The organism is Pseudomonas sp. SDT291_1_S447 (assembly GCF_054070155.1).
The window spans coordinates 1-56879 of record NZ_JBSVXS010000021.1 but is presented as its reverse complement, the minus strand read 5'-3'; the positions used below and the strand labels follow the sequence as shown (position 1 = coordinate 56879).

At 58.8% G+C, this 56879-nt stretch carries 54 protein-coding genes (1 of these 54 running past the window's edge); 25 read left to right on the top strand and 29 right to left on the bottom strand.

The annotated features are described in order from the left end of the window. The 3 genes from ileS to murJ form a co-directional block, all read right to left on the bottom strand. Window positions 1–1918: the 5' portion of an isoleucine--tRNA ligase gene (gene ileS, locus ACW9IR_RS10145; protein ID WP_110720265.1), read on the bottom strand. It extends 914 nt beyond the left edge of the window; the window shows 1918 of its 2832 coding nt (coding positions 1–1918); its start codon is at window positions 1916–1918; its stop codon lies off the left edge, out of view. A gap of 13 nt (window positions 1919–1931) precedes the next feature. Then, the gene (ribF, locus tag ACW9IR_RS10140; protein ID WP_457463022.1) at window positions 1932–2870 is read right to left on the bottom strand and encodes a bifunctional riboflavin kinase/FAD synthetase; all 939 of its coding nucleotides are present in this window, start codon (window positions 2868–2870) and stop codon (window positions 1932–1934) included. 129 nt (window positions 2871–2999) lie between these two features. Continuing rightward, the gene (gene murJ / locus ACW9IR_RS10135; RefSeq protein WP_102900530.1) at window positions 3000–4538 is read right to left on the bottom strand and encodes a murein biosynthesis integral membrane protein MurJ; all 1539 of its coding nucleotides are present in this window, start codon (window positions 4536–4538) and stop codon (window positions 3000–3002) included. A 252-nt stretch (window positions 4539–4790) separates the two neighbouring features. On the opposite strand from murJ, the gene rpsT reads away from it, so the two are divergent. Then, entirely contained in the window at window positions 4791–5063 is a 273-nt protein-coding gene (rpsT, locus tag ACW9IR_RS10130) for a 30S ribosomal protein S20 (RefSeq protein ID WP_003228351.1), read from the top strand. A 182-nt stretch (window positions 5064–5245) separates the two neighbouring features. Here the strand turns inward: rpsT and ACW9IR_RS10125 are convergent, their stop codons facing one another. The 5 genes from ACW9IR_RS10125 to rplU form a co-directional block, all read right to left on the bottom strand. Next, window positions 5246–5713: a CreA family protein gene (locus ACW9IR_RS10125; protein WP_102900531.1), complete on the bottom strand. Its 468-nt coding sequence runs from the start codon at window positions 5711–5713 to the stop codon at window positions 5246–5248. 10 nt (window positions 5714–5723) lie between these two features. Beyond that, window positions 5724–6842, bottom strand: coding sequence for a glutamate 5-kinase (gene proB, locus ACW9IR_RS10120; protein ID WP_042561149.1), 1119 nt, complete (start codon window positions 6840–6842; stop codon window positions 5724–5726). Between the two features lie 123 nt (window positions 6843–6965). Beyond that, a complete protein-coding gene (gene cgtA, locus ACW9IR_RS10115) occupies window positions 6966–8189 on the bottom strand; it encodes an Obg family GTPase CgtA (protein WP_016986202.1) in 1224 nt (407 codons plus the stop codon). Window positions 8190–8382: 193 nt separating this feature from the next. Then, window positions 8383–8640, bottom strand: coding sequence for a 50S ribosomal protein L27 (rpmA, locus tag ACW9IR_RS10110; RefSeq protein ID WP_003176049.1), 258 nt, complete (start codon window positions 8638–8640; stop codon window positions 8383–8385). A 34-nt stretch (window positions 8641–8674) separates the two neighbouring features. Continuing rightward, a complete protein-coding gene (rplU, locus tag ACW9IR_RS10105) occupies window positions 8675–8989 on the bottom strand; it encodes a 50S ribosomal protein L21 (protein WP_003176051.1) in 315 nt (104 codons plus the stop codon). Between the two features lie 239 nt (window positions 8990–9228). Here rplU and ACW9IR_RS10100 point away from each other — a divergent pair, with 239 nt between their 5' ends. The 3 genes from ACW9IR_RS10100 (at window position 9229) to ACW9IR_RS10090 (ending at window position 11128) form a co-directional block, all read left to right on the top strand. Then, window positions 9229–10197 carry a polyprenyl synthetase family protein gene (locus ACW9IR_RS10100; protein WP_007909817.1) on the top strand — a complete coding sequence of 323 codons (969 nt, stop codon included), beginning with the start codon at window positions 9229–9231 and terminating at the stop codon, window positions 10195–10197. 126 nt (window positions 10198–10323) lie between these two features. After that, window positions 10324–10665 (top strand): zinc ribbon domain-containing protein YjdM, encoded by a 342-nt coding sequence (locus tag ACW9IR_RS10095; RefSeq protein ID WP_102900533.1) that lies wholly within the window; start codon window positions 10324–10326, stop codon window positions 10663–10665. Window positions 10666–10870: 205 nt separating this feature from the next. Continuing rightward, on the top strand, window positions 10871–11128 hold the full coding sequence (locus ACW9IR_RS10090; RefSeq protein ID WP_034153845.1) for a PA4570 family protein: 258 nt from the start codon (window positions 10871–10873) through the stop codon (window positions 11126–11128). Window positions 11129–11260: 132 nt separating this feature from the next. Here the strand turns inward: ACW9IR_RS10090 and ACW9IR_RS10085 are convergent, their stop codons facing one another. From ACW9IR_RS10085 to ACW9IR_RS10075, 3 genes are all read right to left on the bottom strand, one after another. Further along, the gene (locus ACW9IR_RS10085; protein WP_008078561.1) at window positions 11261–11878 is read right to left on the bottom strand and encodes an FKBP-type peptidyl-prolyl cis-trans isomerase; all 618 of its coding nucleotides are present in this window, start codon (window positions 11876–11878) and stop codon (window positions 11261–11263) included. 122 nt (window positions 11879–12000) lie between these two features. Further along, window positions 12001–12306, bottom strand: coding sequence for a DUF6482 family protein (locus tag ACW9IR_RS10080; RefSeq protein ID WP_095121727.1), 306 nt, complete (start codon window positions 12304–12306; stop codon window positions 12001–12003). A gap of 135 nt (window positions 12307–12441) precedes the next feature. Beyond that, entirely contained in the window at window positions 12442–12930 is a 489-nt protein-coding gene (locus ACW9IR_RS10075; RefSeq protein WP_064392393.1) for a TIGR00645 family protein, read from the bottom strand. Between the two features lie 161 nt (window positions 12931–13091). Between ACW9IR_RS10075 and ACW9IR_RS10070 the strand changes: the two genes are divergently transcribed. Next, window positions 13092–14921, top strand: coding sequence for a hypothetical protein (locus tag ACW9IR_RS10070; protein WP_457463016.1), 1830 nt, complete (start codon window positions 13092–13094; stop codon window positions 14919–14921). A gap of 51 nt (window positions 14922–14972) precedes the next feature. On the opposite strand, the gene ACW9IR_RS10065 is transcribed toward ACW9IR_RS10070, so the two are convergent. Next, window positions 14973–15290 carry a PA4575 family protein gene (locus ACW9IR_RS10065; RefSeq protein WP_095121723.1) on the bottom strand — a complete coding sequence of 106 codons (318 nt, stop codon included), beginning with the start codon at window positions 15288–15290 and terminating at the stop codon, window positions 14973–14975. A 309-nt stretch (window positions 15291–15599) separates the two neighbouring features. After that, on the bottom strand, window positions 15600–18038 hold the full coding sequence (locus tag ACW9IR_RS10060; protein ID WP_038361727.1) for a Lon protease family protein: 2439 nt from the start codon (window positions 18036–18038) through the stop codon (window positions 15600–15602). A 277-nt stretch (window positions 18039–18315) separates the two neighbouring features. On the opposite strand from ACW9IR_RS10060, the gene ACW9IR_RS10055 reads away from it, so the two are divergent. From ACW9IR_RS10055 to ACW9IR_RS10040, 4 genes are all read left to right on the top strand, one after another. After that, window positions 18316–18804 (top strand): DUF3015 domain-containing protein, encoded by a 489-nt coding sequence (locus tag ACW9IR_RS10055; RefSeq protein ID WP_007909797.1) that lies wholly within the window; start codon window positions 18316–18318, stop codon window positions 18802–18804. Between the two features lie 95 nt (window positions 18805–18899). Beyond that, window positions 18900–20753 (top strand): Lnb N-terminal periplasmic domain-containing protein, encoded by a 1854-nt coding sequence (locus ACW9IR_RS10050; protein ID WP_457463013.1) that lies wholly within the window; start codon window positions 18900–18902, stop codon window positions 20751–20753. Between the two features lie 213 nt (window positions 20754–20966). Continuing rightward, on the top strand, window positions 20967–21323 hold the full coding sequence (locus tag ACW9IR_RS10045; RefSeq protein WP_038361731.1) for a hypothetical protein: 357 nt from the start codon (window positions 20967–20969) through the stop codon (window positions 21321–21323). Window positions 21324–21393: 70 nt separating this feature from the next. After that, on the top strand, window positions 21394–21888 hold the full coding sequence (locus tag ACW9IR_RS10040) for a GreA/GreB family elongation factor (RefSeq protein WP_457463010.1): 495 nt from the start codon (window positions 21394–21396) through the stop codon (window positions 21886–21888). Here the strand turns inward: ACW9IR_RS10040 and gdhA are convergent. Both gdhA and ettA read right to left on the bottom strand, forming a co-directional pair. Beyond that, on the bottom strand, window positions 21885–23222 hold the full coding sequence (gene gdhA, locus ACW9IR_RS10035; protein ID WP_457463009.1) for an NADP-specific glutamate dehydrogenase: 1338 nt from the start codon (window positions 23220–23222) through the stop codon (window positions 21885–21887). The two genes, ACW9IR_RS10040 and gdhA, sit on opposite strands and share 4 nt — an antisense overlap. Before the next feature lie 347 nt (window positions 23223–23569). After that, complete coding sequence (ettA, locus tag ACW9IR_RS10030) at window positions 23570–25234, bottom strand: energy-dependent translational throttle protein EttA (protein ID WP_110720271.1); 1665 nt, start codon at window positions 25232–25234, stop codon at window positions 23570–23572. 285 nt (window positions 25235–25519) lie between these two features. On the opposite strand from ettA, the gene morA reads away from it, so the two are divergent. From morA to ACW9IR_RS10005, 5 genes are all read left to right on the top strand, one after another. Continuing rightward, window positions 25520–29368 carry a cyclic di-GMP receptor MorA gene (gene morA / locus ACW9IR_RS10025; RefSeq protein ID WP_457463008.1) on the top strand — a complete coding sequence of 1283 codons (3849 nt, stop codon included), beginning with the start codon at window positions 25520–25522 and terminating at the stop codon, window positions 29366–29368. 240 nt (window positions 29369–29608) lie between these two features. Continuing rightward, on the top strand, window positions 29609–30862 hold the full coding sequence (gene glyA, locus ACW9IR_RS10020) for a serine hydroxymethyltransferase (RefSeq protein ID WP_077574612.1): 1254 nt from the start codon (window positions 29609–29611) through the stop codon (window positions 30860–30862). Between the two features lie 276 nt (window positions 30863–31138). Next, window positions 31139–32452: a C4-dicarboxylate transporter DctA gene (locus tag ACW9IR_RS10015; RefSeq protein ID WP_110720273.1), complete on the top strand. Its 1314-nt coding sequence runs from the start codon at window positions 31139–31141 to the stop codon at window positions 32450–32452. An 83-nt stretch (window positions 32453–32535) separates the two neighbouring features. Further along, window positions 32536–33240 (top strand): FadR/GntR family transcriptional regulator, encoded by a 705-nt coding sequence (locus ACW9IR_RS10010; RefSeq protein ID WP_034153832.1) that lies wholly within the window; start codon window positions 32536–32538, stop codon window positions 33238–33240. A gap of 19 nt (window positions 33241–33259) precedes the next feature. Continuing rightward, on the top strand, window positions 33260–33970 hold the full coding sequence (locus ACW9IR_RS10005; protein ID WP_457463005.1) for a GntR family transcriptional regulator: 711 nt from the start codon (window positions 33260–33262) through the stop codon (window positions 33968–33970). Between the two features lie 116 nt (window positions 33971–34086). On the opposite strand, the gene yjiA is transcribed toward ACW9IR_RS10005, so the two are convergent. The 3 genes from yjiA to ACW9IR_RS09990 form a co-directional block, all read right to left on the bottom strand. Continuing rightward, a complete protein-coding gene (yjiA, locus tag ACW9IR_RS10000; protein ID WP_102899948.1) occupies window positions 34087–35058 on the bottom strand; it encodes a GTPase in 972 nt (323 codons plus the stop codon). 162 nt (window positions 35059–35220) lie between these two features. Next, a complete protein-coding gene (locus ACW9IR_RS09995; protein ID WP_003228401.1) occupies window positions 35221–35418 on the bottom strand; it encodes a YbdD/YjiX family protein in 198 nt (65 codons plus the stop codon). A 15-nt stretch (window positions 35419–35433) separates the two neighbouring features. Next, window positions 35434–37500 carry a carbon starvation CstA family protein gene (locus tag ACW9IR_RS09990; RefSeq protein WP_007909776.1) on the bottom strand — a complete coding sequence of 689 codons (2067 nt, stop codon included), beginning with the start codon at window positions 37498–37500 and terminating at the stop codon, window positions 35434–35436. Between the two features lie 159 nt (window positions 37501–37659). On the opposite strand from ACW9IR_RS09990, the gene ACW9IR_RS09985 reads away from it, so the two are divergent. Next, complete coding sequence (locus tag ACW9IR_RS09985) at window positions 37660–38028, top strand: PilZ domain-containing protein (RefSeq protein WP_457463002.1); 369 nt, start codon at window positions 37660–37662, stop codon at window positions 38026–38028. Window positions 38029–38148: 120 nt separating this feature from the next. Here the strand turns inward: ACW9IR_RS09985 and radA are convergent, their stop codons facing one another. From radA to katB, 3 genes are read right to left on the bottom strand one after another with little or no spacing between them, the layout of a single operon-like run. Beyond that, on the bottom strand, window positions 38149–39516 hold the full coding sequence (gene radA / locus ACW9IR_RS09980; RefSeq protein ID WP_007909773.1) for a DNA repair protein RadA: 1368 nt from the start codon (window positions 39514–39516) through the stop codon (window positions 38149–38151). 43 nt (window positions 39517–39559) lie between these two features. Further along, window positions 39560–40096 carry an ankyrin repeat domain-containing protein gene (locus ACW9IR_RS09975; RefSeq protein WP_102899946.1) on the bottom strand — a complete coding sequence of 179 codons (537 nt, stop codon included), beginning with the start codon at window positions 40094–40096 and terminating at the stop codon, window positions 39560–39562. Between the two features lie 60 nt (window positions 40097–40156). Then, window positions 40157–41698 (bottom strand): catalase KatB, encoded by a 1542-nt coding sequence (katB, locus tag ACW9IR_RS09970; RefSeq protein ID WP_457462999.1) that lies wholly within the window; start codon window positions 41696–41698, stop codon window positions 40157–40159. 287 nt (window positions 41699–41985) lie between these two features. Between katB and mscL the strand changes: the two genes are divergently transcribed. Then, entirely contained in the window at window positions 41986–42399 is a 414-nt protein-coding gene (gene mscL / locus ACW9IR_RS09965; RefSeq protein ID WP_102899944.1) for a large-conductance mechanosensitive channel protein MscL, read from the top strand. Between the two features lie 44 nt (window positions 42400–42443). Here the strand turns inward: mscL and ACW9IR_RS09960 are convergent, their stop codons facing one another. Next, window positions 42444–43220, bottom strand: a complete 777-nt coding sequence (locus tag ACW9IR_RS09960; RefSeq protein WP_457462997.1) for a ferredoxin--NADP reductase — start codon at window positions 43218–43220, stop codon at window positions 42444–42446. A 316-nt stretch (window positions 43221–43536) separates the two neighbouring features. Here ACW9IR_RS09960 and ACW9IR_RS09955 point away from each other — a divergent pair, with 316 nt between their 5' ends. Together ACW9IR_RS09955 and ACW9IR_RS09950 are read left to right on the top strand one after the other, a co-directional pair. Continuing rightward, window positions 43537–44247, top strand: a complete 711-nt coding sequence (locus tag ACW9IR_RS09955) for an autoinducer binding domain-containing protein (RefSeq protein ID WP_102899942.1) — start codon at window positions 43537–43539, stop codon at window positions 44245–44247. Between the two features lie 178 nt (window positions 44248–44425). Continuing rightward, window positions 44426–45550, top strand: a complete 1125-nt coding sequence (locus tag ACW9IR_RS09950) for a methyltransferase (protein ID WP_457462995.1) — start codon at window positions 44426–44428, stop codon at window positions 45548–45550. A gap of 72 nt (window positions 45551–45622) precedes the next feature. Here the strand turns inward: ACW9IR_RS09950 and ACW9IR_RS09945 are convergent, their stop codons facing one another. The 3 genes from ACW9IR_RS09945 to ACW9IR_RS09935 form a co-directional block, all read right to left on the bottom strand. After that, the gene (locus ACW9IR_RS09945; protein ID WP_016773090.1) at window positions 45623–45790 is read right to left on the bottom strand and encodes a DUF2474 domain-containing protein; all 168 of its coding nucleotides are present in this window, start codon (window positions 45788–45790) and stop codon (window positions 45623–45625) included. Window positions 45791–45860: 70 nt separating this feature from the next. Continuing rightward, window positions 45861–46868, bottom strand: a complete 1008-nt coding sequence (gene cydB / locus ACW9IR_RS09940; RefSeq protein ID WP_007909749.1) for a cytochrome d ubiquinol oxidase subunit II — start codon at window positions 46866–46868, stop codon at window positions 45861–45863. 3 nt (window positions 46869–46871) lie between these two features. Then, a complete protein-coding gene (locus ACW9IR_RS09935) occupies window positions 46872–48320 on the bottom strand; it encodes a cytochrome ubiquinol oxidase subunit I (protein ID WP_457462992.1) in 1449 nt (482 codons plus the stop codon). 392 nt (window positions 48321–48712) lie between these two features. On the opposite strand from ACW9IR_RS09935, the gene ACW9IR_RS09930 reads away from it, so the two are divergent. The 3 genes from ACW9IR_RS09930 to ACW9IR_RS09920 all read left to right on the top strand — a co-directional run bounded on the left by ACW9IR_RS09930 (window position 48713) and on the right by ACW9IR_RS09920 (window position 50616). After that, the gene (locus tag ACW9IR_RS09930; RefSeq protein WP_016986176.1) at window positions 48713–49951 is read left to right on the top strand and encodes an MFS transporter; all 1239 of its coding nucleotides are present in this window, start codon (window positions 48713–48715) and stop codon (window positions 49949–49951) included. Between the two features lie 84 nt (window positions 49952–50035). Then, on the top strand, window positions 50036–50314 hold the full coding sequence (locus ACW9IR_RS09925; protein ID WP_457462989.1) for a type II toxin-antitoxin system RelE/ParE family toxin: 279 nt from the start codon (window positions 50036–50038) through the stop codon (window positions 50312–50314). A gap of 14 nt (window positions 50315–50328) precedes the next feature. Beyond that, window positions 50329–50616, top strand: coding sequence for a HigA family addiction module antitoxin (locus tag ACW9IR_RS09920; protein ID WP_102899939.1), 288 nt, complete (start codon window positions 50329–50331; stop codon window positions 50614–50616). Between the two features lie 12 nt (window positions 50617–50628). Here the strand turns inward: ACW9IR_RS09920 and ACW9IR_RS09915 are convergent, their stop codons facing one another. Together ACW9IR_RS09915 and ACW9IR_RS09910 are read right to left on the bottom strand one after the other, a co-directional pair. Beyond that, window positions 50629–51174 (bottom strand): DJ-1 family glyoxalase III, encoded by a 546-nt coding sequence (locus ACW9IR_RS09915; RefSeq protein WP_110720282.1) that lies wholly within the window; start codon window positions 51172–51174, stop codon window positions 50629–50631. 66 nt (window positions 51175–51240) lie between these two features. Then, window positions 51241–51690, bottom strand: a complete 450-nt coding sequence (locus tag ACW9IR_RS09910) for a DUF4879 domain-containing protein (protein ID WP_095121674.1) — start codon at window positions 51688–51690, stop codon at window positions 51241–51243. A gap of 222 nt (window positions 51691–51912) precedes the next feature. Here ACW9IR_RS09910 and ACW9IR_RS09905 point away from each other — a divergent pair, with 222 nt between their 5' ends. Together ACW9IR_RS09905 and trmA are read left to right on the top strand one after the other, a co-directional pair. Beyond that, window positions 51913–53208: an NCS2 family permease gene (locus tag ACW9IR_RS09905; protein ID WP_110720284.1), complete on the top strand. Its 1296-nt coding sequence runs from the start codon at window positions 51913–51915 to the stop codon at window positions 53206–53208. Further along, window positions 53205–54284 (top strand): tRNA (uridine(54)-C5)-methyltransferase TrmA, encoded by a 1080-nt coding sequence (gene trmA, locus ACW9IR_RS09900; protein WP_457462986.1) that lies wholly within the window; start codon window positions 53205–53207, stop codon window positions 54282–54284. The genes ACW9IR_RS09905 and trmA overlap by 4 nt, the downstream gene beginning before the upstream one ends. A gap of 54 nt (window positions 54285–54338) precedes the next feature. Here the strand turns inward: trmA and ACW9IR_RS09895 are convergent, their stop codons facing one another. Both ACW9IR_RS09895 and ACW9IR_RS09890 read right to left on the bottom strand, forming a co-directional pair. Beyond that, window positions 54339–54785, bottom strand: coding sequence for a DUF2442 domain-containing protein (locus ACW9IR_RS09895; RefSeq protein ID WP_457462984.1), 447 nt, complete (start codon window positions 54783–54785; stop codon window positions 54339–54341). Next, window positions 54782–55210, bottom strand: a complete 429-nt coding sequence (locus ACW9IR_RS09890) for a hypothetical protein (protein ID WP_064392335.1) — start codon at window positions 55208–55210, stop codon at window positions 54782–54784. The genes ACW9IR_RS09895 and ACW9IR_RS09890 overlap by 4 nt, the downstream gene beginning before the upstream one ends. Before the next feature lie 315 nt (window positions 55211–55525). Between ACW9IR_RS09890 and aroQ the strand changes: the two genes are divergently transcribed. Further along, window positions 55526–55966: a type II 3-dehydroquinate dehydratase gene (gene aroQ / locus ACW9IR_RS09885; protein ID WP_008084592.1), complete on the top strand. Its 441-nt coding sequence runs from the start codon at window positions 55526–55528 to the stop codon at window positions 55964–55966. 5 nt (window positions 55967–55971) lie between these two features. Continuing rightward, window positions 55972–56826 (top strand): shikimate dehydrogenase, encoded by an 855-nt coding sequence (locus ACW9IR_RS09880; protein ID WP_457462981.1) that lies wholly within the window; start codon window positions 55972–55974, stop codon window positions 56824–56826. The last annotated feature ends 53 nt before the right edge of the window (window positions 56827–56879 follow it).

The window sequence follows — 56879 nt, the reverse complement described above, 5'->3', positions numbered from 1 at the left end:
AGTCGGTCGAAGCAACCCACAGACGCATGATGTCGGCGCCGAGGGTGTCGTTGACTTTTTGCGGCGCGATCACGTTGCCTAGCGATTTGGACATCTTGCGGCCGGCTTCGTCGACGGTAAAACCGTGGGTCAGCAGTTCGCGGTACGGCGCGTGGTTGTCGATGGCGCAACCGGTCAGCAGCGACGAGTGGAACCAGCCACGGTGCTGGTCGGAACCTTCCAGGTACAGATCGGCACGCGGGCCGCTCTCGTGACCCATCGGGTGCGAACCGCGCAGGACGTGCCAGTGCGTGGTGCCCGAATCGAACCAGACGTCGAGGGTGTCGCTGATCTTGTCGTACAGCGGCGCTTCGTCACCGAGCAGTTCGGCAGCGTCCATCTTGAACCAGGCTTCGATGCCTTCGACTTCAACGCGCTTGGCGACTTCTTCCATCAGCTCGACGGTGCGAGGGTGCAGTTCGCCGCTTTCCTTGTTGAGGAAGAACGGGATCGGCACGCCCCAGTTGCGCTGACGCGAGATGCACCAGTCCGGACGGTTGGCGATCATCGAGTGCAGGCGCGCCTGGCCCCAGGCCGGGACGAACTTGGTGTCTTCGATGGCTTTGAGCGAGCGCACCCGCAGGGTGTCGCCGCTGGTTGGCTCCTTGTCCATGCCGATGAACCACTGCGCGGTGGCGCGGTAGATCAGCGGGGTCTTGTGACGCCAGCAGTGCATATAGCTGTGTTCGATGACGGTGGTGTGCAACAGCGCACCGACTTCGGTCAGCTTGTCGACGATGGCCGGATTGGCCTTCCAGATGAACTGGCCGCCGAAGAATTCCAGCGACGGCACGTACACGCCATTGCTCTGCACCGGGTTGAGGATGTCGTCGTTGACCATGCCGTATTTCTTGCAGGTCACGAAGTCGTCCACGCCGTAGGCCGGGGCGGAGTGAACCACGCCGGTGCCAGCGCCCAGTTCGACGTAGTCAGCCAGGTACACCGGCGACAGGCGGTCATAGAACGGGTGACGGAAGTTGATCAGTTCCAGTTGTTTACCGGTGGTGGTCGCGATGACCGAGCCTTCGACGCCATAGCGCGCCAGGCAGGCTTCGACCAGCTCTTCAGCCAGCACCAGCAACTTGTCACCGATATCAACCAGCGCGTAGTTGAATTCCGGGTGAACGTTCAGTGCCTGGTTGGCCGGGATGGTCCACGGGGTGGTGGTCCAGATCACGATCGAGGCAGGCTTGCTCAGCGACGGCAGACCGAACGCGGCAGCCAGTTTGGCTTCGTCGGCGATCGGGAATGCTACGTCGATGGTCGAGGACTTTTTGTTCTCGTACTCGACTTCCGCTTCAGCCAGGGCCGAACCGCAGTCGAAGCACCAGTTCACAGGCTTGAGGCCCTTGAACACGAAACCGCCCTTGACGATTTCGGCGAGAGCGCGGATTTCGCCGGCCTCGTTCTTGAAGTCCATGGTCTTGTAAGGGTTGGCCCAGTCGCCCAGCACGCCGAGGCGGATGAATTCGGACTTCTGCCCTTCGATCTGCTCGGTGGCGTAGGCACGGCACAGCTCGCGGGTCTTGTCCGCGCCCAGATTCTTGCCGTGGGTCACTTCAACCTTGTGCTCGATCGGCAGGCCGTGACAGTCCCAACCCGGAACGTACGGCGCGTCGAAGCCCGACAGGGTCTTCGAGCGGATGATCATGTCCTTGAGAATCTTGTTCAGTGCGTGACCGATGTGGATCGTGCCGTTGGCATACGGAGGGCCGTCATGCAAAACGAACTTCGGACGATCCTTGCCAATCTCGCGCAACTTTCCGTACAGGCCAATACTGTCCCAGCGCTGCAGGATCTGCGGTTCGCGCTGTGGCAGGCCGGCCTTCATTGGGAAGGCGGTGTCCGGAAGGTTTAGCGTGGCTTTATAGTCGGTCATTTAAGGCTCTTCATTAGCGATGGGCGCTAGGTGCGGCTAGTGCACGGGCGGTGGCGACATCCGCATTGATCGCCGTTTTCAATGCCTCCAGAGAGGCGAAGCGCTGCTCTTCACGCAGCTTTTGGTGGAAAACCACCGTCAAACGCCGGTCATACAGATCGCCGGCAAAATCTAGAAGATGGACTTCAAGGTGGGCCTTGCCATCACCTTGTACCGTGGGCCGTACGCCGATATTGGCGACGCCGGGCCAGGTCTTGCCGTCGATATCGACATCAACCAGATACACCCCGGTAAACGGCACGCGACGACGCTTGAGTTGAATATTGGCTGTGGGCGTACCCAGTTGCCGGGCCAGCTTCTGGCCATGCAGCACGCGACCGGCAATCCGGTACGGGCGACCTAGCAAACGTTCGGCCAAGGCGAAATCGGCGGCGGCCAACGCGTTGCGCACCTGCGTGCTACTGACGCGAATGCCGTCCAGCTCGACGGTTTGCGCCGCTTCGACGGTAAAACCGTGCATCTGCCCGGCCTGCAACAGGAAATCGAAGTCGCCGAGGCGGTCGCAACCGAAACGGAAATCGTCACCGACTTCCAGATGCTGCACGCCGAGGCCATCAACGAGGATGGTATCGACGAACTCACTGGCGCTGAGTTTGCTCAGACGCTGGTTGAAGGCCAGGCACAACACCCGGTCAACGCCTTCGGCGGCCAGCAATTGCAGCTTGTCGCGCAAGCGGGCCAGACGCGCCGGCGCAGTCTCGGGGGCAAAGAATTCCCGTGGCTGCGGCTCGAAAATCACCACGCAGCTGAGTACGCCCAACTCGAGCGCACGCTCACGCAGTCGGGCCAGGATAGCCTGGTGACCACGGTGAACACCGTCAAAGTTGCCAATAGTGGCGACGCAGCCCCGATGCTGGGGGCGCAAGTTGTGGAGGCCTCGAACCAGCTGCATAACGCGCTTCTTGCTCATAAAGTGGTCGATTATAACCACACCCGACGGCCGACGACAGGCAACACCGTAACGCAAAGTGAACGAGCCGACAAAACTGCCGGCCCGCGCCTGTTTATAAGGGGTAAAACCTTAGCTCAAGGCCTTGCGATTGAAATCGCGCAGACGGAAACCGAGCAGCAGCAACATACCGAAATACGCCACTACGCCGGCAGCCACCAAAGCGCCAAGACGCAGGAAGCGCTCAAGCATGTGACCTTGATCCCACGCAGGCATGAAATGCATGCCAAGCAGCAGCACTGCCGACATCACCGCCACCGCGATCACCAGTTTGAAACCGAACTTGGCCCAACCCGGCTGCGGCTGATACATCTGCTGTTTGCGCAGTTGATAGAACAGCAATCCGGCGTTGAGACAGGCACCGGCACTGATCGCCAGTGCCAGCCCCGCGTGCGCCAGCGGGCCAATCAGCACCAGGTTGAACAACTGAGTGACCACAAGGGTGAAAATTGCGATTTTTACCGGTGTACGGATGTTCTGTTGCGCATAAAAGCCCGGCGCCAAGACTTTAATCACGATAATCCCGAGCAAACCGACAGAGTAAGCAATCAATGCGCGCTGAGTCATTTCGGCGTCGAAGCCACTGAACTGACCGTACTGGAATAACGAAACAGTCAGCGGCTCGGCGAGAATCCCCAGCGCCAGCGCACACGGCAGCACCAGTACAAAGCACAGACGCAGGCCCCAATCGAGAATCCGCGAATACTCATGACGATCTTTGCTCGCGTAAGTTTTCGCCAGCGTCGGCAGCAGAATCGTGCCCAATGCCACGCCAAGCACACCCGAAGGCAACTCCATCAAGCGATCGGCGTAATACATCCACGACACCGAGCCTGCGACCAGAAACGAGGCGAAGATGGTGTTGATGATCAGCGATATCTGGCTGACCGAGACACCGAGAATCGCCGGCAGCATCTGCTTCATCACGCGCCAGACACCGCTATCGCGCAGATTCAAGCGCGGCAGCACCAGCATGCCGATCTTTTTCAGGTGCGGCAGTTGATAGAGCAACTGCGCCAGGCCGCCGACCAATACCGCCCAGCCCAGCGCCATCACCGGTGGATCGAAGTACGGTGTGAGGAACAGCGAAAACACGATCATGCTGACGTTGAGCAGAGTCGGCACGAAGGCCGGCACCGAGAAACGGTTCCAGGTATTGAGAATCGCGCCCGCCAGTGAGGACAGGGAGATCAGCAATATATAGGGGAAGGTCACCCGCAACAGATCGGAGGTGAGCTGGAATTTTTCCGGCGTATCGGTAAAGCCCGGAGCCGTTGCCCAGATCACCCAGGGTGCGGCGATCATGCCCAACGCCGTCACTACCGCCAACACCAGCGTCAGCAGACCCGACACATAGGCAATAAAGGTTCGGGTCGCCTCTTCACCCTGCTGACTTTTGTATTCGGCAAGAATCGGTACGAAAGCTTGAGAGAAAGCTCCTTCGGCGAAGATCCTGCGCAGCAGATTGGGCAATTTGAAGGCGATAAAGAAGGCGTCCGTCGCCATCCCGGCGCCGAATGTACGAGCAATCAGCGTGTCACGAACAAAGCCCAGAATCCGGGAAAGCATCGTGATAGAGCTGACGGCGGCCAACGATTTGAGCAGATTCATTGAGGGAATTTGTGCCTGTCGATAAACAGCAGGCGAACAAAGCGCCTACTTGTGCGATACTCCGCGCCGCAGCAGCACAGAGCCAAAGCTCGCGAGTTTACAGGTCAAGCGCCGGAAATAAATATCCCGCCTCTTTATACCTACCACTTAGCGGAACGTTTCAAGTGCCCTTGACAAGACTTCAACTCATCGGCATGATTCGCGGCCTATTTTGTTTGCTATTTCCTAAAAAGTCTTTCGAGGAGCTCGACGGTGGCCAACTCACCTTCCGCCAAAAAACGTGCAAAACAGGCTGAGAAGCGTCGCAGCCACAACGCCAGCCTGCGTTCCATGGTTCGCACCTACATCAAGAATGTAGTTAAAGCCATCGACGCAAAAGACGCTGAAAAAGCTCAAGCTGCATACGTTCTGGCTGTGCCAGTTATCGACCGTATGGCCGATAAAGGCATCATCCACAAGAACAAGGCTGCTCGTCATAAGAGCCGTCTGAATGGCCACGTCAAAGCGCTGAAAGAAGCTGCTTAATCGACGTAGTCATTAAAAAAACCGACCTTAGGGTCGGTTTTTTTATGCCTGAAATTTGGTGAATCCAGCGCAAAAAAATGTAGGAGTGAGCCTGCTCGCGATGGCGCTGTATCAGTCGATGCATATATTGACTGACAAACGCCATCGCGAGCAGGCTCACTCCTACAGCTGGATTTGCGGTGTTATTGCTGGACGGGCACCCACGGCAGGATCGGGATGGCGGTCACGGCATTCTGCGGACTGCCTTCGATCAAGCGATCGCTGTAGACCAGGTACACCAGCGTATTACGCTTCTTGTCGAGGAAACGCACCACCTGCATGGTCTTGAACACCAGCGAAGTGCGCTCCTTGAACACCTCGTCGCCATCCTTCAGATCACCCTTGAACTTGATCGGACCCACCTGACGACAGGCGATCGACGCTTCGGCGCGATCTTCAGCCAGACCCAAACCGCCTTTTACGCCGCCGGTCTTGGCGCGCGACAGGTAGCAAGTCACACCCTCGACTTTCGGATCATCGAAAGCCTCGACCACAATACGGTCGTTAGGGCCGACAAACTTGAACACCGTCGACACTTGACCGATTTCCTCGGCCGAGGCGAGCAATGGCAGCGCCATCAGCAAGCCCAACAATCCTTTTGCTAAACGCATCGAGTTTTCCTTAGACCAGAATCAGGTTGTCACGGTGAACCAGTTCAGGTTCCGCCATGTATCCGAGCAAACCGACAATCGCATCCGACGACTGACCGATGATTTTTTGTGCTTCCAGCGCACTGTAGTTGGCCAGGCCACGGGCAATCTCACGACCATCGGGCGCCACGCAGACGACCATTTCGCCGCGACGGAAACTGCCCTGCACCAGCTTCACACCCACCGGCAGCAGGCTTTTGTTGCCCTGCGACAGCGCCGACACCGCACCATCATCCAGCACCAGCGTGCCGCGAGTTTGCAGATGCCCGGCCAGCCATTGCTTGCGCGCCGCGAGCATGCCGCGCTCAGGCGACAGCAACGTGCCGATACGCTCGCCCGCCTTCAGACGATCCAGCACGCGCTCAAGACGCCCACCAACGATAATAGTGTGCGCACCGGAACGCGCAGCCAGTCGCGCCGCTCGCAACTTGGTCTGCATACCGCCACGCCCCAGCGCACCACCCGTGCCGCCCGCCACCGCATCGAGGCTCGGATCATCGGCGCGCGCTTCGTAAATCAGCTGCGCCTCGGGATTGTTGCGCGGATCGGCGTCGAACATGCCATCGCGATCAGTGAGGATCACCAGCAGATCCGCCTCGACCAGGTTAGCTACCAGCGCCGCCAGCGTGTCGTTATCGCCGAAACGGATTTCGTCGGTGACCACGGTGTCGTTTTCGTTGATGACCGGGATGACCTTCAGCTCGACCAGCGCGCGCAGGGTGCTACGGGCATTGAGGTAGCGCTTGCGGTCAGACAGGTCGTCATGGGTCAGGAGAATCTGTGCAGTGTGCCGGCCATGCTCAGCGAAGCTCGACTCCCACGCCTGCACCAGACCCATCTGACCAATTGCCGCAGCCGCCTGAAGCTCGTGCATCGCACTGGGTCGTGCGGTCCAGCCCAGACGACTCATGCCGGCCGCCACCGCCCCGGAGGACACCAGCACCAACTCGACGCCAGCCTCATGCAAGGCCACCATCTGCTCGACCCAGACACTCATTGCCGCGCGATCCAGCCCCTTGCCATCAGCTGTCAGCAAAGCGCTGCCGATCTTCACGACCCAACGCTGCGCACCTGTCACCTTGCTCCGCATCATCTTCAACCTTAGCTTGAGGGCAACGCGACCCAGCGCCGCCCATGACGTTATTTGTGACTTGCGATTTCCAGATACTAAAACGCCGCTCGATTGAGCGGCGCTTAAGTTTACTGCAACGAATCAGTCACGCACGTAAATGATTTCCGGACCGTCTTCGTCATCCACATCTTCTTCGTCCCAATCATCGTCGCCGATGTCATGGACCGACTTCACGCCGCTGCGACGCAGGGCACGCTTGTCATCCAGCGCCTGCAGTTGCGCACGGGCTTCGTCTTCGATGCGCTGATCGAGATCGGCCAACTCTTCCTTGTAAGCCGGGTCATTGGCCAGGCGATCGGCGCGATCTTCCATGTAACGCATGATGTCGTGGCACAGACGCTCGGTACCGATCTTGGCGATCGCCGAGATCACATACACCGGACCAGTCCACTCAAGGCGATCAACGATTTCCTTGACGCGCTCATCGTGCTCTTCTTCAAGGATCTGATCGCACTTGTTCAGCACCAACCAGCGATCACGCTCAGCCAGGGACGGACTGAACTTGATCAGCTCGTTGACGATCACTTCAGCCGCATCCGGCGCACTGCTGTCATCCAGCGGCGCCATGTCGACGAGGTGCAGCAACAGACGGGTACGCGCCAAGTGCTTGAGGAAGCGAATGCCCAGGCCAGCACCGTCGGAAGCGCCTTCGATCAGACCCGGAATGTCGGCAATGACGAAGCTCTTCCAGCGATCGACGCTGACCACACCGAGGTTCGGCACCAGCGTGGTGAACGGGTAATCGGCAACTTTCGGCTTGGCGGCCGATACCGAACGGATAAAGGTACTTTTACCGGCGTTCGGCAAGCCCAGCAGGCCAACGTCAGCCAGTACTTTCATTTCCAGTTTCAGATCACGCTGCTCACCCGGCTTACCCGGAGTGGTCTGACGCGGCGCACGGTTGGTACTGGATTTGAAACGGGTATTACCCAGACCGTGCCAGCCGCCCTGCACTACCATCAGTTTCTGACCAGCCTTGGTCAGGTCGCCGATCACTTCCTGGGTGGCAGAGTCGATCACCGTGGTGCCGACCGGCACGCGCAGGATCAGGTCTTCGCCTTTTTTACCGGTGCAGTCGGTGCTGCCGCCGTTGGAGCCACGCTCGGCATCGAAGTGCCGGGTGTAACGGTAGTCGACCAGGGTGTTGAGGTTTTCGTCGGCCATCATGTAGATGGAACCGCCGTCACCGCCATCACCGCCGTTCGGGCCACCGTTTTCGATGAATTTTTCCCGACGGAAACTCATGGCGCCATTGCCGCCGTCACCAGCCTTTACGCGAATCGATACTTCATCAACAAACTTCATAACCAACGCCTCTCGCCATACGGACGAGCCGAAAAACAATCAAGACATAAGACTCTTGCAAAAATGAGCGCAGCGACCCCAAAACACGACATGTATCGCACGCCGACAGCCCATACAAACAGTTTTGCAAGAGACTCACCCCACAAACGAAAAAGCCCCGTCGCGAGACAGGGCTTTTCCAGCGATCGCGCAATTAAGCTGCGACAACGCTCACGTAACGGCGGTTGAACGCGCCTTTTACTTCAAACTTGATCACGCCTTCGATTTTCGCGAAGAGGGTGTGATCCTTACCCATGCCAACGCCGTAGCCAGCGTGGAATTGGGTGCCGCGCTGACGCACGATGATGTTGCCCGGAATGATTTTCTGGCCGCCATACATCTTAACGCCAAGGCGTTTGGCTTCTGAGTCGCGACCGTTACGGGTACTACCACCAGCTTTTTTGTGTGCCATGAGTCAATTCTCCTAGTGAGGAATTAGGCTGAAATTAAGCCTGAATACCGGTGATTTTGATCTCGGTGTACCACTGGCGGTGGCCCATACGCTTCATGTGGTGCTTACGGCGACGGAACTTGATGATGCGGACTTTATCGTGACGACCTTGGGAGATCACTTCAGCCACAACGGTAGCGCCAGCAACAACTGGAGCGCCGATATTCACGTCGTCGCCATTGGCAACCAACAGAACGCGATCAAAGGTAACGGATTCGCCGGTGGCGATTTCCAGTTTTTCGATCTTCAGGTATTCACCTGGGGCGACTTTGTACTGCTTGCCGCCAGTAACGATTACTGCATAAGACATGGTATTTCTCCGATAATCCTGCTCACCCAGCTCTTTATAAGAAGAGGTATTGGCTGGCATGGCTGCATTAGGCTGGAAGGCCTGTTGCAATTGCGTAAGGCAGGTGCTGCCCAGGAAGTTCAGGGTGCGCGATTGTACGCAAGCTGCGAGAGTCACGCAAGAGGCCGTCCATCGCGCCTTGACAGGTCCGGATGGGGGTCCTAGCATGCCGCGCAACCCTTCTGGAGCGACTCTCGCTGATGCAACCCCAAGCTTTCTACCGCGCGGTGGCGGACGATTTTAGCGCCGTCGACGGCATCATCAAGAAGCAGCTGACTTCCCGAGTACCGCTGGTATCGAAAATCGGCGATTACATCACCTCGGCCGGCGGCAAACGTCTGCGTCCTTTATTAGTGTTGCTGTGTGGCAAGGCCCTGGGTCGCGAAGGCGACGACATGCGCCTGTTGGCCGCCACCATCGAATTCCTGCACACCGCCACTCTGCTGCATGACGACGTGGTCGACATGTCCGGCATGCGCCGTGGCCGCTCGACCGCCAACGCCATGTGGGGCAACGCCCCGAGCGTGCTGGTCGGCGACTTCCTGTACTCGCGCTCGTTCGAAATGATGGTCGAACTGGGCTCGATGCCAGTGATGAAGATCCTCTCCCAGGCCACGCGCATCATCGCCGAAGGCGAAGTGCTGCAACTGTCCAAGGTTCGCGACGCCAGCACCACCGAAGAAACCTACATGGAAGTCATCCGCGGCAAGACCGCGATGCTCTTTGAAGCTTCGACCCACAGCGCGGCTGCATTGGCCGGCGCTACCGCCGAGCAGAGCGAAGCCCTGCGTACTTTCGGTGATCACCTGGGCGTAGCGTTCCAACTGGTCGACGATCTGCTCGACTACAAGGGCGACGCGGAAACCCTGGGCAAGAACGTCGGTGACGATCTGGCCGAAGGCAAACCGACTCTGCCGCTGATCTACACCATGCGCGAAGGCACGCCGGAACAGGCTGCCCTGGTGCGTCAGGCGATCCAGAAAGGCGGGATCGAAGATCTGGAAAGCATCCGCATTGCCGTGGAAGCGTCCGGTTCGCTGGAGTACACCGCACAACTGGCCCGTGATTACGTGGCCCGTGCGATCAAGTGCCTTGAGGCGCTGCCAGCTAGCGAATACCGTGATGCACTGGTTGAATTGAGTGAGTTTGCGGTCGCCCGTACGCACTGATTCTGCCAGCCTCAGCAAAAGCCGCAGCCTTCCTTCGAAGCCTGCGGCTTTTTGTTGCCTGCCCTCTTGCGATTAAAACCCTATACAATGTGCGACTTTTAGCGATCCACATACCAAGGAGCCTTAGTGAGCACGTTGCCACCCTGCCCGAAATGCAATTCCGAATACACCTACGAAGACGGTACCCAACTGGTGTGCCCGGAGTGCGCCCACGAGTGGTCCGCCAGTGGCGAAACCGAAGTGGCGTCCGATGATGCCGTGAAGAAAGATTCGGTCGGCAACGTCCTGCAGGACGGCGACACCATCACCGTGATCAAGGATCTGAAGGTCAAGGGCACCTCGCTGGTGGTCAAGGTCGGCACCAAGGTCAAGAACATCCGTTTGTGCGATGGCGACCACGACATCGACTGCAAGATCGACGGTATCGGCCCGATGAAGCTCAAATCCGAGTTCGTCAGAAAGGTCTGATTCCGCTGTCATCCATCCCGCGCCAGGCGTGGGATGGAGCTTCGCCCTCCCCGCTCCGCCCCAGAAAAACCAAGAAATAGCCAAACGCCAGCCGTTTTGACCTTACGCAATCTTTACCCGGAAAATTTCAGAATTCGCCAATAGACGCTTGCTATTTGACGAATAAGAATTATTCTCATTGAAACCTTTCAAGGAGATGAGATCCATGACTTATTTGATCGACGCCTGGCTGGACCGCCCACATCCTTACCTCAGAATCCTCCATCGGGAAACCGGCGAGGTCTGTGCGGTACTTGAAGAAGAAGCCCTGCATGAGCTGCAGGATCAAGGGGATCTGGACGTCAGCAGCCTGAATTCCAGCGAACCATTGGTGCTCAAGGAACTGGTGCGCAATCTGTTCCTGTTCTGCTATGCCCGGGCCTTGCGCCCGACCAGTGAACTGCATCACAAGATAGAACTATGAAACGCGGTAAAAACTGTAGGAGTGAGCCTGCTCGCGATAGCGGTGGGTCAGACAACAAATCAGTCGACTGAAAAAACGCCATCGCGAGCAGGCTCACTCCTACATTAGCCCGCCATCAAGGCAGGCCCGGTCTTACAGAACGTCCAGCAGCTCGACGTCGAATACCAGAACGCTGTGCGGCGGGATGCTGCCAACGCCTTGAGCGCCGTAAGCCAGTTCGCTCGGCACGTACAGACGCCATTTGCTGCCGGCATTCATCAGTTGCAGGGCTTCGGTCCAGCCAGCGATCACGCCGCCAACCGGGAATTCTGCAGGCTGGCCACGCTCGTAGGAGCTGTCGAACACGGTGCCGTCGATCAGTGTGCCGTGGTAGTGAGTACGCACTTGATCTTCACGGGTCGGCTTGGCGCCTTCGCCCTGAGTCAGCACTTCGAATTGCAGGCCGGAAGCCAGGGTGGTGATGCCGTCACGCTTGGCGTTTTCAGCCAGGAAAGCCAGGCCTTCGCCTGCAGCGGCTTCAGCTTTGGCAGCGGCTTCGGCTTGCATGATCTCGCGGATAACCTTGAAGCTGGCGGACATTTCTTCCTGACCCACACGGCTTTCCTTACCGGCGAACGCGTCGGTCAGGCCTGCCAGGATCGCGTCCAGGCTAACGCCCGGTGGCGGGTTGTCGCGCAACTGGTCACCCAGCTGACGGCCGATGCCGTAGCTGACGCGGGTTTCGTCGGTGGACAGATTTACTTCGGACATGACACTGCTCCGCTGTGCGGACGGCCACAAGACTTGCCGTGCGTGCACAGCGCGTCCCGGCGCGCCCGGAACCAAAAGGGCGAGCAGACTAGCACAGATGTTCCGGCGATGGCGCGCAACGCCTACAGGGCAGAACGCCAGGCCAGCGGCACTTTCAGGCTTTCCTCGCCACTGGGGCCCAAGCCACACATTTCATCATGTACCGAGGTGTGTACGAGGTTGAAGGGCAATACCGGAAAGGCATGCAGCAAATCCCGCGCATGCTCAACCGAGCGTAGCGTCAGCATATTGCCTTTGAGATCACTCAAAGGGTACGCCGCGCCATGCATCCGTGCTTCGAGCAGATAAATCCCGCCTTCCATGGAGATCAGGTTCAACTCATCAACCTTCCTGGCGATGGCAAACGCATTCAACTCTTGCAGGTTCATGAACGCACCTCACAACGTGGCGAGTCAGGACCTCTACAGGGATAAGCCTGCGCACACCAAAGCACAAGCCACAAACGACACCGCCCGTCTGTTTCGCAACAGACGGGCGGTGTTTTTGCAGCGATCAACGGTTGATCAGTGCTTGGTGACCTTGTCCAGGTAACCCATGGCGAACGCCGAAACGACGAAGGTCATGTGGATGATCACGTACCACATCAAGTGCTCGGGATCGACGTTCTTGGCGTCCATGAAGATGCGCAGCAGGTGGATCGAAGAGATCGCCACGATCGAGGCCGCCACTTTCATCTTCAGCGACGAAGAGTCCATGGTGCCGAGCCAGCTGAGCTTTTCCTTGCCTTCATCGATGTTCAGTTCAGAGACGAAGTTCTCGTAGCCGGAAATCATCACCATGACCAGCAGGCCGCCGACCAGCGCCATATCGATCAGCGACAGCAGCACCAGAATCAGTTCCGACTCGGCCATCGCGAACACGTTGGGCAGTATATGAATGATTTCCTGGAAAAATTTCAGTGCCAGTGCCAGCAGCCCGAGGGACAGCCCGATATAGATCGGCGCCAGCAGCCAGCGCGAGGCGTACATTGCGTTTTCGATAAAGCGTTCCATTGAGTCTCACACAGGGGGGCTGGAAATGGCGGCGAGTATAACAGCCACCTGTGACAGCCAGAAACCGCCGAAAAATCCGCCACCTGCGTGTGTGGGTGTTTTTTTTTCTGCTAGTGTCCAAACCATTGACAGCCCAGTGACTGTAGACAGGACGCGTGGAAATGGATGTGCGATTACCAATAACGACCGCCGGAATATGCCTTGCTGTGTTGCTCAGCGGCTGCTCCCCCGGCGACGAGAAGCACGTCGCCAGCCTTGAAGAAAAGACCGCAAAGTTCGAACAGGCGCTGGACGCCATCACCGATTCGAAACTCAAGGACGCCATCACCGAACTCGGCGGCTCACTGCTGCTGCTCGAACGGGCGCAACTCAAACTCAGCGACAATCCACCGCGCACCGAATACGGCGAAGACGCCCTCGCCGTGCTCAAGCACTACCCTGCCCCGCAGACCCTGGTCGATACCTTTATCAATGGCCTGTTCGTGCTGCACAAGGACGCCAGCTCCGATTACCTCACCGATCTGCAACCAGTCTTCCCGTTCAACCTGAACATTCCCGGCGGCTTCCTGTTCCCCCATGGCGTCGAATGGCAGTCGGTAACGTTGAGCAACAAACGCGTGATCGCTTATCAGCCGGAATGGTCGGAAACCGATCCGGGCATTCAGCTCAGCCCCTCCAGCTCAAACGTCACCAACCCCGATGACCTGACCGTGACCTATCCGTTCATTGACGGCCTGGACGTGGACAAGAAGACCCTGCCACAACCGGTCAGCCTGCAAGGCCAGATCGAAGTCATCGCCCCGCGCCGCCTGTACAGTTTCGACCTGACGCAAAAGGACGTCGGCCAGACCCGCAGCAATGACAATCTCAGCGTCAAACTGCTGAAGCTTGAAAAGAATTACGCCGAAGTCGAATTCAGCAATAACTTGCCGCTGGCAGCGGAGGTCGCAGAGGCCCAGCTCAATCCGCTGATCGTCCAGGCCCGGGACAAAACCGGGCAATATCTGGTGCGCGCCGGCTCGATCAACGAAAGCCCGGAGCAAGTGGCCTTCTACCAGAAACAACTGGCGTACCTGCAACAGCAGAAGAGCTGGAGCGATACGCTGGAAAAGCAGCTCACGCAAGAGCAGCAGGCATTCGAGGAGAAACATCCACGTCGCTACAACAAGGTCTATTTCAACGGCCCGATCGATACCCTGGAAGTCAGCGTGCTGGATTTTTCCTCGGCGACCGTGACGCGTAAACCGCTGGATCTGCCGATTCGCACGTTCAATCAGCACACCACGGAGAAAACCATCCAGCCGCTGGATCCGTCGGTGACGGTTTATGACGACCTGGCAGTCAACTGGCTCAAGGGCGCGAGCCTGACCGAAGAACAACTGAAGGCCGGCATTCGCATCCATCAATCCGTGGAAGAACCGAGCGCCGCGCGCATCGAGTTCTCCCATCGCCGCACGTTCAATGATGAATTGCTGGGCGATGACTTCAGTCCGGGCGTCAGTCCGGTCACGTTCTTTACCGAAAAGCGCGGTGGCAAGCTCGATGAACCGATCGAACTGCCGCCCGAGGCCTATCAAGTCGATCCGCTGCGCGCGACGATCACTTACGACCTGAACCTGTTCCCGGAAACCCCGGCGATAGCCGTCGGCTCAATGCCGCTGTTTCTCGCCACAGTTGCCAAACAGGCATACGACGCCAAGTCTTTGCCCAAAGGCCTGGAGATCAAGAACAACCAATTGGTGGTGGATCTGAAACTGTTCCCGCCCAACGAGTGGCGCTTCTTCGTCAAAGACGACAGTGGCAACTACCTCAAGCAGATCCTCTCGGTCAGCCACGATGCGAGCGCAGAAGGCCCGGCGTTGTTCGGCGTGCATTACTTCTATGGCCGCCCGACCCACGTGGAAACCTATCAGCGAACTGACCTTGCCACCGTGCAATACGGCTTTGAGGTCAAACTCGACAAGGCGCAGGTGCCTGAGACTGCGCCTTGAAGAGCCAGATCAAAAGATCGCAGCCCGCGACAGCTCCTACAGGCGTAGAGCCTAATTCAGACTGCGGCCACGGCCACCGTTGATCTGCCGCAGTTGAGCTTGCAGGTGCAGGCTCCAGATCTGCGGATCGTCGGCCAGTTCGTAGCCATGCAAGGTCAGGCTTTCAACGATCGTGTCGAGTATCGATTCGGCGGCGACCGGCCCATGAAACGGGCCCTGGGCTTTAATAGCGGAAGGTTGTTCGCCGGCCATGCCGGCCGCGAAGAGCAGCGTCCACATGCCGTTATCGCCGGCCAACGGCTTGATGGCGCATTCGATTCGGGTCACCAGACCCAGGCACTGACGGGTGAGACAGAGGTTGCGCGACATGGCGGCGACCCTCGGTGAAGCCGGTATTCAGCCCCCACGGGAGGACTGGCTCGATCCAGTGATACTGTCGATATCCTTGAGCTGAGAATAGAAGAAAAGTCCGCAGCGCAAGCAAGATAGAACCAGAAGGCGCCGAATGGTCACTGTGTGAATATTGGCGTCAGAGTTGTGGCGAATTTTCCGAAGATCACCACAAAACAAATGTAGGAGTGAGCCTGCTCGCGATAGCGGTGAACCAGGCAACTTATTCGCCGACTGACACTCCGCTATCGCGAGCAGGCTCACTCCTACAGTTTGACCGCGCCAAGCTTAAGCCGGTTTGGCTTCGGCCAGCGCCTCTTGGGCCAACTCCTTCTCGGCTTCCTTGAGGTCTTCTTCGCTGATCATCTCGGCGATGTCGCGCAGACGCTCGACCACCCGTGCGTTGATGCTGCCTTCCGGGAATTCGCCATCGGCATTCGGTTCACCCGCCGGTTCGCCCACCAGCAGGCTCAATGCCTCGTCGGCCTGACGCACCGCGTACACGTGGAACTGCCCGGCACGCACCGCCGCCAGTACTTTCTCATCGAGCATCAGCGTGGCGACGTTGGCCTGCGGAATGATCGCGCCCTGCTCGCCGGTCAAGCCGCGTGCTTCGCAGAGGCGGAAGAAGCCTTCGATCTTCTCGTTGACCCCACCCACCGCCTGTACTTCACCGAACTGGTTGATCGAACCGGTGATCGCGAAGCACTGCTTGAGCGGGGTTTTCGACAGCGCCGAAATCAGCGTGCACGCCTCGCCCAACGACGCACTGTCGCCATCAACGTAACCGTAGGATTGCTCCAAAGCGATGCTCGCGGAAATCGCCAACGGGAATTCCTGCGCATAACGGCTGCCCAGATACCCGGTGAGGATCATCACGCCTTTGGAGTGGATCGGCTGACCGAGGTTAACCTCACGCTCGATGTCGACGATGCCGCTGCCGCCCGGGTACACCGTGGCGGAAATCCGCGCCGGCACACCGAACGCAGAATCGCCGACTTCAAGCACGGTCAGACCGTTGCACTTGCCGACAGCGGCGCCATCGGTGTCGATCAGGATGATCCCGGCGAGCATATCGTCGAGAATCCGTGCCGACACTCGACCGGTGCGCGTGGCTTTGGCTTTCAGCGCGCGTTCGATATGCCCGGCATCAGTCATTTCATCGCCGGCCAGGTGACGGATGAAATCCGCTTCGCTGACCAACTGGAACAGATCGCCAATACGCGCCGACAAACGCCCCTGATGCTCGGCCAGTCGCGCGCTGTAAGTCGCCAGACGCGCCACCGCATCAGCGGTCAGCGGCGCCATGCCCTCTTCCGACGTGCGGGTTTTCAACAGCTGGGCGAATTGCTCCAGGCTCTCGTCGACCATCGGGATGTCTTCGTCGAAATCCACGAGGACGCGGAACATCTCCTGGAAGTCCGGATCAAGGTCTTGCAGCGTGTAGTACAGCGACCGCGCACCGATGATGATGACTTTGACCTGCAACGGGATGTGCTGCGGGTTGAGCGTCACGGTGGCGAAACGACCCATCTCGCCCAGCGGCGATTCCATTTTCAGCTTGCGCGATTGCAGGGCGCGTTTCAGCGCATCCCACACGAACGGCTCGCTGAGCATTTTTTCCGCTTCAAGAATCAGGAAACCGCCGTTGGCGCGGTGCAAGGCACCCGGACGCAACTGGCGATAGGTGGTGTAAAGCGCGCCCTGATCGGTGGTGTATTCAATACGACCGAAGAGATTTTCGTAAGTCGGGTGCGGCTCGAACACCACCGGCGCACCGCCACTCACCGGATGGCCGACCACCAGGCTTGGCGCGTATTGCTCTTCCAGCAGCTTGCGCGCAACAGCGTCGGTCTTGCTGTCGTCGACCAGTTGCTCGACCACGGTTTTCAGCAGATAGACCTGCATCGCTTGCAGGTAACCGCAGACCGCAGCGTTCTCGGCGTACTTCTCCGACAACGGCGACAACAATGGCTGCAAGGCCAAGGTGATGGTTTCTTCGTTGAGCGCACGCAACTGATTGTTCGACTCACGCTTCCATTGCGGCAGGCTGGCGAGTTCTTCGTTCAGGCGCTCTTCGAGGCCGGAAATGTCATCGTGGAATCGCTCACGATCGGCTTCCGGCAACTGAGCGAATTCCGCTTCATCCAGCGCTTTACCGTCGAGCATCGGCGTGAAGGCAATGTTGCTGGCGTCGCGATACAGGGCGACGTCTTTTTCCAGGGCCAGACGCTCGATGATGTCGAGGGCCTTGTCGTAGCGCTGGTTGAACGCGCGGTCGATGGCGCTTTTCTTTTGCTGATAGGACGGGTGCTCGAACACCGCTGGAAACGTCGCCAGCAGGTTGTCGATCAAACCGTTGATGTCACCGATGAATGCGCCGGCCGTGCCCGAAGGCAGTTCCAAGGCACGCGGCTCGCGCGGCTCATCGAAGTTATTGACGTAGACCCAGTCCGCCGGGGTCTGCAGGCGTTTGCCTTCGGCCTTCAGGTAGCGTTTGACGAACGAGAAACGGCCAGTGCCGGGCTCGCCCATGACGAATACGTTGTAACCGGGGCGTGGCATGGCCACACCGAACTGCAAGGCTTCGACCGCGCGTTCCTGGCCGAGCACACCGCGAAAGGGCTCCAGATCATTGGTGGTAGTGAAGCTGAACTGTTCAGCGGAAAACGGACGGGTCAGCGCTTCGGGCGCGAGACGCAAGCTGGCAGCAACAGGATCAGGCATCGGGCTTCCTTAACAATCAGGCGGGGCAGATAGCGGCATTCTGGCGCTGCCCGTGCCCCACTGGCAAGGCGCGCCACACTACAAAGCATAGACAACCGCCCGCCCCTGCCCCGGCACCCATGAAATCGGGGTTATCGCCAAATCTTTTGTAAAAACTCACGGAACCCCAGGAACGTGCCTAAACTCCAAACTGCGCGGCTGGAACTAATACTGGCCCACTGGCACCGCCAGGTGTCAGAACCCTGTCCATTGGTATGCACACAAAGAGAAAAAAGCTATGAAACGGATTCTTCTCGGTACTCTCTTCACCGCTGTATCCATCAACGCAATGGCGCAAGCTCCAGGCGGCCCGGATTGCGGTTGGGGCAACATGCTGTTCGAAGGTCAGCGTGGCACCCCTGCTCACTTCCTCGCTTCCACCACCAACGGCACTTCCGGTAACGCCACCTTCGGGATGACGTCCGGCACCAACGGCTGCTCGACCAACGCTTCGCTGACCTATGGCGGCAAATCCTGGTTTGCCATGAATGGCATGATGAACGAGCTGTCCGAAGACATGGCCAAAGGCAACGGCGAAGCGCTGACGACTTATGCCGTGGTACTGGGCGTGGCGCCGGAAGACCGTGCGCACTTCGCTGCTGTGACTCACGAGCACTTCCAGCAAATCTTCAGCAAAGCTGACGTGACCGCTGAAGACGTGCATACCAACACCCTGGCCGTACTGAAATCGGATCCTCGTCTGGCCAAGTACGCAACTCAGGCTTAAGCTCGACCTCGCCCGCTTCCTTCGGGAAGCGGGTTTTGTTTTTTCGGCCCGTCCCTCCTTGGGTCTTTATTTCTTTCCTGTTCAAGTTGCCGACTATGCTCAAACGCCTTGCCTGGCTGGCGCTCTGTGTCTGCGCCCCGCTGTCCGCCGCGCCAACCATCGACCCTCAACGTTTGCAGCAACTGGCCAACGACCGCTTCTGGATTTCCCTCGGTCATTACGAAACCGCCAAGCTTGGCGGCTGGCGCAGCTATGTCAGCGACAAGAAGTTCTTTCTGGCGCCCGATGGCAATGAACATCCCGATCATGAACTGGCGGCCACCGTGCAAGCGCTGTACGCCCCGGCCAGTCTTGGCGAGCAACATGCGCAATGCGTTTATCCGGCGCGCACTCGCTGGCTGAAAGCGCAACTCAATCTCAGCGATCTGCCGACACCGGCATGCACCGAGTACAAGAAATGGTTCAAGGACGTCTCGCCGCACAGCGCGGTGATGATCTTCCCGGCGGCCTATCTGAATAGCCCATCATCGATGTTCGGCCACACCCTGCTGCGTATCGATCAGGCCGATGTGCAGTCCGACAAGACCTCGCTGCTCAGTTACGCGATCAACTTCGGCGCCTACATCGAAGGTTCGGACAACAGCATTCTGTATGCCTGGAAAGGCTTGATGGGCGGTTATCCGGGCCTGTTCGCGCTGGTGCCGTATCAGGAAAAACTCTCCGAATACCGCAGCCTGGAAAACCGCGATCTGTGGGAATACCGACTGAATCTGACCCAAGAAGAAACCGCACGCATGGTTGAACATGTGTGGGAGTTGAAGCAGATCCAGTTCGACTATTTCTTCTTCGATGAAAACTGCTCGTACCGCTTGCTGGAGTTGCTGCAAGTCGCTCGGCCGAGCCTGCGTCTGACCGAACAATTCCCGCTGACCGCCATTCCCACCGACACCGTCAAAGCGGTGAAAGAAGCCGGGCTGGTGGAAAGCATCGAATATCGCCCTTCGCGCGAGCGTGAGTTACTGAGTCGCGCTGAGCCTTTGACGAGTGAAGAACAGGATTGGGTGCTGAAAGTCAGCGCCGATCAACAGGTGTTGCAAGATCCGACCTTCAAAGCCCTGCCACGCGTCCGTCAGGCGTTGATCATCGACGCGGCGTATCGTCTCGAGCGCTACCGTGCCAACGGTCAGGAACGTGATCCGCAACGGGCGCAGCGCAGTTTCGAATTGCTGCGGGCGATCAACAAGAACCCGGCACCTGAGTTGGACATTCCGCAGCCAGGCTTGCCGGAAGACGGCCACGAATCGCGTACCTGGCAGGCCGGTCTCGGCACCCGTGGTGATCGTGCATTCGGTGAGTACGGTTTGCGCATGGCCTATCACGATCTCAACGACAACGCCGAAAGCTTCCCGCTCGGCGCGCAGATCGAAATCCTGCAGATGAAGTTGCGTCAGTACGAAGGCAATCACTGGCAGTTCCAGCAATTGGATCTGGCGACGATTCGTTCGCTGACGCCACGCAATGAGCTGCTGCAGCCGCTGTCGTGGCAGGTCACCGGTGGGCTGGAGCGCGTACCGGGCAAGCATGATGACGAAACGCTGGTCAGCCATGTGAATGGTGGTGGTGGCGGAACGTGGGCGCTGGGTGACGATGTGCTGGGTTTTGCCCTCGGCACGGTACGCGTTGAACACAACAATGACTTCGCCGAGTTTGTATCCCCGGCCGGCGGTTTCAATACCGGCGTGTTGTGGAAAAACCCGCTGGGCAATCTCAGTCTGGAAGCCAAGGGTGATTACTTCTTCAATGGCGAAGTGCGCCGCAGCCTGAGTTTGAATCAGCAGTGGGAATTGTCGCGCAATCTGGGTTTGCGCCTGAGTGCGCAACGCGAATTCAGCCACCTCGCCACGCCGGAAACCGAAGTCATGCTTGAAGTGAAGTGGTATCACTACTGATCCCGAGCCTGGCCCCCTGTAGGAGTGAGCCTGCTCGCGATAGCAATTCATCAGTCACTGGTGCTGTGACTGATACACCGCCATCGCGAGCAGGCTCACTCCTACAAGGGAAATGCGCTGCTCAACGAATTACTTACAGGCCTTTCACCAACGCCCGACAAATCCCCTTCTAGACTTTCCCCATAAGCCGGACAACCGGCGCGGGAGAGTGCGATGTGGCGGTGTGCGGGTTTGCTGGGTGTTGTGTTGTTGCTGGGCGGTTGCCAGACCACCCATGAAGATCTGATCGCCAAGGGTTATCCACCGGCCTTCGCCGACGGCTTCGATGACGGCTGCATCAGCGGTCGCCAGGCGGCCGGTTCGATCAGCGGCGAGTTTCGCAAGAACGTGCCGCGTTATCTCAAGGACAAGCAATACGCCGAAGGCTGGACCGACGGCTTCCGCCAGTGTCAGGCAATGCTGGAAAACAAGGATCGCGAGCAGTATCGCAACGAACACTGGGACGAACGCGAGCGCGCCTGGCAGCAACAGAAAGATCAGGACGCCGGGCGGGCTTATCGCTCGCAATAGGTCGCTCCCAGACATCCAGTGAAACCAAATGCCTGCGAGCATGGCCCAAACCTCATATGAGGAGGACACCATGAGTCGCGCATTCGTCAACGAAGACAACGCCGCCGCACAAGCCGATCAGCCGGTCGAACGGCAGGTCAGCGAGCAGCCCAATTACGTCACGGCGCAAGGGCTGGCGCAGTTGCAAGAAAAAGTCGCCGAACTGCAAACCCAGCACGCCGAACAATCGGCCAAAGGTGAGCAGGCCGACAAGCAACGGCTGGCGGATCTGCAACGGGATTTGCGTTATTTCAATCAGCGCCTGAGCAGCGCGCAAGTCGCCGTAGCAGCAACGTCCAGAGACAAAGTGCAGATCGGCAGTTGGGTGACCTACGCCGATGAGCACGACACCGAACGCCGGGTGCAACTGGTCGGCGAAGATCAGGCCGATGCCAACGAAGGCCTGATCAATTGGGGCTCACCCTTGGGCCGGGCGCTGCTCGGTGCCCGACTCAACGACGAGGTGCTGTGGCAGCGTCCCGCCGGCGATCAAATGATTGAAGTGATCCGCATCGAACCGGCTTAAACCACGCCCTGCGCGAGCATTGCGTCGGCGACTTTGACGAAGCCGGCGATGTTCGCGCCTTTGACGTAGTTGATCCGCCCGTTCTCCTCACCGTAATGCACGCAAGCGTGGTGGATCGACTGCATGATCGCGTGCAGCTTGCTGTCGACCTCACCCGCCGTCCACAGCAGGCGCATGGCGTTCTGCGACATCTCCAGACCACTCACCGCCACGCCGCCGGCGTTGGATGCTTTGCCCGGGGCGAAGAGAATGCCGGCCTCGATAAAGATATCCACAGCCTCGAGCGTGGTCGGCATGTTCGCGCCTTCGGCCACGCACACGCAGCCATTGCGCAGCAACGTGCGCGCAGCTTCTGCGTCGAGTTCGTTCTGCGTGGCGCACGGCAGCGCGATGTCGCATGGCAGCGACCACGGCAGTTGACCGGCGCGGAACTCCAGACCGAACGCTGCCGCCAGTTCGCTGATGCGTCCGCGCTTGACGTTCTTCAGTTCCAGCAACGCCAGCCACTGCTCTTCGCTCAGCCCGGCTTCGCAATACAACGCGCCTTCGGAGTCGGACAAGGAAATCACCTTGCCGCCCAGATCCATGACCTTGCGCGCCGCGTATTGCGCAACGTTGCCGGAACCGGATATCGCCACGCGTTTGCCTTCGACGGTCTGCTCGCGGCGCTTGAGCATTTCTTCAGCGAAATACACGCAGCCAAAACCGGTGGCTTCCGGCCGAATCAGGCTGCCGCCGTAAGTCATGCCTTTGCCGGTGAGGACGCTGGTGAATTGGTTGCTCAAGCGTTTGTACTGGCCGAAGAGGAAACCGATCTCGCGCGCACCGACGCCGATATCACCGGCCGGTACGTCAACGTCGGCGCCAATGTGGCGATACAACTCGCTCATGAACGCCTGGCAGAAACGCATGACTTCGGCGTCGCTCTTGCCCTTCGGATCGAAGTCCGAGCCGCCCTTGCCGCCGCCCATGGGCAGCGAGGTCAGCGAGTTTTTGAAGGTCTGTTCGAAGGCGAGGAATTTCAGCACGCCCATGTTCACCGATGGATGAAAGCGCAAGCCGCCCTTGTACGGGCCGATGGCGCTGTTCATCTGGATGCGGAAACCGCGATTGACCTGCACTTTGCCCTGATCGTCGACCCACGACACGCGGAACACCACGGCGCGCTCCGGTTCGCAGATGCGCTCCAGAATTCCCGAGGTCAGGTAGTGCGGATTGGCTTCGAGAAACGGCCACAGACTGCGCAGGACTTCTTCGACGGCCTGGTGAAATTCGGGTTGATCCGGGTCGCGTTTTTTCAGGCGGGCGAGGAAGGATTCGACGGATTCGATCATGGGAAAAGTCTCGGCAAATTTATTGTCGTTGGAGGAGATTGGGCCGGACTGTAACAAACGAAATGCGCACAGGAACAGAGCAATATGTCGCAGTTATGAAATTAAATGGTGCACAGGATATAAATTCGGCGGTTTTTTGAGCTTGTTTTGCACCTGAATGGGGAGTCTGGGTTCAAGAAATGCACCACCAGTTATACAGCTATCGCGAGCAGGCTCACTCCTACAGGGGAACGCATTTCAAATGTAGGAGTGAGCCTGCTCGCGATCGCCACACCTCGGTTCCCCTGAAAAACCAGGCAAAAAAAAACGGAGCCCGAAGGCTCCGCTCTTTATGCAACCAACCCGAATCAGGCCAGTTTCTTGTGACGAACCCGGTGCGGCTGGGCAGCCGCTTCGCCGAGGCGTTTCTTGCGATCGGCTTCGTACTCGGTGTAGTTGCCTTCGAAGAAAATCGCTTGCGAGTCGTCTTCGTACGCCAGGATGTGTGTCGCCACACGGTCAAGGAACCACCGATCGTGAGAGATCACAATTGCAGCGCCCGGGAAGTCCAGCAGGGCTTCTTCCAGGGAACGCAGGGTTTCAACGTCGAGGTCGTTGGACGGTTCGTCGAGCAGCAGGACGTTGCCGCCCTCCTTCAGGGTCAGCGCCAAGTGCAGACGACCGCGCTCACCACCGGACAGGTCCTTGACGAACTTCTGCTGATCGCCGCCCTTGAAGTTGAAGCGACCGACGTAGGTGCGCGACGGGATCTCGTAGTTGCCGATGCGGATCTGGTCGGAACCGTCGGAGATTTGCTGGAACACAGTCTTGCTGCCATCCAGGTCATCGCGGCTCTGATCGACGCACGCCAGTTGCACGGTTTCGCCGACTTCGATGCTGCCCGAATCCGGTTGTTCCTTGCCCATCAGCATGCGGAACAGCGTCGACTTACCGGCACCGTTACCACCGATCACGCCGACGATGGCGCCTTTCGGCATCGCGAACGACAGGTTGTCGATCAGCACGCGATCACCGTAGCCCTTGGTGACGTTCTTGAATTCGATGACCTTGTCGCCCAGGCGCGGACCGGCCGGGATGTAGATCTCGTTGGTTTCCGAACGCTTCTGGAATTCCTGCGATTGCATTTCTTCGAAGCGTTGCAGACGTGCCTTGGATTTCGACTGGCGGGCTTTCGCGCCTTTGCGCACCCACTCCAGTTCTTCCTTCATGGCTTTTTCGTGCGCCGACTGCTGCTTGGATTCAGCGGCCAGTCGATCGGACTTGGCTTCGAGCCAACCCGAGTAGTTGCCTTCGTACGGGATGCCCGCGCCGCGGTCGAGTTCGAGAATCCAGCCAGCGACGTTGTCGAGGAAGTACCGGTCGTGCGTGATCGCTACCACGGTGCCCGGGAAGTCGTGCAGGAAGTGCTCCAGCCACGCCACGGAGTCGGCGTCCAAGTGGTTGGTCGGTTCGTCGAGCAGCAGCATGTCCGGGGCGGACAGCAGCAGACGGCACAGGGCCACACGACGCTTTTCACCACCAGACAGGTGTTCTACTTTCGCATCCCAGGCCGGCAGACGCAGCGCATCGGCGGCGACTTCCAGTTGGCGCTCAAGGTTGTGACCATCGCTGGCCTGCAGGATCGCTTCGAGCTTGGCCTGTTCAGCAGCCAGCTTGTCGAAGTCGGCATCCGGATCGGCGTAAGCGGCGTAAACCTCGTCCAGACGCGCTTGCGCATCCTTGATCACGCTGACCGCTTCCTCGACCACTTCACGCACGGTCTTGGTCGGATCAAGTTGTGGCTCTTGCGGCAGATAACCGATGTTCAGGTCCGGCATCGGACGGGCTTCGCCCTCGAACTCGGTGTCGACGCCGGCCATGATTTTCAGCAGCGTGGACTTACCCGAACCGTTGAGGCCGAGTACGCCGATCTTGGCGCCGGGGAAGAACGACAGCGAAATGTTTTTGAGAATTTCCCGCTTCGGCGGAACAACTTTGCCCAGCCGATGCATGGTGAAGACGTATTGAGCCATGGAGAACCTTGGGTCAGTGACAGATGAATGATTGCAGCGCAGGCGAAGCCCGGCCAGACCATGCGCGTCGTTCACTTGATGGTTATCAATGCGTGCGCGCTGAAAAAGTCTGAGTCTAGGAGCTGGAACGCTCCCGCGTAACCGGCAAAGCTACCTTAATGACGGAAGGCAGTCCAGCCGCGCGGGGCTGGCACTTCGCCACGACTCAAGGCATGCTAGCCGCCCTTTGGGCGTCCGGCTTATAGTGCACGTCGCGCCAGTCCAGCCAAACCGCAGGATTACAGCTTGTCCAATGTCACTCCGCCAGCTTCTGTGAGCAGCACCCCACCGGCGCCCGGCTCGTCCCTGCGCGGTACATTAAAGGGTGCGCTGGCGACACTCGTGCTTTTGTTGCTCGCGTTGCTGTTCTGGCAACTGCTCGACCAATTGCGCGAAACCCAGAAAAACCAGCGTCAGTACACCATCGATTACACCGCCGACCTCGCTTCACAGGTCAGCCTGAACATGGCGCTGAACGCGCAAATCGCCCTCAATCTGCTACCGATCGTCGAACAACCGCAATCAGCCGACGAACAGCAGGCGTTGCTGCGCAAGCTCCAGCAATCGCTGCCCGATTTGCGCAGCCTGGCGTTGCTCAGCCCCTCCGGGCGGATCATCAACGACAGCGCTGTCGACAGTCACGATGCCGACTACCTCACCGAACTGGTTCGCCGCAGTCGCGCCCAGGCGCATTATTTCAGCAACGCCGATGATGGCTCGGTGGTGCATCTGTTGCTACATCAGGCCAGCGGCAGCACCCGCGGTTATTGGGCGTTACGCCTGACCCCGACCTTCTTCGACTCGTTGACCAAACAGGGTGACACCGGCCTGCGCCCATTGTGGCTGGTAGAAAACCGCATCAACCATCAGATCATCAGCCGCGATGAAGCGTTGCCCTCGGCCAAGCCCGGCGTGCTGAGCCCGGACGACCTCGCCAACACCGTGCTGACCGTGCCGCTAAGCAGCAGCGACTGGCAACTGCGTGGCCTGTTCGACCGCCAGCGCGTGCTCGAAGAACTGCTGCCGGCGTTTATTGGCAAATGCCTGTTGGGCTTGGCGTTCTCGATGCTGCCGGTGATTGCGCTGTTGAACATGCGCCGCCGCCAGCGCCAGTTGCACGAAGGTCGTCGACGCTATCAGGACATTTTCGAAGGCACTGGCGTGGCCCTGTGCGTGCTGGACCTGTCCGGCCTCAAGCAGGTCTTCGACAAGGCGCAGATCCAGACCAGCGACCAGCTCAAGGCCTGGCTCGACCAACCGGCGCAGCGCCAACAACTGTTGCAGGAACTGCGCGTCACCGAGGTCAACCAGGTCGCGTTGCAACTGCTCAACGTCAACTCTTGCGAGCACGCTTGGCAATTGCTGATCGACGGCCATCCGCACCGCCAGTGCGCGATCGGCAATCAAGTCCTCGACGCCGTCCTGCAGCAACAAAAGCAGCTGGAACTGGAAATCAAACTGCCGGACATCAATGGCCGCGACCAGCACCTGTGGATGGTGTTGCGCCTGCCGACCGAGCAGCACGACTACAAAGCAGTGATCCTCAGCATCAACGACATTACCAGCCGCAAGCTGATCGAACTGTCGCTGCTCGAACGCGAAGGTTTCTGGTCCGACGTGGTGCGCACCGTGCCGGATCATCTGTACGTGCAGGACGTGATCAGCCAGCGGATGATTTTCAGCAACCACCACCTCGGCCAGACCCTCGGCTACAACCGCACCGAACTGCACCAGATGGGCGAGTACTTCTGGGAGATCCTGCTGCACCCGGAAGACGCCGACTATTACCATCGTTCGCGGCAGATGCAGCGTCACGCCGGTTACAGCCAGTTGCTGCAATGCCAACTGCGCTTCCGCCATCGCGACGGCAAGTGGCGGCGCTTCGACATTCGCGAACAGGCGCTGGCCCGCGACAAACACGATCAGGTCACGCGGATCATCGGCGTAGCCAAGGACATCACCGAACAGATCGAAGCCAGCGAATCCCTGCGTGACAGCGAGCAGCGCTACCGCATGCTCGCCGAAAGCATCAGCGACGTGATTTTCTCCACCGACAGCAAGCTCTCGCTGAACTACGTCAGCCCTTCGGTGCAGGCTGTGCTGGGTTACGACGCCGAGTGGATTTTCCAGAACGGCTGGCAATCGACCATCGCCAACCCGCAGCAACTGAGCGGCATCTACACGCTGATGGATCGGGTCAGCAAGGCGCTGGACAAACCCGAGCAACTGGCGGTGTTGCGCAATCAGGTGCAGACGCAAATGTTCCTGTTCGACTGCCTGCGCGCCGATGGCCGCAAGATCCCGATCGAGCTGCGTCTGGTGCTGGTGTGGGACGAGCATGGCGCGTTCGAAGGCGTACTCGGTGTCGGTCGCGACATCAGTCAGCAGCGCCGCGCCGAGAAAGACCTGCGCATGGCTGCCACGGTATTCGAGCACTCGACCTCGGCAATCCTCATCACCGATCCGGCCGGCTACATCGTGCAAGCCAACGAAGCGTTCAGCCGTGTCAGCGGTTACGCCGTGAGCGAAGTGCTTGACCAGTTGCCGAACATGCTCACCGTCGATGAGCAGCAGGACGCGCATCTGCGCTATGTGCTCAAACAATTGCATCAGCACAGCACCTGGGAAGGCGAAGTCTGGCTCAAGCGCCGTAACGGCGAGCATTACCCGGCGTGGGTCGGCATCACCGCGGTGCTCGACGACGAAGGCGATCTGGCCAGCTATGTGTGCTTCTTCAGCGACATCAGCGAGCGCAAGGCCAGCGAACAGCGGATTCACCGACTCGCCTACTACGACGCCCTGACCCATTTGCCGAACCGCACGCTGTTCCAGGATCGCCTGCACACTGCGCTGCAATCGGCCGAGCGGCAGAAGTCGTGGGTGGTGCTGATGTTCCTCGACCTCGACCGTTTCAAACCGATCAACGACTCCCTCGGCCACGCCGCCGGCGACCGCATGTTGAAAGACATGGCCACGCGCTTGTTGGCCTGCGTCGACGATGACGACACCGTGGCGCGCATGGGCGGCGACGAATTCACGCTGCTGCTGCAACATCGCTCCAGCCGCGAAATGGCGCTGAACCGGGCGATTCATGTCGCCGAACAGATTCTCGGCAGCCTGGTCCGACCGTTCGTGCTTGAAGGCCGCGAGTTCTTTGTCACCGCCAGTATCGGCATCGCCCTGAGTCCGCAGGACGGCAACGAACTCAGCCAGTTGATGAAGAACGCCGACACCGCGATGTACCACGCCAAGGAACGCGGCAAGAACAACTTCCAGTTCTATCAAGCCGACATGAACGCCAGTGCGCTGGAGCGTCTGGAGCTGGAAAGCGACTTGCGCCACGCGCTGGAGCAAAACGAATTCGTCCTGTATTACCAACCGCAATTCAGCGGCGACGGCAAACGCCTGACCGGCGCTGAAGCGCTGCTGCGCTGGCGTCATCCACGTCGCGGGCTGGTGCCGCCGGGGGATTTCATCCCGGTGCTCGAAGAGCTCGGTCTGGTGGTGGACGTTGGCGACTGGGTGATCAGCGAGGCGTGCCGCCAGTTGAAGACCTGGCACCAGAATCGCGTGCGCGTGCCGAAGGTCTCGGTGAACATTTCCGCGCGGCAGTTCTCCGATGGCCAGCTCGGCACGCGGATCGCGACGATCCTGCGCGAAACCGGCCTGCCGCCGGCGTGTCTGGAACTGGAACTGACCGAAAGTATCCTGATGCGTGAAGTCAGCGAGGCCATGCAGATTCTTGCCGGGCTGAAAAACCTCGGTCTGAGCATCGCGGTAGACGACTTCGGCACCGGTTACTCATCGCTGAACTACCTCAAGCAATTCCCGATCGACGTGTTGAAAATTGACCGCACGTTCGTCGATGGCTTGCCGTCCGGTGAGCAGGATGCACAGATCGCCCGGGCGATCATCGCCATGGCCCACAGCCTGAATCTGGCGGTAATCGCCGAAGGCGTGGAAACCCATGAGCAACTGGACTTCCTGCGCGAGCATGGCTGCGATGAGGTTCAGGGCTATCTGTTCGGGCGGCCGATGCCGGCGGGGCGGTTTGAGGCGCAGTTCAGCAATGACGCGCTCTTCATGTTCGACTGAAGTCCTGCTGCGCGGCCATCGCGAGCAGGCTCACTCCTACAAGGGATTGATGTCGGTCACAAGTTTTAAGCTCACCTCGGATACTGTAGGAGTGAGCCTGCTCGCGATTGGGCCGGCAGAAACACCACTGATCTGCGCATGAACGCCACTTGTCTGCGACATGATGTCGTTTCATATGCCATCCAAAACCCATTGGGTTAGAATGCCCCCCTTTTCTGCCCCCGATCCTTGAGGACCGCCATGTTCAGCCGTGATTTGACTATTGCCAAGTACGACGCCGACCTTTTTGCCGCCATGGAGCAAGAAGCTCAGCGCCAGGAAGAACACATTGAGCTGATCGCTTCGGAAAACTACACCAGCCCAGCGGTGATGGAAGCTCAAGGCTCGGTCCTGACCAACAAGTACGCTGAAGGCTACCCAGGCAAGCGTTACTACGGTGGTTGCGAGTACGTCGACATCGTTGAGCAACTGGCTATCGACCGCGCCAAAGAACTGTTCGGCGCCGATTACGCCAACGTTCAGCCGCACGCCGGTTCGCAAGCCAACGCTGCTGTTTACCTGGCCCTGCTGCAAGGTGGCGACACCATTCTGGGCATGAGCCTGGCCCACGGCGGTCACCTGACCCACGGCGCCAGCGTTTCCTCCTCCGGCAAACTGTACAACGCTGTGCAGTACGGCATCGACGCCAACGGCCTGATCGACTACGACGAAGTCGAGCGTCTGGCGGTTGAGCACAAGCCGAAAATGATCGTAGCCGGTTTCTCTGCCTACTCGCAGATTCTGGATTTCCCGCGCTTCCGCGCAATCGCTGACAAAGTAGGCGCTTACCTGTTCGTCGACATGGCTCACGTGGCCGGTCTGGTTGCCGCGGGTGTTTACCCGAACCCGGTGCCTTTCGCTGACGTCGTGACCACCACCACGCACAAGACCCTGCGCGGTCCACGTGGCGGCCTGATCCTGGCGCGCGCCAACGCCGACATCGAGAAGAAGCTGAACTCCGCGGTATTCCCGGGCGCCCAGGGTGGCCCGCTGGAGCACGTGATCGCCGCTAAAGCGATCTGCTTCAAGGAAGCGCTGCAGCCTGAGTTCAAGGCCTACCAGGAACAAGTGGTGCTGAACGCCCAGGCCATGGCCGAAGTGTTCATCGAGCGCGGTTTCGACGTAGTTTCCGGTGGTACCAAGAATCACCTGTTCCTGCTGTCGCTGATCAAGCAGGACATCTCCGGTAAAGATGCTGACGCCGCTCTGGGCAAAGCGTTCATCACCGTGAACAAGAACTCCGTGCCAAACGATCCACGCTCGCCGTTCGTCACTTCCGGCCTGCGCTTCGGTACTCCGGCTGTGACCACTCGCGGCTTCAAGGTTGCAGAGTGCAAAGAGCTGGCCGGCTGGATCTGCGACATCCTGGCTGACCTGAACAACGAAGCGGTGATTGACGCCGTTCGTGAGAAAGTCAAAGCCATCTGCAAGAAACTGCCGGTATACGGCGCTTGATGCGACGTTAAATCCGCAGCATGAAAAACCGGCCAAGTGATTGGCCGGTTTTTTTTCGCCTGAATTTTTTCAAACGCCTGAACCGCTCAAGAATGGGACTCACCGCACAACTGGTCAGACCGGTCATGCCAATTCGTCAATTTTCACTTGCGATGTCTAAAAAACAGCGCCTAGACTGCACCCGCACTGGACATACCGGTAAGACCACAATAATTAAGTCCTGAATCTGATGCGTTCAAGCGCACGGCAGCCAGGACACCGACCAGGATTCCTCCCATGCTCAGATGGTGCTCGCGTTCAATCTTCCTCCAAGTGGTTCTCGGACTGGTGCTCGGCATCGTCTGCGGGCTGACCCTTCCTGAATACTCGGCCCAGCTCAAACCGCTCGGCGACGGCTTCATCAAACTGATCAAGATGCTCATCGGCCTGATCGTGTTCTGCGTGGTGGTCAGCGGCATCAGCGGCGCCGGCGATCTGAAGAAGGTCGGGCGCATCGGCCTCAAGTCGGTGATCTACTTTGAAGTGCTGACCACCATCGCTTTGGTGATCGGCCTGGTCTTCGCCTTCAGCACCGGCATCGGCAGCGGCGCGAATATCCATCTCGAGCAACTGTCTGCAGCCGACATGGGCGATCTCGCCGAACGCAGCCAGCACATGCACACCACCACGCAGTTCCTCATGGACCTGATCCCGACCTCGGTGATCGGCGCCTTTGCCGACAACAACATCCTGCAGGTGCTGCTGTTCTCGGTACTGTTCGGTAGCGCGTTGAATCTGGTCGGCGAAGCAGCTTCCGGGATCTCGCGACTGATCAACGAACTGAGCCATGTGATCTTCCGCATCATGGGCATGATCGTGCGGCTGGCACCGATCGGCGTGTTCGGCGCCATCGCGTTTACCACCAGCAAATATGGCCTCGATTCCCTGCAGCATCTGGGCAGTCTGGTCGGTTTGTTCTACCTGACCTGCATCGCTTTCGTCAGCGTGATTCTTGGTCTGGTGATGCGTGCTTCCGGCCTGCGCATGTGGCCGCTGTTGAAGTATCTGCGTGAAGAACTGCTGATCGTCATGGGCACCGCCTCGTCCGACGCCGTGCTGCCACAGATCATGCGCAAACTCGAACACCTCGGCATTGGCAGCTCGACCGTGGGTCTGGTGATTCCGACCGGCTACTCGTTCAACCTCGACGGTTTCTCGATCTACCTGACCCTGGCCATCGTGTTCATTGCCAACGCCACCGGCACGCCGCTGGCGATGACTGATTTGCTGACGATTCTGCTGGTGTCGCTGATCACTTCCAAAGGCGCCCACGGCATTCCCGGGTCGGCACTGGTGATTCTGGCGGCCACGCTGACAGCGATTCCGGCAATCCCGGTGGTCGGTCTGGTGCTGGTGCTGGCGGTGGACTGGTTCATGGGCATCGGCCGGGCACTCACCAATCTGATCGGCAACTGCGTCGCCACCGTCGCCATCGCCCGTTGGGAAAAAGACATCGACGTACAACGCGCCAACAAAGTACTCAGCGGTCAGCAGGGCTACACCTTTCAGCCGCGTAAAACAGCAACTCCGGCGCACCAGCAGGAGTTCTGATTTCAACCCTATCGGCGCTGCCGCAAATGGCGATCTCTTGATCTCGGTTTGCGGTGCCCCTTTAGGCACATGGAGCGAGACAAGTGATTACCACATCAACCGTCGTCAACTCAGTCGTAGAAAAACTGCGCGCCGCTTTGGCCCGTGGTCAGTGGCGCTCCGGCGACATGCTGCCGGGCCAGCGCGAACTGGCCGAACAATTGGGCATCAGCCGCCCGAGCCTGCGTGAAGCGGTGATCGTTCTGGAAACCCTCGGCCTCGTCCGTTCGATGCCGGGCAAAGGCGTGGTCGTGCTCGACGCGCAACTCAGCGACAGCCAGAGCCACGACAGTGCGGTGGCTGGCGCCAGCCTCGAAGACGTGCTGCAACTGCGTTACACCCTCGAGCCGTTCATCGTCGGTCTGGTCGCGCAGTCGATCAGCAGCAAGGAAGTCGGCCAGTTGCGCCTGACTTTGATGGACATGCGCGAAGCCCTTGAAGCTGGCGACAGCGAAGCCGGGGTCAGCGCTTACATCGCCTTTCACGAAGAGCTGTTCACCCTGACCTCGAATCCGATTTTCCAGAGCGTCGTGCAGCAAACCAGCAACGCCCTCAAGCAGAGCGCCGAGGTGCTGCGCAATTCGCCGGAGCATCTGGCCGAGCGCCTGGAAGAAAACGAAGCGGTGGTCCGCGCGATCCGCAGCAAGAACAGCGCCCAGGCCAGCGCTGAAATGCGTCGGCACATTTTGCGCGAAGGTCAACGCATGGGCATCGAGCTGAATATTCCGGAAGACAACTTGAGTCGCTGACCCCTACTGGAGACAGGCCATGAACAGTTTCGCTTCACCGTCGCAAACCCACCCGACCACTGCGCCCCTGCCCTTCTCCCGCGTAAGAGTGTCGGCGGAGGATCTGTACCCGCGACTGTTCGACGCGATTCTCGAGCAGCGCATCGATCCGGCCAGCCGTTTCACCGAGGACAGTTTGAAAGAGATGTTCTGCGCCAGTCGTGCCGATGTGCGCCGGGTGCTGACGCAGTTATCTCTTGAACAAGTCATTGTGCTGCGCGCCAATCATCGGCCGCGTGTGGCAGCACCCGATCGGGAGCAGACGCGGCAGGCTCTGCATGCGCGGCGACTGGCCGAAAACACCTTGGTGCGTCTGGCCTGCCAACGTCCGCAAGCGGAAGGTTTGAAACGGCTGCGCGGGTTGATCGAGCGCGAGCGTCAGGCCGTTGAGCAGAATCGGCGCGGGGCGGCGATCCGCTTGTCGGGGGAGTTTCATCTGCACTTGGCGCAGATGGCGGGGAATGCACCGTTGGCGCATTTTCTTGGCAGTCTGGTGCCGCTGACGTCATTGGCGATTGCGCGATGTGAGGGTTCTACGCACAGCTGTTGCGCGTGGCAGGAACATAAAGCGCTGGTTGAGGCCGTGGAACGTGGCGATGCTTCCAAGGCTGGAATGCTGATGAATCGGCATCTGGATCATCTTGAGCAGACCCTGCTGGGCTCAGACCTTGAGCATTGTGCTGTCGGTTAGATCGCCTTCGCGAGCAAGCTCGCTCCCACAGTGGACCGCGTTCTGTCAGGAACAATGCAATTCACTGTGGGAGCGAGCCTGCTCGCGAAGAGGCCATCACTGACAACCGAGATCCATCAGGCAGAAGCCACCCTGGCAAACCCCGCCCGAATCTTCTCTTCCGGCAAATCATCAGCAATAAACACAATCACACTTTCCCGCGCCTCACCCTCGGCCCATTCGGTGTCCCAGTCGAAGCCATAGAGCTTCAGCACGCCCTGAAACACCAAGCGCCGATCCTCACCGGCAATGTTCAGCACACCCTTGTAACGCAGCAATTGCTTGCCGTGTTCTTCCAGCAGTTCATTCATGAACTCGCTGAGCTGATCGATATCCAGCGGCTGATCGGTGCGCAATACCAAACTGGAAATACGATCAATCGACGGCGCCTTGCTCACCGGGCGCAGGCTCAACCCACCGCCAAGATCGGCGTTAAGGTTGAAGCCGCGCACATCCAGCAGTTCAGCCAGATCAATGCTGCCGTGTTCAACCACACGGATCGGCGCGCGACGGTTGATCCGCGTCAGGCGTTCGCTCAGCGCGTTGAACGTGGCTTCATCGACCAGATCGGTCTTGCTCACCAGCAAACGGTCGGCAAAACCGATCTGCGCCTGAGCGATGGTCTGAGTCAGGTGCACGTCCGCGTGGGCGGCATCGACCAGGGTGATGATGCCGTCGAGCAGGTAACGCTCGCGCAGTTCTTCGTCGATGAAAAAGGTCTGTGCCACGGGAGCCGGATCGGCCAGACCGGTACACTCGATGACCAGACGATCAAAGGCGATCTCGCCACTGTCCAGACGCTCAAGCAGCAAGTACAGCGCTTTGGTCAGGTCAGTGTGAATGGTGCAGCACACGCAACCATTGGCCAGGGTCATGACTTGCACCGGCTCGTCGCCCAAGAGCTGGGTGTCGATACCGGCGTCGCTGAATTCGTTTTCGATCACGGCGATTTTCAGGCCGTGCTCGGCTTTCAGAATATGCCGCAGCAAAGTGGTCTTGCCGGCGCCGAGGAAACCGCTGAGTACCGTTACAGGTATGGGAGAAGACAAAACTGATCCCCTTCACAAAATGAATGAACAACACAAAAACAACTGTGGGAGCGAGCCTGCTCGCGAAAGCGGTGTGTCAGTCAAATCATTCATCAACTGACACTCCGTATTCGCGAGCAGGCTCGCTCCCACAGGGGATTACCTCAACCGCAGGCTGTCAGCTCAACAGCACTTCGGCCCACCCTTGCCACCGTAACGCGCCTCCTGACGTTCGCGAAAGAACATCTCGTAGCTCATCACCGGTTTGTCCGGGTGCTTGGTTTGCATATGCTCGACGTAGGTGTCGTAGTCGGGCATGCCGACCATCAGGCGCGCGGCCTGACCGAGGTATTTACCGAGGCGACTCAGGTCATTGAACATGGTGCAATCCTCTGGTTACGCATCCGGCAAAGCCTGGAATGGCGATTCTTTATCCGTACGCTCTTTTTTGCCCCAGGCGGCGATGCCGACCTTGAGCGCATAGAACAGGATACTGAAGACCACGAACAGGAACAGCGCGGTGAGCGTTGCGTTGGTGTAAGCGTTGAAGATCACATGCTGCATCTGTTCAACGCTTTTTGCCGGGGCCAGCACCTGACCGTTGGCCAGCGCATCGCTGTATTTCTTGGCCAGCGACAGGAAGCCGATCGCCGGGTTGGCATCGAACAGTTTGATGAAGCCTGCAGTCGTGGTGCAAATCAGCAGCCAGGTAGCCGGCAGTAGGGTGACCCAGATGTAGCGCTGGCGCTTCATTTTGATCAGAACCACGGTGCCGAGCATCAGCGCGATACCGGCCAGCATCTGGTTAGAGATACCGAACAGTGGCCACAGGGTGTTGATGCCGCCCAGTGGATCGATCACGCCTTGGTACAGCAACCAGCCCCACATCGCCACACAACCAGCGGTGGCGATCAGGTTGGCGGTCCACGATTCGGTGCGTTTCAGCGCCGGAACGAAGGAGCCGAGCAGGTCCTGCAGCATGAAGCGCCCGGCGCGGGTGCCGGCGTCCACAGCAGTCAGGATGAACAGCGCTTCGAACAGAATCGCGAAGTGGTACCAGAACGCCATGGTGTTTTCACCCGGCAGGACACTGTGCAGGATCTGCGCGATACCGACCGCCAGGGTCGGCGCACCACCGGCACGGGCCAGGATGGTGGTTTCACCGATGTCATGCGCCACGGCTTGCAGCGCTTCCGGCGTGATCGCAAAGCCCCAACTGCTGACCACTTGTGCTACCGATGCGACATCACTGCCGACTACGGCGGCCGGGCTGTTCATGGCGAAGTACACGCCAGGCTCGATCACCGACGCGGCAACCATGGCCATGATCGCGACGAACGATTCCATCAGCATGCCGCCGTAACCGATGTAACGGGCGTTGGTTTCGTTATCCAGCAGCTTCGGCGTGGTGCCCGAAGAAATCAGTGCGTGGAAACCGGACACCGCACCGCAGGCGATGGTGATGAACAGGAACGGGAACAGACCGCCCTTCCACACCGGGCCAGTGCCATCGACAAACTGGGTCAGCGCCGGCATTTTCAGCTCAGGCATGGTGATCAGAATACCGATCGCCAAGGCGACGATGGTGCCGATCTTGAGGAACGTCGACAGGTAGTCACGCGGTGCCAGAATCAGCCACACCGGCAGCGATGCAGCGACGAAACCGTAACCGACCAGCATCCAGGTAATCTGCACGCCAGTGAAGGTGAAGGCCTTGGCCCACACCGGATCAGCAGCAATCTGCCCGCCGAGCCAGATCGAACCGAGCAGCAGCAATACGCCGACCACGGAGATCTCGCCGATGCGGCCCGGGCGGATGTAGCGCATGTAAATGCCCATGAACATCGCGATCGGGATGGTTGCCATCACGGTGAAGATGCCCCACGGGCTCTCGGCCAGCGCTTTAACCACGATCAGCGCCAGCACCGCGAGGATGATGATCATGATCAGGAAGCAGCCGAACAGGGCGATGGTGCCGGGAATGCGGCCCATTTCTTCACGCACCATGTCGCCCAGGGAACGGCCGTTGCGCCGGGTCGACATGAACAGAACCATGAAGTCCTGCACCGCGCCCGCCAGCACCACCCCAGCTATCAGCCACAGCGTACCGGGCAAGTAGCCCATCTGCGCGGCCAATACCGGGCCGACCAGAGGCCCCGCGCCAGCGATGGCAGCGAAGTGGTGACCGAAAAGAATGTGTTTGTTGGTCGGCACATAGTCCAGACCGTCGTTGTTGAGCACGGCGGGGGTGGCCCGACGTGGATCAAGTTGCATCACGTTGTTGGCGATGAACAGACTGTAGTAACGGTACGCGACCAGATAAATGGCCACGGCTGCGACCACAATCCACAAGGCGTTGATCGCCTCGCCGCGGCGCAATGCCACTACGCCCAGGGCGCACGCTCCTACGATTGCCAGCACTAGCCAGGGTAAGTGGCGTAGCAGGCTATTATTATTTTTCATTTTATTATTCCAGCCAGGGTGGACAAGAAAGACAGCCACCCCGAGTTTAGCGCTTACGGCGCCAAAGGCCATACCCCGACGTTGGTCTAGACGCTTTAGCGATTGGCTGGCGCCCGCATTCGCGGTCTATAGTCAGCGAACCTTCACGAGGATTGCGCCATGAGCGAGCACCCCGCCAATCGACGTCGTTTCAAACGTATTGCGTTCGATGCCAGTACCGAGCTGAGTCAGGGCCAGTTTATCTGGCCGGTGAAGCTGATTGATCTATCGCTCAAGGGGCTGCTGATCGAACGGCCGGAGCCTTGGCTGGGGGACAAGTCGCAGGACTTTCTCGTCGACATTCATTTGAGCGATGACGTCGATATCGAGATGGATGTGCAGTTGGCCCATGAAGAAAAAGGCCAACTGGGCTTTGTCTGCCGACATATCAGCCTGGAATCGATCCAGCGCTTGCGGCGCTTGATCGAGCTGAACCTGGCTGACGAGGCCGAACTTGAGCGCGAGTTGGGCGCCCTGATCGAAATCTAGAATCCACCACAGATCAAATGTAGGAGTGAGCCTGCTCGCGATAGCGTTTTTACATTCAACACTTCAGTTGGCTGATGTACCGCTATCGCGAGCAGGCTCACTCCTACAGAGGTCGGTGGTTTATTCGAAAAGGGCGTCGAGGGCCTGTTCGAGGCGGGTCACCGCGATGATCTGCAAACCCGGAGGAGATTCCTTCGGCGCATTGCCCTTCGGCACGATAGCCCGTTTGAAGCCATGCTTGGCCGCTTCCTTCAAACGCTCCTGCCCGCTCGGCACCGGGCGCACTTCGCCGGACAGACCCACTTCACCAAACACCAACAGATCATGCGGCAACGGCCGATTGCGCAGGCTCGACATCACCGCCGCCATCAGCGCCAGATCCGATGCCGTCTCCAGCACCTTCACCCCACCGACCACATTAAGAAACACATCCTGGTCGTGCGTCGGAATCCCGCCATGGCGATGCAAAACCGCCAGCAACATCGCCAAACGGTTCTGATCCAGCCCCAACGTCACCCGGCGCGGATTGGCCAGATGACTGTCATCGACCAAGGCCTGCACTTCAACCAGCATCGGCCGCGTGCCTTCCCACGTTGCCATCACCACACTGCCGGGGACTTCTTCCTGCGCGCGAGTGAGAAAAATCGCCGACGGGTTGGAGACTTCTTTCAAACCCTTGTCAGTCATGCCGAACACGCCGAGTTCGTTAACGGCGCCGAAACGGTTTTTCACCGCACGCAGCAAACGCAAACGCCCATCGGACTCGCCTTCGAAATACAGCACGGTGTCGACCATGTGCTCGAGAACGCGAGGCCCCGCCAGCGCGCCTTCCTTGGTGACGTGGCCGACGAGGAAAATCGCCGTACCACTTTGCTTGGCGTAACGCACCAGTAACGCCGCACTCTCGCGCACTTGCGATACGCCGCCAGGTGCCGATTGCAACTGTTCGGTGAAGATCGTCTGGATCGAGTCAATCACCATCACCTTGGGCTTTTCCTGACGGGCCGTGGCGATGATGGTTTCGATGCAGGTTTCGGTCATCACCCGCAGTTGATCCTGGGGCAAGCCGAGGCGCCGGGCGCGCATGGCCACTTGCTGCTGGGATTCTTCGCCAGTGACATAAAGGGCCGGCATGCTCTTGGCGAGGTTGCACAGGGTCTGCAACAGGATCGTCGATTTGCCGATGCCAGGATCACCGCCGATCAACACCACCGAACCATCGACCAGACCGCCGCCCAAAACCCGATCCAGTTCACCGGACGCGGTGGAGAAACGCGGAATCTCTTCGATGCTGACTTCGGCCAGCGTCTTGATCTGCGCCTGCTGCCCGGCCCAACCGGTGCGGCCGGTCGGCGCCGTGGCACCACCGCTCTCGATCATGGTTTCAGTCAGGGTGTTCCAGGCGCCGCACTCGCCGCACTGGCCCGCCCACTTGGGAAAGGTTGCGCCGCACTCAGTGCAGCCGTACATGCGCTTGGCCTTGGCCATCTGGATCCCCCGGCAAAAACCGCGATGATAACGCAGCCACCGCTCAGCGCGGCGCGGCGGTGCGGATTTCGCCGTTGGCCAGACGCGCGGCGCTATTGCCCAACGGGTCTTCGGCATTGAGGTCGGCGCCCTTGGCCTTGAGCCCATCGAGCAATTCCAGGCGCTTGAACAACCCGGCGTACATGGCCGCCGTCTGCCCGGCACCATTACGCTGATCGGGGCTGCAATCGGTGGCCATCAAGCGACGGGCGATCTGTAGTTCACCTTTGAAAATCGCCCCCATCAGCGCGGTGTTGCCGCGTTGATCTTGCGCACAGGCATCGGCGCCGGCAGCGAGTAACCGCTCCACCGCCGGCGCTTGACCGTGATAAGCCGCGAGAATCAGCGCGGTGTAGCCTTTGCTGTCGCGGGTATCGAGGGAATAGCCGGACTCGATGAAGGTGTCGAGCATCGGCACGTCACCGCGCCGGGCGGCATCGAAATAGTAATCCTGCAACTGGGCCTTGATCGCCTCAGGGCTTTGCCCAGCCTGGGCTGTAAAGGACAGGCAGGCGAGTAACAGTAAGAGATAGGGACGCATAAACACTCTCCTTGGGCAGAACGGGGCCTGAATCAGGCCCCGCGCTGCACGGCGTCAAGATCAGTCGGCCAGTTTGGCCGCCAACGTCTTGACCCGGCTCAGGTCACCCTTGGCCACTTTGGTCACACCGGTCCCGTATTCCGGGTCGGCCTTATAAAGGAAGGACAGGATGATGTGCTTGCTCTCGTCATCGGTGGTCGCCAGCGAGCCGCCGAAGCTGTCGATCAGGTCCTTACGCTCCTGCTGGCTGAACGAGCGATACAGATCACCGGCCTGCTTGAAGTTCTGCTCACGCTGGATCTTCGCCTGCTGCGTGCTGCCCGACAGCGCCGACTGGCTATAACGCGCACCTGGCGTCTCGTCTCGGGGTTGCAGTCGGCTAGGCTGATAGTTCACGCCGCTGTTGCTGGCGCCGAAGTTCATCGAGCCATCCTGATTGCCATTATTCACGGCAACTTTTGGCGCATTGATCGGCAATTGCAGCGCATTGGCACCTAGGCGATACATCTGCGTATCGGCATAAGAGAACACTCGACCTTGCAACAAACGGTCTTCGGAAGGCTCGATACCTGGAACAATATTCGCTGGCGCCATGGCCACTTGTTCGGTTTCCTGGAAGACATTCGCCGGATTACGGTTCAACACCATTTGTCCAACTTTTCGCTCAGGAATACCCGGCCAGATCTTCGTTGCGTCCAATGGATCAAAATCAAACTTGGACAAATCTTGTGGCTTCAGAACTTGAATGTACAAGTCCCATTTCGGGAAGTTACCTTTATTAATGTTGCTCACCAGATCATTGGTCATATGACTGTAGTCTTGACCCTGAACGTTAGCGACTTGCTTTGGCGTCAGATTATTAATCCCCTGCAAGCTCTTCCAGTGAAACTTTACATAGTTAACTTCGCCCTTGGCGTTGATCAACTTGTACGCATGTACGCCGTTACCGTCCATTTCTCGATAACTGGCGGGAGTTCCCGAGTTCGAATACAACTCGGTCAGCGTGCGAGTGGCCTCCGGTACATGGGAGAAGAAGTCGAAGCGACGCGAATCGTCATCGAGGTTAGTCCGTGGGTCCGGTTTAAACGCATGCACCATGTCGGGAAACTTGATTGCATCGCGGATGAAAAAGGTCGGAAAATTGTTACCGACGAGGTCCCAGTTGCCGTCGGCCGTGTAGAACTTGGTGGCAAAACCCCGTGGATCACGCAGGGTTTCCGGCGAGTGATTGCCGTGCACCACCGCAGAGAAGCGCACAAATACCGGCGTGCTCTGGCCGGCGACGAACACCTTGGCCTTGCTCAGGTCGCTGAGATCGTTGGTCACGGTGAAGGTGCCATGGGCACCGGTGCCGCGTGCGTGAACCACGCGCTCGGGAATGCGTTCACGGTCAAAGCGCTGCAACTTCTGAATCAGTTGCACATCCTGCAGCAGCACCGGGCCGTTGGCGCCGGCAGTCTGCGAGTTCTGATTGTCGCCGACCGCGGCGCCGTTATCGCGAGTCAGCGGCGCGGCGTTAACGGAGAAGGTCAGCAAGCTGGCGGTGAGTACACCGAAGGTACGGCGACGGGGAAAAGCCCCCAGTCCAAGTGCGGAGTTCATATCAGGATCCTCTGGTTGTTTTGGGGCGCATCCAGATGCGCCAACCCAAGGCTAGAGGCCTGCGACGTCGAACATAAATAGAAAGAACGTAACGCCATGATTGATAAAATTGGCTTTCTGATCAGCGAGTTACCGGATATAACGCGCGCGATTGGTGGCACTTTGCAAACTAATCGTCGATTAATGTGTCGATAAAAACGGGCATTGTAAGAAGGTGTTTCGCGCAGGACGCGTTTTGCTGATTTACACTGCGTACACCAAACTCATCTGTAACAAGGAAATAACCTATGGGCGTGATAAGTGAGTTCAAGGCCTTCGCGGTCAAAGGCAATGTGGTCGACATGGCCGTCGGTATCATCATCGGTGCCGCCTTCGGCAAGATCGTTTCATCGTTTGTCGGCGACGTGATCATGCCGCCAATCGGCCTGCTGATCGGCGGGGTGGACTTCAGTGACCTGGCCATTACGCTAAAGGCCGCAGTGGGAGACAGCCCGGCGGTGGTATTGGCTTACGGCAAGTTCCTGCAGACTGTGCTCGACTTCATCATCGTTGCCTTCGCCATTTTCATGGGTGTCAAAGCCATCAACCGTCTGAAACGCGAAGAAGCCGTGGCCCCTAGCCTGCCACCGGTTCCGACCAAGGAAGAGGAATTGCTGGGCGAGATCCGCGATTTGCTCAAGGCACAAAATACACAGCCCTGAACCTTCGGCACAAAACACAACGGCGCCTGCGAGGCGCCGTTTGTTTACCAGTAGTTTTCCACCGCCACCTGGCCAGGCCGACGGGTCAGGCTGAGGCTCATGTGCCGTTTTTTCAGCAAGGCGCGAGTGTCGTCAATCATCTGTGGATTGCCACACAGCATGACTCGGGAGTGTTCGGCCGAAAGCTCCACGCCTGCGGCGCGCTCAAGCTCGCCGTTTTCGATCAGCGTGGTAATCCGCCCAGCCAGCGCACCAGGATGTGACTCTCGCGTGACGGTCGGGATGAATTGCAGTTTGTGGATGTGCTCCGCCAGATAATCGCGCTGTGCCAGACCCGCAATCAATGACTGGTACGCCAGTTCGCGCGCCTCCCGGACGCTATACACCAGAATGATCCGTGCGAATCTTTCCCAGACGTCAAAGTCCTGCAGAATCGACAGAAACGGGGCCACTCCCGTACCGGTGGACAACAGCCACAAATCGCGGCCATCGACGAAACGATCCAGGGTCAGATAGCCAAACGCCTGCCGATCCACCAGCAGCGGATCTCCGACTTCAAGTCGACTCAGTTCACTGGTGAATTCGCCACCGGGCACCACAATGGAAAAGAATTCCAGGTGCTCATCGAACGGTGAGGACACCATGGAATAGGCACGCCAAACTGTACTGCCATCAGCCTTGACCACACCGAGGCGGGCGAACTGACCGGCCCGAAAACGAAATCCCGGGTCACGGGTGGTTCGCAAGGTGAACAGGCTGGGCGTCAAGGGTTTCACGTCAAGCAAGGTCTGGCGGGTGAAATTCTCTACGCTGGCTGTCATGGGGCACTCCATTCAACGATTACCACTAGTTTCGCGCAAAGCCGCGCTCTTAAACACCACTGATTCGTAATGATATTGCGCGCATTCAACTACCTTTCAAGAATTGTACAAGTCTTGTCAAACGTCACTTGCCAATAAAACTGTCAAAGATGACAAGTCACATATAACGCCACGTACTTAAGAACACGTTATGCAGTTGCCCCTCCCTTTAAGAGCAAAAAAATCAAAACGCAAAGTAGGAAACGTCCTACACTCGTTTGCGTGCTAATCCCGTTGGATCCAACAAGCACCCCAGACATTGCACGGAGCACTTTTAATGGAAACGTGGAAGGAGTCACAGTTAAAACAACTGACTTTCGCCAAAGGTATTGATACTGCCTACCCGATACTGCTGAGATTTGCCGAAAACCTGGGATTTAATTTCTTCGCAATATCAGTCACTTCACCGCAGCAAGTCACAAAGACGAACGCCCTGCAAATCAATAACTATCCCACCCAATGGAATGAACAATATGAGCAATTACACTACTCTGAAGTTGACCCGGTAATAGCACACTGCAATCACTCAATGATGCCGGTGATCTGGAATGAAGCGCTGTTTTCCAACGCTCCGCGACTTTGGCAGGGCTTGCAAGAACAAGGTCTGCAACATGGCTGGTCACAATCTTTCCATCATGAAGCAAGCGGCTTTTGCAGCATTCTCAGCCTGGCGCGCAAGCATTGCCCGATCAGCCCACTCGAGTTGTATGAGCATTTCGGCTACATCTTTTATGCGGCCAGTCATTTGAGCGAATTATTCGCCCGCACGCTCCCCATGGCAGCCAAGACCCGACAGCCGCATCTCTCCTCCCGAGAGCTGGAGATTCTGCAGTTATCCGCCGGGGGCAAGACCGCCTACGAAATCTCGAAGATTCTTAGCCTGAGCGAACGCACCGTGAACTACCACGTACAAAACGTGATCGAGAAGCTCAACGTCTGCAACAAGATTTCTGCCGTCATTGCGGCAGCCAGAGCTGGCATCATCTAGATGCGAGGCCTTGTAAAGGATTAAAACTTGCGGGTATTCCCGACGAAAAAAACGTAACATTTACGCCCTTCCTGAGTGATGGCGCAGTCTTCCTCGCGTTGCAGTGCACTCGGTCGGGTTCCGCCGCAAGCTCCCGCTGGCTGCGGGACACCCCTCGATTACCCTGAGTCCCCGCCCCATGCCTTTGCTCGATACACCCTTCGCCCAACTCGACCTGATCCGCCAGCCCGAACAGCAGAACGAGCCGTTGCAAGCGTTCGATGCCGCCGATGAATACCTGCTCAACCATCTGGCAGCGCAGCAGCCGACAGCCAACACGCGGGTATTGGTGCTCAACGACAGTTTCGGTGCGCTGGCGGCGAGCCTGCTCGGCAAGGTCAAGGTCAGCAGCAGCGGCGACTCGTTTCTGGGGTTTCAGGGGCTGGAGAAAAACCTGCTGCGCAATGGCCAGGCATTCGACGCCATTCGCGGGATCCCCGCCAGCGAGCCACTGGTCGGGCCGTTCGACCGGGTACTGATCCGTGTACCGAAAACCCTCGCGCTGCTGGAAGAACAACTGATCCGCTTGCAAGGGCAGCTCGCACCCGGCGCCGAAGTGGTCGCAGCGGCCATGGTCAAACACCTGCCACGCGCTGCCGGTGATCTGCTTGAACGCTACATCGGTCCGGTACAAGCCTCTCTGGCGGTGAAAAAGGCTCGGCTGTTGATCGCCACACCTGAAGCAAAAGCTCCGGCTGTCTCGCCCTACCCTTCGCGGTATCGCCTCGACGAGCCGTCGATCGAATTGCTCAACCACGCCAACGTGTTCTGCCGCGAAGGCCTGGACATCGGCACACGCGCCTTCCTCCCGCATCTGCCGAAAAACCTGGGCAGTGCCCGAGTTGCCGATCTGGGCTGTGGCAATGGTGTTCTGGCGATCGCGAGCGCTCTGCAAAACCCTGATGCGCAGTACACGCTGGTCGACGAATCGTTCATGGCCGTGCAATCGGCTGCCGAGAACTGGCGCGCAGCGCTGGGCGATCGCGAGGTGATCGTGCGTGCCGGCGACGGTCTGGCCGGACAGGAAGCACAATCGCTGGACGTGGTGCTGTGCAATCCGCCGTTCCATCAGCAGCAAGTGGTAGGTGACTTTCTGGCCTGGCGCATGTTCCAGCAGGCGCGCGAAGCGCTGGTGGTGGGTGGCGCGCTGTACATCGTCGGCAACCGTCATCTGGGTTACCACAGCAAACTGGCGCGGCTGTTCCGCGGCGTCGAGCAAGTGGCCGCCACGCCGAAGTTCGTGATCCTCAAGGCGCGCAAGTAACCTTCAGGCAAAAAAAACCCTCCGCGAGGAGGGTTGCAAAGCCGTACCCGAAGGCGCCGGGACGGGGATGATTCAGTGCGTGGTCAGGCCTGCCGCGTTCATGAACATTCGCATCAGGCTGGCGGCGATAAACAGCACGCCGACGCTACCGACCCAGATCAGGGCCAGCCAGCCGAGCCGCTGCCACAGCGGTTTTTTTTCGGCTTCTTCAATGTCGTGCAGGGAATGTTTGCCGGTCATTGTTGCGATCCTCAGTCAGATCGATGGCGCCGCTACCGACGCCATCGCGGGCAAGCCCGCTCCCACAGGATTAGTGATAACCGTCTTCATGGGTGACCTTGCCGCGGAACACGTAGTAGCTCCAGAAGGTGTAACCCAGGATGAACGGGATAATGAACAACGTGCCCACCAGCATGAAGCCCTGGCTTTGCGGTGGTGCGGCGGCGTCCCAGATCGAGATCGACGGCGGCACGATGTTCGGCCACAGGCTGATACCGAGGCCGCTGTAGCCGAGGAAGATCAGCACCAGCGTCAGCAGGAACGGCATGTAGTTGGCGTTGCGCGCCACGGCGCGGATCAGACCGTACATCGTCACCAGCACCAGAATCGGTACCGGCATGAACCAGAACAGGTTCGGCATGCTGAACCAGCGGGTGGCAATATCCGGATGAGCCAACGGCGTCCAGATACTGACAATACCGATCACGGCCAGCAGTACGAAAGCCAATGGCCGTGCCAGATCATGCATCTGTTCCTGGAGCTTGCCTTCGGTTTTCATGATCAGCCAGGTGCAGCCGAGCAAGGCATAGGCCACCACCAGCGCAGCGCCGCAGAACATTGTGAACGGCGTCAGCCAGTCCAGTGAACCGCCAGCGAACTGCCGATTGACCACCGGCAAGCCATCGATGAACGCACCCAGCGCCACGCCCTGAAAGAACGTCGCCGCCACCGAGCCACCGATAAACGCCTTGTCCCACAAATGGCGCTTGTCGTCCTTGGCCTTGAAGCGGAACTCGAAGGCTACGCCGCGGAAGATCAAACCGATCAGCATGAAGATCAGCGGCAGGTACAGCGCCGACAACACTACCGAATAGGCCAGCGGGAACGCGCCAAACAACGCCGCGCCGCCCAGTACCAGCCAGGTTTCGTTGCCGTCCCAGACCGGGGCGACGGTGTTCATCATCACGTCACGGTCAACTTTACCGGGGATGAACGGGAAGAGAATCCCGATGCCCAGATCGAAGCCGTCCATGACCACGTACATCATGATGCCGAAGATGATGATCACGGCCCAGATCAGCGGAAGATCAATACCCATGAGTCAAATCTCCTTGGTCACACGAATGTCGTCGTCGCCGTGATCGGCATCGGCCGAGTCGTCGGCAGCGGACAACGGACGGGCCGGTGTGCGTTTCTTGCCTGGACCACCGTCCGGCGTTTCCGCGCCTTCGCTGATCTTCGGCCCCTTGCGCACCAGGCGCATCATGTAGCCGAGACCTGCGCCGAACAGGGCGAAATACACCACCACAAACATGATCAGGGTGATGCTCATCTGCATGAAGCTGTGGTTTGAAGAGGCATCCGCAGTGCGCATCAAGCCGTAAACCACCCACGGCTGACGACCGATTTCCGTTGTGAACCAGCCCGCAAGAATCGCAATCAGGCCGGAAGGCCCCATCCACAATGCCAGATACAGGAACGGCCGTGAGGTGTAGAGCGTGTCGCGTTTGCGCAGCCACAGGCTCCACAAACCGGTGAAGATCATCAGGAAACCAAGGCCGACCATGATCCGGAACGACCAGAATACGATGGTCGAATTCGGCCGGTCTTCTGGCGGAAACTCCTTGAGCGCCGGCACCTGTTTGTCCAGCGAGTGAGTCAGGATCAGGCTGCCGAGGTAAGGGATCTCCACGGCGAACTTGGTTTTCTCTTCTTTCATGTCCGGCCAGCCGAACAGGATCAGCGGCGTCGCTTCATCACCGTGGTTTTCCCAGTGACCTTCGATCGCGGCGATTTTTGCCGGTTGATGTTTGAGCGTGTTCAGACCATGGAAGTCGCCGATGACTGCCTGGATCGGCGCGACGATCAGCGCCATCCACATTGCCATCGACAGCATGGTGCGGATCGCCGGGTTGTCCTTGCCGCGCAGCAAGTGCCAGGCCGCCGAGGAGCCGACAAAGAATGCCGTGGCGACTAACGCCGCCGTCGCCATGTGCATCAGGCGATAGGGGAACGAAGGGTTGAAGATGATTGCCAGCCAGTCGGTGGGAATCACCTGACCGTTAACGATTTCGAAGCCCTGCGGGGTCTGCATCCAGCTGTTGGAAGCGAGAATCCAGAAGGTCGAAATCAGCGTGCCGATCGCCACCATGACGGTGGAAAAGAAGTGCAGCCCGCGCCCGACCTTGTTCCAGCCAAACAGCATCACCCCAAGGAAACCGGCCTCGAGGAAGAATGCCGTGAGCACTTCATAGGTCAGCAACGGCCCGGTAACGGCACCGGCGAAGTCCGAGAAGCGGCTCCAGTTGGTGCCGAACTGATAGGCCATGACCAACCCCGAGACCACGCCCATACCGAAGTTGACGGCGAAGATCTTCGACCAGAAATGGTAGAGGTCACGGTAGGTGTCGTTACGGGTTTTCAGCCACAGGCCTTCGAGTACCGCGAGGTAACTCGCCAGACCAATGGTGATGGCCGGGAACAGGATGTGGAACGAGATGGTGAACGCGAACTGAATTCGGGCGAGATCTAGTGCCTCTAAACCGAACATATGGCTTCCTCTGTCAGGTAATACCGGCTGCGGACCCGGAGGCCTGCACCCACTGCCCCCACGGATATGGAGTGCGGCGAATTCTGATTCGTTCTTTTTAAACAACCATCGCAACGCAGGGAGTCTGGCCAACTGGCCACCGGATCAATTCCTTTTGGGTCTTGATCTGGATCAAGCAACGTTGAAAGAGTAGTCCCATTTTTGCCGATGAACTGCGTGGTCGTTTGCCGCGTGACAAGTTGCCTCATTGCAGCCGCGAAGCTCTGCCAGACATTTCCTGCGGCAAGCTTGCGGAAATCGATGTCTGGCTAACTAAATTTTTTGTCATAGCAACTTCCTGTTACAGACTGGTGATAACCTCGGCATTCCCCTCGAGCCAGACCTGCCTTCAGATGCCCAGCCAAGAGCCCCTGCTGTTACGTCATCACCGCCCGTTTCTCGCTTTCTGGTTCGCGCGGATCTTTACCGCCAGCGGATTTCAGATGCTCACCGTGGCCATCGGCTGGAATCTCTACCAACTGACCGGCAACGTCCTCGATCTGGGCTTGGTCGGGCTGGTCGAATTCGCGCCGCGCGTGCTGTTCATGCTGCACACCGGGCATGTCGCCGACCGCTACGACCGACGTAAAGTCGCCGCAATCTGTCAGTCGCTACAGGCATTGATCGCGCTGGCATTGGCCATCGGCAGCGCCACCGATCACGTGACCCGCGAGATGATCTTCATCCTCGCCTTCCTGCTCGGCGCGGCGCGCTCGTTCGAGATGCCGACCACTCAGGCTCTGCTGCCGAGCATCGTGCCCAGCGCGCTATTCCCTCGGGCAGTGGCAGCGGCCCAATCGGCGCAGCAGTCGGCGACAATCGTCGCTCCAGCGCTGGGCGGTTTGCTTTACGCGTTTGGCAGCGTCTGGGTCTATGGCCCGACGGTGCTGCTCTACGTCATTGCCTGCACGCTGATGCTCAACCTGCCCGCGCGGCAAACGCCGTTGAACAAAGGCAAAGCGACGCTGGATTCATTGCTGGCGGGGATTCGTTTCATTCGCAGCCGCCCGGACATTCTCGGAGCGATTTCGCTGGATCTGTTTGCGGTGTTGCTTGGTGGCGCTACGGCGTTGCTGCCGGTGTTTGCCAAGGACATTCTGCTGACCGGACCGTGGGGTCTGGGCCTACTGCGTTCGGCACCGGCGGTCGGCGCACTGGGGATGTCGCTGTTTCTTGCGCGATTTGCCGTGGAGCGCAATGTCGGCCGGGTGATGTTCACAGCGGTGGGCATATTCGGCGTCGCGACCATCGCCTTTGGCCTGTCGACCTCGTTCTGGTTCTCCCTCGCGGTGCTGGTTGTGCTCGGCGCGGCGGACATGATCAGCATGGTCATCCGTGCGTCTTTCGTGCAGCTGGAAACCCCGGACGAAATGCGCGGCCGGGTCAGCGCGGTGAACGGGTTGTTTATCGGTGCTTCAAACCAGTTAGGCGAATTCGAATCCGGCGTCACCGCCCACTGGTTCGGCACGGTTCCGGCGGTGGTGATGGGCGGGATCGGCACGCTGGTGGTGACCGGGACGTGGATCAAGTTGTTCCCGACGCTGGCGAACCGGGACCGGATGCATGTGCCGGTGGAAGAGGTGAAGGTCTGACAACCTCCAAAACACAAAATAACTGAAAAGATGCGGTACATAGTTACCGCACCGAGTGTAATGTATCGCCTTACACTCGAGCCCATGATCAAATCCTTTCAGCACAAAGGCGTTCGAGGCTTCTATGAAACGGGTTCGACTCGCGGGATTCGTGCCGACCACGCAAAACGGCTGTCGCGCATGCTGCAGTTCATGGATCGCGCTACGATTCCCGCAGATCTGGACCTTCCGGGTTGGCGCCTGCATCGATTGAAAGGTGAACTGACGGAGTACTGGTTGCTGAGCGTTTCAGGCAACTGGCGAGTGATCTTTCGTTTTGTCGGTTCGGATATCGAACTGGTCGATTATCTGGACTACCACTGACAGGAGGCAGGCTTATGCCCATGCACAACCCGCCACACCCCGGCGAAACACTGCTGATGGATGTTTTGCCCGAGCTTGGCATCACCGTGACCGAATTGGCCCGACACTTGGGCTTCGCGCGCCCACATCTTTCCCGTGTATTACACGGACATGCGCCAATCAGTCCGGATCTGGCTGTGCGTCTTGAGCGTGCCGGCATTGGCAAGGCGCGTGTGTGGCTAGGCGTACAAACCGACTACGATCTGTGGCAAGCGGAGCATCGGGAGCAACCGGTTATCGAACTGATCGCTGTCCACGCCTGACACCTCCAGCCACTACAACTCCCCCGCCACTTTCCCCCGCAAGGCCTTGCCGCCGAGTTGCTCGACCAGCGTCAAGGCACACTCCAGCGCAGCGCTTGAGCCTTGTGCGGTGACGCAGTTGCCGTCGACCACCACTGGTTGATCAACAAACGTACAGCCCGAGAGTTGATGGCTGGCGCTGGGCAGGCAGGTCATGCGCCGCTGGCGCAGCACGCCGAAGGTTTGCAGGGCGACGGCCGGGGATTCGGCGATGGCGGCAAACAGGCGTCCGGCGCTGGATTGATCCTTGAGCAGTTGTTGCAGAGGTTGGTGCGCGGCCAGGTGTTGTGAACCGACAGCGCCGCCGGGCAGGACGATCAGGTCAAAGGTTTGCGCCAGCACATCGACCAGCATGCCGTCGGCGGTCAGGCGTGTGCCACGCGCGCAGGTCAGCATGCGTCGGCCTTCAATACTCGCCGCCACCACTTCGATACCGGCGCGGCGCAGTACATCGATCAGGGTCACGCTTTGCAGATCATCAATGCCCTCTGCGAGGGTAATCAGGGCTCTAAAGGTCATGGGCGTTATCCGCTGGGTAATACTTGAAGCGTAGTCAGCTTCAACCGGATCGCGCTGCAACAGCCGTTACTTGATGTAAAGCTGGGTCGACATCGTGTTGCGTGGCGCGTTGATCGAGGTGTTGCTGAAGGTGAAGGTGCCTTCCTGTTTGCCCGCCAGATCGAAGGTATAAAGAGAACCGACGGTTTTGTTGCCGGGAGTGCATTCGGTCAGGTTGCCGTTATCAAAGGCACACACCGGGGCACGTGTGCCGTTCACTTCAAAACCGTCCAGTGCGACCTGAGGCTGGCTCTTGCCGTAGCCGACTTCGAGCACGTAAACCTTGATGTTCGGTCCGCTGTGATTGCATTGAGTCTGCGTCTGGCCATCGCCGATGTCTTCAAGACCGCAGGCCGGCGATTGCACCTTGATGACTTTCACTTGCGTCAACGGTGGGGCCGATGCTGCCCAGGCTGTCGACATCCCGGCCATCAGTACGACAATCAAACCCAAAACCTTCATCCAGCACTTGCTCATGCGCTTCCCGCCCCGAAAAAATCAGCGCGCAGTATGGCGCAGTTGGCATCAACGCAAAACTTCGCCGACGATCGACACCGACAACCGCCATATTCCTCACGCTGCTGGTATGATGCGCGGCTTTTTCCGGCCCACCACAATTTTCCAGGCGCTTGCGACGGTCTGTGCTTTGCTGTTGAGGTCGATACATTCACGGCGCCACGCGCGCCACGGGGAGCAGACATGCTGGAAAGGCTGTTTCAACTCAAGGCACACAACACCAACGTGCGCACCGAGATTCTTGCGGGCATCACGACGTTTCTGGCCATGGCCTACATTCTGTTCGTCAACCCGAGCATTCTCGGCGAGACCGGCATGGACAAAGGCGCGGTGTTCGTCGCCACCTGTCTGGCAGCCGCCATCGGCTCGACGGTGATGGGCCTGATCGCCAACTACCCGATCGCCCTCGCACCGGGCATGGGTCTGAACGCCTTCTTCACCTACACCGTGGTCCTGCACATGGGCCACACGTGGCAAGTGGCGCTGGGCGCGGTGTTCATTTCCGCGGTGCTGTTTTTCCTGCTGTCGATCTTCCGCATCCGTGAATGGATCATCAACAGTATCCCGCTGCCGCTGCGCTCGGCGATTGCCGCCGGTATCGGCCTGTTCCTCGCGCTGATCGCCCTGCACAACGCCGGCATCGTCGTCAGCAATCCGGCGACCATGGTCGGCCTCGGTGACCTGAAACAACCTGCGCCGATTCTCGCCACCCTCGGTTTCGCCCTGATCGTCGCCCTCGAAGCGCTGAAAGTGCGCGGTGCGGTGCTGATCGGCATTCTGGCCGTGACTATCGTGTCCATCGCCATGGGCTTCACCCCGTTCAACGGCGTGACCTCGATGCCACCTTCGCTGGCCCCGACCTTCCTGCAACTGGACATCAAAGGCGCACTGGACATCGGTCTGGTCAGCGTGATCTTCGCGTTCCTGTTCGTCGACCTGTTCGACAACTCCGGCACCCTGATCGGCGTCGCCAAGCGCGCCGGCCTGATGGGCAAGGACGGCCACATGCCGAAAATGGGTCGTGCGCTGATCGCCGACAGCACCGCGGCCATGGCCGGTTCGTTGCTGGGTACTTCGACCACCACCAGTTACATCGAATCGGCTGCCGGCGTCAGTGCTGGCGGGCGTACCGGTCTGACGGCCATCGTCGTGGCGATTCTGTTCCTGCTGGCGTTGTTCTTCTCGCCACTGGCGGCCAGCGTTCCGGCCTTCGCCACCGCGCCAGCACTGCTGTTTGTCGCCGTGTTGATGACTTCAGGTCTGGCGGAAATAGACTGGGACGACATCACCGTCGCCGCACCGGTTGTGGTCACCACGTTGGCCATGCCATTCACTTACTCGATCGCCAACGGCATCGCGTTCGGCTTCATCGCCTGGACCGCGATCAAGCTGCTGTCGGGCCGTGCACGTGAGCTGAACCCGGCGCTGGTGATTCTGTCGATTCTGTTCGTGATCAAGTTGGGTTGGTTCAACGCATGACTTTCGATTCCCAGGCCTACGCCGAGCAACTAGAAGCCAAGGTCACGCGCTTGCGTGATCTGCTGGCGCCGTTCGATGCCCCCGAGCCGACCGTGTTCGACTCGCCGCTGCAGAACTTCCGTCTGCGCGCCGAATTCCGCCTGTGGCGCGAAGGCGGCGAGCGGCATTACGCGATGTTCTCCCAGGACGACAAACGCACGCCGATCCTCATCGAAGAATTCCCGATTGCCAGCCTGCGCATCAATCAGTTGATGCCGCAGTTGAAGGCGGCGTGGCAGGCCAGTTCGGCACTGAGCCACAAGCTGTTTCAGGTGGAATTCCTGACCACGCTGGCCGGCGATGCAATGATCACCCTGTGCTATCACCGCCCGCTGGACGAACACTGGCATACAGCGGCGACGAAGCTGGCGGCGGATCTCGGCGTCAGCATCATTGGTCGCTCGAAGGGCAAGCGCGAAGTGCTTGGCCTCGATTACGTGGTCGAGAAACTCGAGGTCGGCGGTCGCACTTTCAGCTATCGCCAGCCGGAAGGCGCGTTCACCCAGCCAAACGGCACGGTGAACCAGAAGATGCTCAACTGGGCGTACGAGGCATTGGGCGATCGCACGGACGATCTGCTGGAGCTGTACTGCGGCAACGGCAACTTCACCCTGCCGCTCGCCACGCGCGTGCGCAAAGTCCTGGCCACCGAAATCAGCAAGACCTCGGTCAACGCTGCATTGAGCAACCTCAGCGAGAACGCTGTGGATAACGTCACTCTGGTGCGTTTGTCCGCCGAAGAACTGACCGAAGCGCTCAACGAAGTGCGCCCGTTCCGTCGCCTGCAAGGCATCGACCTGAAGAGCTACGAGTTCGGCAGCGTCTTCGTCGACCCGCCGCGCGCCGGCATGGACCCGGACACCTGCGAGCTGACCCGGCGCTTCGACAACATCCTGTACATCTCCTGCAACCCGGAAACCCTGGCGGCGAACATCGCCCAGTTGCACGACACGCACCGTATTACCAAATGCGCGTTGTTCGACCAGTTCCCGTGGACGCATCACATGGAATCGGGTGTGTTGCTGACCCGGCGTTGATTGCGCCATAGCAGATACGAAAAAGCCGTCGTGATTGACGGCTTTTTTGTGGTTTTACAACGCGGGATCGGCCTTGCGTGGTCGCCCGCCCTTTTTGCCATTCGCCCGCGCGGCTGCAGACTTTGCCGCACTGCTCTGACGGCCGTTGCGCGAAGCAACGGCAGAAGCGGCCATGGCTAATAGTGATGGGCTCGCCGAAATCATCCCGGAAATGGAAACGTCGAGGTCTTTACCCTCGTGACAAAGCGCAGTGCCCGCGAAGCCGACTGTCAGGTTTTCATAATCCTCTGCATTGAATCCGTCGAACTCTGGATAACGATCCACCGGTAGCAACACACCGCTGCCGTCTTCAAAACGGATGATCAGGGATGGTTTCTCAAAGGTTACGGAGACAGCCTGCAAGCTATTCGTTCGGCGTGCTTGCCCTTGCTGGATGGCGACGTCAATCATCTCCTCCGTGAGGGGACGACGTGCGGATGGCTTAGCTTTGATGACTTTCATAAATCGATTTCCACTCCTTCCAATGCGTCTATCAATGTCAGAAGAGTTTTGCCCTCGTCTGGCAGATAACGCGCCGATCCCACTCTGTATGTCGTGTCAGTGACGAGCTTCATCCCCAACACTTCGTTTGAATGGCTGTCCCACAATTGATTGTCGAGACAGACAGTTTGCAATTTCGACCACCAGATCCCGCGTGCTCGTCGCAGATGAGCAGGCTGCTCAAGGGATCGACACAAGCCTTCCAGCACGGCCAAGGGTGGTCGGCGAGAAAGCGGCACGACGTCCCAAAGCTCAATATCGTTGTGCCAGAAACTGAACTGTAATCGGGCACTCCAACTGCCCGCATTCACGTGAACGTGTGGTGGGCAATGTTCATCTCGCAGCATGATGACAATCGACAATCCTTTGTAGCTGCACACCTTCATGCTAACCCATCCGTTAGGTTAAAAAGTTTCAGGATTCGAGATTCCTTTCAAATCCGACGACTGGTGATCAAGCACATGACGTTTCACCGCTTTTGAGGCTAGCGTCGGAACGAGTCATGAGTCGGTCAATCTCCGGTAAAAAACGTAAGCAAAGCTGTCGTCATATCTCGATCAATATTGCTTCTGTGCGATCACCGAACATAAAAAGCCACGTCCATTTTTGATCAATTGACCATGGTAACCATCTAGTACATTTTATCTCCACAGGCTGAAATCCTCGGCCAAAGCCAAAAACAATAAGTGGAGTTACCCCTCATGCCCCCTATCGTTCTGGTGCTCAACGGCCCGAACCTGAACCTGCTCGGCACCCGCGAGCCGGCGACTTATGGTCACGAAACCCTGGCGGACATCTCGGCTTTGTGCGGTCGCGCTGCGGAAGAATTCGGCCTGGCCGTGGAGTTTCGCCAGACCAATCACGAAGGCGAACTGCTCGACTGGATTCACGCGGCCCGTGGCCGTTGTGCCGGGATCGTGATCAATCCGGCGGCTTGGACGCACACCTCGGTAGCGATTCGCGATGCGCTGGTGGCCAGCGAACTGCCGGTGATCGAAGTGCACCTGTCCAACGTCCACGCCCGCGAGCCGTTTCGTCATCACTCGTTCGTCTCGGCGATTGCCACAGCGGTAATGGCCGGTTTTGGCAGCCACGGCTATCGATTGGCGCTGGAACATTTCAGCCAGCGGCTGAAGGGGTAAACCGCATGTCTCGCTCTAATGTAATACTCGCCGGACTGATCGGCGCCGGCATTCAGGCCTCGCGCACGCCAGCGCTGCATGAGCACGAAGGTGATGCCCAAGGTCTGCGTTATCTGTATCGACTGATCGATCTCGATCAACTGAAAATGGACAGCACCGCCCTGCCCGACCTGCTGCTGGCGGCCGAGCGTATGAATTACACCGGGCTGAACATTACCTTTCCGTGCAAGCAGGCGATCATCCCGCTGCTTGATGAGTTATCGCCGGAAGCCAAAGGCATCGGCGCGGTGAATACCGTGGTGTTGAAGGACGGCAAACGTGTCGGTCACAACACCGACTGCCTTGGATTCGCCGAGGGTTTTCGTCGAGGTCTGAAAGACGCCGCCCGCGAGCGCGTAGTCCAGATGGGCGCCGGTGGCGCAGGCGCAGCAGTGGCCCACGCATTATTGAGCGAAGGCGTACAGCAACTGACTATTTTCGATGTCGACAGTGAGCGCGCCGAGAGCCTGGCGAATAATCTCAATCAACATTTTGGCGTTGGTCGTGCGGCGGCCGGTCGGGATCTGCCGAGTACGCTGAATCAGGCCGACGGCTTGGTCAATACCACGCCGATGGGCATGGCCAAACTGCCGGGCATGCCGGTGCCGGTCGAACTGCTGCGCAAGGAATTGTGGGTGGCGGAGATTGTGTATTTCCCGCTGGAAACCGAGCTGCTGCGCAATGCTCGCGCTCTGGGTTGCCGGACGCTGGATGGCGGCAATATGGCGGTGTTTCAGGCGGTGAAGGCGTTTGAATTGTTCAGCGGCGTGGTGCCGGATGCGCAGCGGATGCTCGCGCATTTTCAAAGCATGAATGGTTAACACTGTAGGAGTGAGCCTGCTCGCGATGGCGTCCTGTCAGCCAACACATTAGT

Coding starts and splice junctions, on each gene's coding strand:
- ettA (WP_110720271.1), bottom strand. CDS start 25,234: ATGGCTCAATACGTCTTCACCATGCATCGGCTGGGCAAAGTTGTTCCG.
- katB (WP_457462999.1), bottom strand. CDS start 41,698: ATGAACTCCGCACTTGGACTGGGGGCTTTTCCCCGTCGCCGTACCTTC.
- cydB (WP_007909749.1), bottom strand. CDS start 46,868: ATGGGTATTGATCTTCCGCTGATCTGGGCCGTGATCATCATCTTCGGC.
- ACW9IR_RS10085 (WP_008078561.1), bottom strand. CDS start 11,878: ATGTCCGAAGTAAATCTGTCCACCGACGAAACCCGCGTCAGCTACGGC.
- ribF (WP_457463022.1), bottom strand. CDS start 2,870: ATGCAGCTGGTTCGAGGCCTCCACAACTTGCGCCCCCAGCATCGGGGC.
- ACW9IR_RS09935 (WP_457462992.1), bottom strand. CDS start 48,320: ATGTTCGGTTTAGAGGCACTAGATCTCGCCCGAATTCAGTTCGCGTTC.
- ACW9IR_RS09955 (WP_102899942.1), top strand. CDS start 43,537: ATGGAAACGTGGAAGGAGTCACAGTTAAAACAACTGACTTTCGCCAAA.
- ACW9IR_RS10040 (WP_457463010.1), top strand. CDS start 21,394: ATGAGTCGCGCATTCGTCAACGAAGACAACGCCGCCGCACAAGCCGAT.
- ACW9IR_RS10060 (WP_038361727.1), bottom strand. CDS start 18,038: ATGCCTGATCCTGTTGCTGCCAGCTTGCGTCTCGCGCCCGAAGCGCTG.
- ACW9IR_RS10080 (WP_095121727.1), bottom strand. CDS start 12,306: ATGAACCTGCAAGAGTTGAATGCGTTTGCCATCGCCAGGAAGGTTGAT.
- aroQ (WP_008084592.1), top strand. CDS start 55,526: ATGCCCCCTATCGTTCTGGTGCTCAACGGCCCGAACCTGAACCTGCTC.
- ACW9IR_RS10070 (WP_457463016.1), top strand. CDS start 13,092: ATGGATGTGCGATTACCAATAACGACCGCCGGAATATGCCTTGCTGTG.
- ACW9IR_RS09975 (WP_102899946.1), bottom strand. CDS start 40,096: ATGCGTCCCTATCTCTTACTGTTACTCGCCTGCCTGTCCTTTACAGCC.
- ACW9IR_RS09990 (WP_007909776.1), bottom strand. CDS start 37,500: ATGAAAAATAATAATAGCCTGCTACGCCACTTACCCTGGCTAGTGCTG.
- ACW9IR_RS10055 (WP_007909797.1), top strand. CDS start 18,316: ATGAAACGGATTCTTCTCGGTACTCTCTTCACCGCTGTATCCATCAAC.
- ACW9IR_RS09880 (WP_457462981.1), top strand. CDS start 55,972: ATGTCTCGCTCTAATGTAATACTCGCCGGACTGATCGGCGCCGGCATT.
- ACW9IR_RS09950 (WP_457462995.1), top strand. CDS start 44,426: ATGCCTTTGCTCGATACACCCTTCGCCCAACTCGACCTGATCCGCCAG.
- ACW9IR_RS10100 (WP_007909817.1), top strand. CDS start 9,229: ATGCAACCCCAAGCTTTCTACCGCGCGGTGGCGGACGATTTTAGCGCC.
- ACW9IR_RS10090 (WP_034153845.1), top strand. CDS start 10,871: ATGACTTATTTGATCGACGCCTGGCTGGACCGCCCACATCCTTACCTC.
- ACW9IR_RS10045 (WP_038361731.1), top strand. CDS start 20,967: ATGTGGCGGTGTGCGGGTTTGCTGGGTGTTGTGTTGTTGCTGGGCGGT.
- ACW9IR_RS09995 (WP_003228401.1), bottom strand. CDS start 35,418: ATGTTCAATGACCTGAGTCGCCTCGGTAAATACCTCGGTCAGGCCGCG.
- mscL (WP_102899944.1), top strand. CDS start 41,986: ATGGGCGTGATAAGTGAGTTCAAGGCCTTCGCGGTCAAAGGCAATGTG.
- ACW9IR_RS09910 (WP_095121674.1), bottom strand. CDS start 51,690: ATGAGCAAGTGCTGGATGAAGGTTTTGGGTTTGATTGTCGTACTGATG.
- ACW9IR_RS10125 (WP_102900531.1), bottom strand. CDS start 5,713: ATGCGTTTAGCAAAAGGATTGTTGGGCTTGCTGATGGCGCTGCCATTG.
- ACW9IR_RS10075 (WP_064392393.1), bottom strand. CDS start 12,930: ATGGAACGCTTTATCGAAAACGCAATGTACGCCTCGCGCTGGCTGCTG.
- proB (WP_042561149.1), bottom strand. CDS start 6,842: ATGCGGAGCAAGGTGACAGGTGCGCAGCGTTGGGTCGTGAAGATCGGC.
- cgtA (WP_016986202.1), bottom strand. CDS start 8,189: ATGAAGTTTGTTGATGAAGTATCGATTCGCGTAAAGGCTGGTGACGGC.
- ACW9IR_RS10015 (WP_110720273.1), top strand. CDS start 31,139: ATGCTCAGATGGTGCTCGCGTTCAATCTTCCTCCAAGTGGTTCTCGGA.
- ACW9IR_RS10050 (WP_457463013.1), top strand. CDS start 18,900: ATGCTCAAACGCCTTGCCTGGCTGGCGCTCTGTGTCTGCGCCCCGCTG.
- radA (WP_007909773.1), bottom strand. CDS start 39,516: ATGGCCAAGGCCAAGCGCATGTACGGCTGCACTGAGTGCGGCGCAACC.
- gdhA (WP_457463009.1), bottom strand. CDS start 23,222: ATGATCGAATCCGTCGAATCCTTCCTCGCCCGCCTGAAAAAACGCGAC.
- ACW9IR_RS09905 (WP_110720284.1), top strand. CDS start 51,913: ATGCTGGAAAGGCTGTTTCAACTCAAGGCACACAACACCAACGTGCGC.
- ACW9IR_RS09925 (WP_457462989.1), top strand. CDS start 50,036: ATGATCAAATCCTTTCAGCACAAAGGCGTTCGAGGCTTCTATGAAACG.
- trmA (WP_457462986.1), top strand. CDS start 53,205: ATGACTTTCGATTCCCAGGCCTACGCCGAGCAACTAGAAGCCAAGGTC.
- ACW9IR_RS09895 (WP_457462984.1), bottom strand. CDS start 54,785: ATGAAAGTCATCAAAGCTAAGCCATCCGCACGTCGTCCCCTCACGGAG.
- ACW9IR_RS09890 (WP_064392335.1), bottom strand. CDS start 55,210: ATGAAGGTGTGCAGCTACAAAGGATTGTCGATTGTCATCATGCTGCGA.
- glyA (WP_077574612.1), top strand. CDS start 29,609: ATGTTCAGCCGTGATTTGACTATTGCCAAGTACGACGCCGACCTTTTT.
- rplU (WP_003176051.1), bottom strand. CDS start 8,989: ATGTCTTATGCAGTAATCGTTACTGGCGGCAAGCAGTACAAAGTCGCC.
- ACW9IR_RS09960 (WP_457462997.1), bottom strand. CDS start 43,220: ATGACAGCCAGCGTAGAGAATTTCACCCGCCAGACCTTGCTTGACGTG.
- ACW9IR_RS09920 (WP_102899939.1), top strand. CDS start 50,329: ATGCCCATGCACAACCCGCCACACCCCGGCGAAACACTGCTGATGGAT.
- ACW9IR_RS09930 (WP_016986176.1), top strand. CDS start 48,713: ATGCCCAGCCAAGAGCCCCTGCTGTTACGTCATCACCGCCCGTTTCTC.
- ACW9IR_RS10065 (WP_095121723.1), bottom strand. CDS start 15,290: ATGTCGCGCAACCTCTGTCTCACCCGTCAGTGCCTGGGTCTGGTGACC.
- rpmA (WP_003176049.1), bottom strand. CDS start 8,640: ATGGCACACAAAAAAGCTGGTGGTAGTACCCGTAACGGTCGCGACTCA.
- ACW9IR_RS10005 (WP_457463005.1), top strand. CDS start 33,260: ATGAACAGTTTCGCTTCACCGTCGCAAACCCACCCGACCACTGCGCCC.
- murJ (WP_102900530.1), bottom strand. CDS start 4,538: ATGAATCTGCTCAAATCGTTGGCCGCCGTCAGCTCTATCACGATGCTT.
- ACW9IR_RS09945 (WP_016773090.1), bottom strand. CDS start 45,790: ATGACCGGCAAACATTCCCTGCACGACATTGAAGAAGCCGAAAAAAAA.
- ACW9IR_RS09915 (WP_110720282.1), bottom strand. CDS start 51,174: ATGACCTTTAGAGCCCTGATTACCCTCGCAGAGGGCATTGATGATCTG.
- ACW9IR_RS09985 (WP_457463002.1), top strand. CDS start 37,660: ATGAGCGAGCACCCCGCCAATCGACGTCGTTTCAAACGTATTGCGTTC.